The organism is Roseateles agri, assembly GCF_034043675.1.
GTDB lineage: Bacteria > Pseudomonadota > Gammaproteobacteria > Burkholderiales > Burkholderiaceae_C > KK5.
On sequence record NZ_JAXCLA010000012.1, the window covers coordinates 167234 to 222902 of the forward strand.

The 55669-nt window shown below is 69.8% G+C and carries 53 protein-coding genes (2 of these 53 cut by a window edge); 37 read left to right on the plus strand and 16 right to left on the minus strand.

Annotated features, from left to right (window positions below; all coding sequences use genetic code 11):
- The 6 genes in view from SNE35_RS30710 to SNE35_RS30735 are tightly spaced (at most 3 nt apart) and all read left to right on the plus strand, a layout consistent with a single transcriptional unit that may run on beyond the window.
- Nucleotides 1-99: the final stretch of a glycosyltransferase family 2 protein gene (locus SNE35_RS30710; RefSeq protein WP_320426881.1), read on the plus strand. 909 nt of this gene lie to the left of the window's left edge; 99 of the gene's 1008 nt are visible here — the last part of the coding sequence; its start codon lies beyond the left edge, outside the window; its stop codon occupies nt 97-99.
- A gap of 3 nt (nt 100-102) precedes the next feature.
- Nucleotides 103-1275 (plus strand): glycosyltransferase, encoded by a 1173-nt coding sequence (locus SNE35_RS30715; RefSeq protein WP_320426882.1) that lies wholly within the window; start codon nt 103-105, stop codon nt 1273-1275.
- Nucleotide 1276: 1 nt separating this feature from the next.
- Nucleotides 1277-2557: a hypothetical protein gene (locus tag SNE35_RS30720; protein ID WP_320426883.1), complete on the plus strand. Its 1281-nt coding sequence runs from the start codon at nt 1277-1279 to the stop codon at nt 2555-2557.
- Entirely contained in the window at nt 2550-3578 is a 1029-nt protein-coding gene (locus tag SNE35_RS30725; RefSeq protein WP_320426884.1) for an acyltransferase family protein, read from the plus strand. Before SNE35_RS30720 ends, SNE35_RS30725 begins: the two co-directional genes overlap by 8 nt.
- Nucleotides 3575-4756, plus strand: a complete 1182-nt coding sequence (locus SNE35_RS30730; RefSeq protein ID WP_320426885.1) for a glycosyltransferase — start codon at nt 3575-3577, stop codon at nt 4754-4756. The genes SNE35_RS30725 and SNE35_RS30730 overlap by 4 nt, the downstream gene beginning before the upstream one ends.
- Nucleotides 4740-5819 (plus strand): acyltransferase family protein, encoded by a 1080-nt coding sequence (locus SNE35_RS30735; RefSeq protein WP_320426886.1) that lies wholly within the window; start codon nt 4740-4742, stop codon nt 5817-5819. The genes SNE35_RS30730 and SNE35_RS30735 overlap by 17 nt, the downstream gene beginning before the upstream one ends.
- A gap of 7 nt (nt 5820-5826) precedes the next feature.
- Here the strand turns inward: SNE35_RS30735 and SNE35_RS30740 are convergent, their stop codons facing one another.
- Genes SNE35_RS30740 through SNE35_RS30750 form a run of 3 tightly spaced genes read right to left on the minus strand, consistent with a single transcriptional unit; the run spans nt 5827 to nt 8700 of the window.
- Nucleotides 5827-5958, minus strand: a complete 132-nt coding sequence (locus SNE35_RS30740) for a hypothetical protein (protein ID WP_320426887.1) — start codon at nt 5956-5958, stop codon at nt 5827-5829.
- A complete protein-coding gene (locus tag SNE35_RS30745) occupies nt 5937-7538 on the minus strand; it encodes a RimK family ATP-grasp domain-containing protein (RefSeq protein ID WP_320426888.1) in 1602 nt (533 codons plus the stop codon). The genes SNE35_RS30740 and SNE35_RS30745 overlap by 22 nt, the downstream gene beginning before the upstream one ends.
- A 1-nt stretch (nt 7539) precedes the next feature.
- Nucleotides 7540-8700, minus strand: a complete 1161-nt coding sequence (locus tag SNE35_RS30750; protein ID WP_320426889.1) for a GNAT family N-acetyltransferase/peptidase C39 family protein — start codon at nt 8698-8700, stop codon at nt 7540-7542.
- Between the two features lie 287 nt (nt 8701-8987).
- Here SNE35_RS30750 and kdpF point away from each other — a divergent pair, with 287 nt between their 5' ends.
- Genes kdpF through SNE35_RS30790 form a run of 8 tightly spaced genes read left to right on the plus strand, consistent with a single transcriptional unit; the run spans nt 8988 to nt 18710 of the window.
- Nucleotides 8988-9077 (plus strand): K(+)-transporting ATPase subunit F, encoded by a 90-nt coding sequence (kdpF, locus tag SNE35_RS30755; protein WP_320426890.1) that lies wholly within the window; start codon nt 8988-8990, stop codon nt 9075-9077.
- A gap of 1 nt (nt 9078) precedes the next feature.
- Nucleotides 9079-10875 (plus strand): potassium-transporting ATPase subunit KdpA, encoded by a 1797-nt coding sequence (gene kdpA, locus SNE35_RS30760; RefSeq protein ID WP_320426891.1) that lies wholly within the window; start codon nt 9079-9081, stop codon nt 10873-10875.
- Nucleotides 10876-10877: 2 nt separating this feature from the next.
- A complete protein-coding gene (kdpB, locus tag SNE35_RS30765) occupies nt 10878-12962 on the plus strand; it encodes a potassium-transporting ATPase subunit KdpB (RefSeq protein WP_320426892.1) in 2085 nt (694 codons plus the stop codon).
- 13 nt (nt 12963-12975) lie between these two features.
- Nucleotides 12976-13548: a potassium-transporting ATPase subunit KdpC gene (gene kdpC / locus SNE35_RS30770; protein ID WP_320426893.1), complete on the plus strand. Its 573-nt coding sequence runs from the start codon at nt 12976-12978 to the stop codon at nt 13546-13548.
- A 28-nt stretch (nt 13549-13576) separates the two neighbouring features.
- Nucleotides 13577-14374, plus strand: a complete 798-nt coding sequence (locus SNE35_RS30775; protein ID WP_320426894.1) for a TorF family putative porin — start codon at nt 13577-13579, stop codon at nt 14372-14374.
- A gap of 22 nt (nt 14375-14396) precedes the next feature.
- On the plus strand, nt 14397-17108 hold the full coding sequence (locus SNE35_RS30780; protein ID WP_320426895.1) for a DUF4118 domain-containing protein: 2712 nt from the start codon (nt 14397-14399) through the stop codon (nt 17106-17108).
- A complete protein-coding gene (kdpE, locus tag SNE35_RS30785; protein ID WP_320426896.1) occupies nt 17105-17797 on the plus strand; it encodes a two-component system response regulator KdpE in 693 nt (230 codons plus the stop codon). Before SNE35_RS30780 ends, kdpE begins: the two co-directional genes overlap by 4 nt.
- A 10-nt stretch (nt 17798-17807) precedes the next feature.
- Nucleotides 17808-18710: a LysR family transcriptional regulator gene (locus SNE35_RS30790; protein WP_320426897.1), complete on the plus strand. Its 903-nt coding sequence runs from the start codon at nt 17808-17810 to the stop codon at nt 18708-18710.
- Here SNE35_RS30790 and SNE35_RS30795 read toward each other — a convergent pair.
- From SNE35_RS30795 to SNE35_RS30845, 11 genes are all read right to left on the minus strand, one after another.
- Nucleotides 18682-19437 (minus strand): glucose 1-dehydrogenase, encoded by a 756-nt coding sequence (locus SNE35_RS30795; RefSeq protein ID WP_320426898.1) that lies wholly within the window; start codon nt 19435-19437, stop codon nt 18682-18684. The genes SNE35_RS30790 and SNE35_RS30795 overlap by 29 nt on opposite strands.
- Nucleotides 19438-19551: 114 nt before the next feature.
- Nucleotides 19552-20355, minus strand: coding sequence for a hypothetical protein (locus SNE35_RS30800; RefSeq protein WP_320426899.1), 804 nt, complete (start codon nt 20353-20355; stop codon nt 19552-19554).
- Nucleotides 20352-21815 carry an oligosaccharide flippase family protein gene (locus tag SNE35_RS30805; protein WP_320426900.1) on the minus strand — a complete coding sequence of 488 codons (1464 nt, stop codon included), beginning with the start codon at nt 21813-21815 and terminating at the stop codon, nt 20352-20354. Before SNE35_RS30805 ends, SNE35_RS30800 begins: the two co-directional genes overlap by 4 nt.
- The gene (locus SNE35_RS30810; protein WP_320426901.1) at nt 21812-23011 is read right to left on the minus strand and encodes a glycosyltransferase family protein; all 1200 of its coding nucleotides are present in this window, start codon (nt 23009-23011) and stop codon (nt 21812-21814) included. Before SNE35_RS30810 ends, SNE35_RS30805 begins: the two co-directional genes overlap by 4 nt.
- Before the next feature lie 17 nt (nt 23012-23028).
- Nucleotides 23029-24297, minus strand: coding sequence for a glycoside hydrolase family 16 protein (locus SNE35_RS30815; RefSeq protein ID WP_320426902.1), 1269 nt, complete (start codon nt 24295-24297; stop codon nt 23029-23031).
- Nucleotides 24294-25352: an acyltransferase family protein gene (locus tag SNE35_RS30820; RefSeq protein WP_320426903.1), complete on the minus strand. Its 1059-nt coding sequence runs from the start codon at nt 25350-25352 to the stop codon at nt 24294-24296. The genes SNE35_RS30815 and SNE35_RS30820 overlap by 4 nt, the downstream gene beginning before the upstream one ends.
- Nucleotides 25349-26671: a UDP-glucose dehydrogenase family protein gene (locus SNE35_RS30825; protein WP_320426904.1), complete on the minus strand. Its 1323-nt coding sequence runs from the start codon at nt 26669-26671 to the stop codon at nt 25349-25351. The genes SNE35_RS30820 and SNE35_RS30825 overlap by 4 nt, the downstream gene beginning before the upstream one ends.
- A gap of 199 nt (nt 26672-26870) precedes the next feature.
- Nucleotides 26871-27818 carry a beta-propeller fold lactonase family protein gene (locus tag SNE35_RS30830; RefSeq protein WP_320426905.1) on the minus strand — a complete coding sequence of 316 codons (948 nt, stop codon included), beginning with the start codon at nt 27816-27818 and terminating at the stop codon, nt 26871-26873.
- Complete coding sequence (locus SNE35_RS30835; RefSeq protein WP_320426906.1) at nt 27815-28369, minus strand: cytochrome b; 555 nt, start codon at nt 28367-28369, stop codon at nt 27815-27817. The genes SNE35_RS30830 and SNE35_RS30835 overlap by 4 nt, the downstream gene beginning before the upstream one ends.
- Nucleotides 28370-28381: 12 nt before the next feature.
- Nucleotides 28382-30508: a TonB-dependent receptor gene (locus tag SNE35_RS30840; RefSeq protein ID WP_320426907.1), complete on the minus strand. Its 2127-nt coding sequence runs from the start codon at nt 30506-30508 to the stop codon at nt 28382-28384.
- Nucleotides 30509-30857: 349 nt separating this feature from the next.
- Nucleotides 30858-31763: an MBL fold metallo-hydrolase gene (locus SNE35_RS30845; protein WP_320426908.1), complete on the minus strand. Its 906-nt coding sequence runs from the start codon at nt 31761-31763 to the stop codon at nt 30858-30860.
- A 160-nt stretch (nt 31764-31923) separates the two neighbouring features.
- Here SNE35_RS30845 and SNE35_RS30850 point away from each other — a divergent pair, with 160 nt between their 5' ends.
- From SNE35_RS30850 to SNE35_RS30880, 7 genes are all read left to right on the plus strand, one after another.
- Nucleotides 31924-32838, plus strand: coding sequence for a sensor histidine kinase (locus SNE35_RS30850; protein WP_320426909.1), 915 nt, complete (start codon nt 31924-31926; stop codon nt 32836-32838).
- On the plus strand, nt 32835-33485 hold the full coding sequence (locus tag SNE35_RS30855) for a response regulator transcription factor (RefSeq protein WP_320426910.1): 651 nt from the start codon (nt 32835-32837) through the stop codon (nt 33483-33485). The genes SNE35_RS30850 and SNE35_RS30855 overlap by 4 nt, the downstream gene beginning before the upstream one ends.
- Before the next feature lie 111 nt (nt 33486-33596).
- Complete coding sequence (locus SNE35_RS30860) at nt 33597-34064, plus strand: (2Fe-2S)-binding protein (protein ID WP_320426911.1); 468 nt, start codon at nt 33597-33599, stop codon at nt 34062-34064.
- Complete coding sequence (locus tag SNE35_RS30865; protein ID WP_320426912.1) at nt 34061-36322, plus strand: xanthine dehydrogenase family protein molybdopterin-binding subunit; 2262 nt, start codon at nt 34061-34063, stop codon at nt 36320-36322. Before SNE35_RS30860 ends, SNE35_RS30865 begins: the two co-directional genes overlap by 4 nt.
- Before the next feature lie 422 nt (nt 36323-36744).
- Nucleotides 36745-39237 carry a TonB-dependent receptor gene (locus SNE35_RS30870; protein WP_320426913.1) on the plus strand — a complete coding sequence of 831 codons (2493 nt, stop codon included), beginning with the start codon at nt 36745-36747 and terminating at the stop codon, nt 39235-39237.
- A 108-nt stretch (nt 39238-39345) separates the two neighbouring features.
- The gene (locus SNE35_RS30875; RefSeq protein WP_320426914.1) at nt 39346-39504 is read left to right on the plus strand and encodes a DUF3309 family protein; all 159 of its coding nucleotides are present in this window, start codon (nt 39346-39348) and stop codon (nt 39502-39504) included.
- Between the two features lie 43 nt (nt 39505-39547).
- A complete protein-coding gene (locus tag SNE35_RS30880; protein WP_320426915.1) occupies nt 39548-40027 on the plus strand; it encodes a VOC family protein in 480 nt (159 codons plus the stop codon).
- 7 nt (nt 40028-40034) lie between these two features.
- Here SNE35_RS30880 and SNE35_RS30885 read toward each other — a convergent pair whose 3' ends face one another.
- The gene (locus tag SNE35_RS30885; RefSeq protein ID WP_320426916.1) at nt 40035-41405 is read right to left on the minus strand and encodes an aminotransferase-like domain-containing protein; all 1371 of its coding nucleotides are present in this window, start codon (nt 41403-41405) and stop codon (nt 40035-40037) included.
- A gap of 317 nt (nt 41406-41722) precedes the next feature.
- Here SNE35_RS30885 and SNE35_RS30890 point away from each other — a divergent pair, with 317 nt between their 5' ends.
- From SNE35_RS30890 to SNE35_RS30960, 15 genes are all read left to right on the plus strand, one after another.
- Nucleotides 41723-42205 (plus strand): MSMEG_0572/Sll0783 family nitrogen starvation response protein, encoded by a 483-nt coding sequence (locus SNE35_RS30890; RefSeq protein ID WP_320426917.1) that lies wholly within the window; start codon nt 41723-41725, stop codon nt 42203-42205.
- Entirely contained in the window at nt 42205-43155 is a 951-nt protein-coding gene (locus SNE35_RS30895) for a Nit6803 family nitrilase (protein ID WP_320426918.1), read from the plus strand. Before SNE35_RS30890 ends, SNE35_RS30895 begins: the two co-directional genes overlap by 1 nt.
- Nucleotides 43156-43201: 46 nt before the next feature.
- Nucleotides 43202-44278: an MSMEG_0568 family radical SAM protein gene (locus SNE35_RS30900; protein WP_320426946.1), complete on the plus strand. Its 1077-nt coding sequence runs from the start codon at nt 43202-43204 to the stop codon at nt 44276-44278.
- Nucleotides 44278-44841 (plus strand): MSMEG_0567/Sll0786 family nitrogen starvation N-acetyltransferase, encoded by a 564-nt coding sequence (locus SNE35_RS30905; protein ID WP_320426919.1) that lies wholly within the window; start codon nt 44278-44280, stop codon nt 44839-44841. The genes SNE35_RS30900 and SNE35_RS30905 overlap by 1 nt, the downstream gene beginning before the upstream one ends.
- Nucleotides 44838-45833, plus strand: a complete 996-nt coding sequence (locus tag SNE35_RS30910) for a sll0787 family AIR synthase-like protein (RefSeq protein ID WP_320426920.1) — start codon at nt 44838-44840, stop codon at nt 45831-45833. The genes SNE35_RS30905 and SNE35_RS30910 overlap by 4 nt, the downstream gene beginning before the upstream one ends.
- On the plus strand, nt 45830-46990 hold the full coding sequence (locus SNE35_RS30915; protein WP_320426921.1) for an MSMEG_0565 family glycosyltransferase: 1161 nt from the start codon (nt 45830-45832) through the stop codon (nt 46988-46990). The genes SNE35_RS30910 and SNE35_RS30915 overlap by 4 nt, the downstream gene beginning before the upstream one ends.
- A gap of 20 nt (nt 46991-47010) precedes the next feature.
- Nucleotides 47011-47301 (plus strand): MSMEG_0570 family nitrogen starvation response protein, encoded by a 291-nt coding sequence (locus SNE35_RS30920; RefSeq protein ID WP_320426922.1) that lies wholly within the window; start codon nt 47011-47013, stop codon nt 47299-47301.
- Nucleotides 47302-47314: 13 nt separating this feature from the next.
- Entirely contained in the window at nt 47315-48610 is a 1296-nt protein-coding gene (locus SNE35_RS30925; RefSeq protein WP_320426923.1) for an MSMEG_0569 family flavin-dependent oxidoreductase, read from the plus strand.
- Nucleotides 48611-48738: 128 nt separating this feature from the next.
- The gene (locus SNE35_RS30930; RefSeq protein ID WP_320426924.1) at nt 48739-49107 is read left to right on the plus strand and encodes a hypothetical protein; all 369 of its coding nucleotides are present in this window, start codon (nt 48739-48741) and stop codon (nt 49105-49107) included.
- A 4-nt stretch (nt 49108-49111) separates the two neighbouring features.
- Nucleotides 49112-49831, plus strand: a complete 720-nt coding sequence (locus SNE35_RS30935) for a Crp/Fnr family transcriptional regulator (RefSeq protein WP_320426925.1) — start codon at nt 49112-49114, stop codon at nt 49829-49831.
- A 134-nt stretch (nt 49832-49965) separates the two neighbouring features.
- On the plus strand, nt 49966-50553 hold the full coding sequence (locus SNE35_RS30940) for a hypothetical protein (RefSeq protein ID WP_320426926.1): 588 nt from the start codon (nt 49966-49968) through the stop codon (nt 50551-50553).
- A 118-nt stretch (nt 50554-50671) separates the two neighbouring features.
- The gene (locus tag SNE35_RS30945) at nt 50672-52738 is read left to right on the plus strand and encodes an amidohydrolase family protein (protein WP_320426927.1); all 2067 of its coding nucleotides are present in this window, start codon (nt 50672-50674) and stop codon (nt 52736-52738) included.
- A 155-nt stretch (nt 52739-52893) separates the two neighbouring features.
- Nucleotides 52894-53145, plus strand: coding sequence for a helix-turn-helix domain-containing protein (locus tag SNE35_RS30950; protein ID WP_320426928.1), 252 nt, complete (start codon nt 52894-52896; stop codon nt 53143-53145).
- Nucleotides 53146-53149: 4 nt separating this feature from the next.
- The gene (locus SNE35_RS30955; RefSeq protein WP_320426929.1) at nt 53150-54499 is read left to right on the plus strand and encodes a type II toxin-antitoxin system HipA family toxin; all 1350 of its coding nucleotides are present in this window, start codon (nt 53150-53152) and stop codon (nt 54497-54499) included.
- Nucleotides 54500-54605: 106 nt separating this feature from the next.
- A complete protein-coding gene (locus SNE35_RS30960) occupies nt 54606-54791 on the plus strand; it encodes a PQQ-dependent sugar dehydrogenase (RefSeq protein ID WP_320426947.1) in 186 nt (61 codons plus the stop codon).
- Here the strand turns inward: SNE35_RS30960 and SNE35_RS30965 are convergent.
- Nucleotides 54778-55047: a helix-turn-helix domain-containing protein gene (locus SNE35_RS30965; protein ID WP_320426930.1), complete on the minus strand. Its 270-nt coding sequence runs from the start codon at nt 55045-55047 to the stop codon at nt 54778-54780. The genes SNE35_RS30960 and SNE35_RS30965 overlap by 14 nt on opposite strands.
- A 281-nt stretch (nt 55048-55328) precedes the next feature.
- Here SNE35_RS30965 and SNE35_RS30970 point away from each other — a divergent pair, with 281 nt between their 5' ends.
- Nucleotides 55329-55669, plus strand: partial view of a Wadjet anti-phage system protein JetA family protein gene (locus SNE35_RS30970; RefSeq protein ID WP_320426931.1) — the 5' end (the start) only. 622 nt of this gene lie beyond the right edge of the window; 341 of the gene's 963 nt are visible here — the first part of the coding sequence; its start codon is at nt 55329-55331; its stop codon lies off the right edge, out of view.

Here is a 55669-nt window from a genome sequence, read left to right on the forward strand (position 1 = left end):
GCGACCATGCATCTCGCCTGGGCCGCGGGCTTCCTGTCCGGCCTGACGCTGATCCGCGAGACGCGCTGGCTTCCCGTGCAAAGTTTCAACCAGCCCTAGCCCATGCCTCACAAATCGCACCTGCGCGTGCTGCTGGTGGACCCTTCGCTGTTCACCGCGCCTTACGACGCGGCGCTCACCGAAGGCCTGCTGGCCGCCGATGTCGAGCCCGTCTGGGCCACGCGCCCAACCCGCGCCGGCGACCGGCAGGAACTGCCGCTGGCCTACACCGACCCGTTCTTCTACCGCCGCGTCGACGAGGCGCGCTGGATCCCGCGCGCGCTGAAGCCCGTCGCCAAGGGCCTCGCCCATGCCGCCGGCCTGCTGGGCCTGCTGCGGCGCGTGCGGCGGCTGCAGCCCGATGTCGTGCACTTCCAGTGGGTCGTCGTGCCACTCTTGGACCTGCCGGCGATGGCGCTGATCCAGCGCCTGTTCTGCCCGGTGGTGCTGACCGTGCACGACACGGTGGCCTACAACGGCCAGAAGATGAGCTGGCTGCAGCGCCTGGGCCACGACGGCCCGACACGGCTGGCCAGCCGCGTGATCGTGCACACGCAGGGCGGCCGGCGGGCGCTGGTGGAGCGTGGCATCGAGGCCCGCAAGATCGCCGTGATCCCGCACGGCGCGCTGCAACTCGCCGTGCCGCTGCCGGAGACGACAACACCTGACCCCCGCTGGACCTGCCTGCTGTTCGGCGAGATCAAGCCCTACAAGGGGCTGGACGTGCTGATCGAGGCCGTCGGCCTGCTGCCGCCGGACCAGCGTGCGGGCCTGCGCGTGATCGTCGCCGGCCGGCCGCGCATGGACATGGCGCCGCTGCTGGCGCGCATCGACGAACTGGGCATCGCCGCGCAGTTCGAGTTGCGCCTGCAGCGCCAGAGCGAGGAGGAGATGGCCGCGCTGTTCGCTGCCGCCGACTGCTTCCTGTTCCCCTACCGGCAGATCGACGCCAGCGGCGTGTACTTCCTCGTCAAGTCGCTCGGCAAGTGGCTGATCGCCAGCCGCGTCGGCATCTTCGCCGAGGACATCGACGACGGCGTGCAGGGCGCCCTGCTGCCCGGCGGCGATGCACTGGCCCTGGCGGGCGCCCTGGCCCACGGCCTGCGCGAACGCCCGGCCGGCGCCGCCGCACGCGCCTCGGACGCCTGGGTGGCCATCGGCCGCTCGACCCGCGCGCTGTACGAGGACGCAGCAGCCACCGGCCTGCCCGCGCCCAGCAAGCTGCAGGCAGGCTGAGGTGAGGCTCGCCGCCCCGCCGCTGACATCGGCGCCGTGGATGCCGCCGCGGCGCGCTGCGTTGCGGCAGGTGCTGGCGCAGCGCCGCTGGTTGCGCTGGCTGGCGCTGTTCCCGCTGGTGGCGGCGACCTACCTGTCCAAGTTCTCGGTGCCGCCCTTCGGCGCGATGGGCCTGGCCATCGCGATTCCGCTGGTGTTCGGTGCCGCGCTGGTCGGCTTCGCGGCCGGCGCGATGCAGCTGCAGCTGCGCCGCGCGTTGGCCTTTGCCCTGATGCTGGCCACGCTGCTGACCCTGCAGGTGCTGGCGGCGGACGGCTTCTCGCCCGGCTCGCTGGCGCTGCTGGTCGTCATCTACCTGCCCTATGCGGTGCAGCTGAGCCGGGCCGAGCGGCCGCAGGACGACGTGCTGCCCTTCTTCCTGCAGACGGCGCTGGTCATCGGCCTGCTGGGCATTGCGCAGTACGTGCTGCAGTTCGCGCTGGGCCCGGCGCTGGCCTTCCCGATCGAGAACCTCGTACCGGCCCAGCTGACGATGTCCAAGTACAACTCGCAGGCGGTGCTGCACTACGGCTCGGACGAGTTGCGGGCCAACGGCGTGTTCATGATCGAGCCCTCGGTGTTCAGCCAGCTGATGGCCGTGGCCCTGATCGCCGAGCTGGCAACGAAGCGGCGACTTGCCTGGATGGCCGCGTTCGCGGCGGCGATCCTGGTGTCCTACTCCGGCACCGGCATCATGCTGCTGGCTGCCTGCCTGCTGTTCGAGGGCGTGGCGCGCCAGCGCTGGGCGCTGCTGCTGGGTGCGCTGCTGTTCGGCGCGCTCGTGCTGGGCATCGGGCTGTGGGCCGAGGTGCCGATGGTCACCAATATCGTCGGCCGCTCGACCGAGTTCGGCAGTGCCGGTTCCAGCGCGTCGATGCGCTTCGTCGGCGGCTTCAGCCTGTTCGAGAAGCTACTGTGGCCCGACCTGTTCCGCGCCTTCTTCGGCTTCGGCGCGGGTTCGCTGGTCGAGTACGCGGCCAAATCGCCGCTGCCACTGGCGGACATGCTCTTGTTCAAGGTCGTGTTCGAGTATGGCATCGTCGGCGCCTGTGCCTACTTCGGCTTCCTCGGCTACTGCATCTTCGTCGGCGTGCCGGTGCCCAAGGTGATCCGGGTCGCGGTGTTCATGGCGATCGTGCTGGGCGGCATGTACACACCCTTCGGCCACTTCCTGGCCTTCGGCCTACTGCTGTGGCGCCGGCCGCCTGCGAAGACCTCGCCAACGGGTCTTGCCCATGGCTGAACGCGAACACCTGCCGGCCATCGACGCGGCCAAGGCCATCGGCATCTCGCTGGTGGTGCTGGGTCATTCGCCGGGCCTGCCGCGCGAGGCGGTGAACCTGATCTTCAGCTTCCACATGCCGCTGTTCTTTTTCCTGTCGGGCCTGCTGCACCCGTCTGCCTCGCAGGTGCCGGCCGGCGTGCTGCTGGCCAAGCGCGCCCGGGCGTTGCTGGTGCCCTACCTGTTCTTCTTCGCGCTGTCGCTGGCTTACTGGCTGGCGACGCGGCACCTCGGCGACCGCGCGGCCAAGTACGAGGGCGTCAGCGTGGCCGATGCGCTGGCGGGCCTGGTCACCGGCCGCTCCAGCGATCTCTTCGTCAACCCGGCGCTGTGGTTCCTTCCCTGCCTGTTCGTCTGCATCGCGCTCTACCTGCCGCTGCGCCGCCGCCTGCCGGCCCTGGCGGTGATGGCCCTTGCCGCGGCCGTGGCGGCGTTGTGGACGGCCGCCGACGGCTGGCGCATGCGCCTGCCCTGGGGCCTGGACATCGCCTGGGTGGCGCTGGTGTTCTACGCCGCCGGCGATGCGCTGCGCGGCACGCGCTGGGCCACGGGGCGGCTCTCGGGCGCGGCGCTGGCGCTGCTGCCGCTGGCGGCACTCGCCTGGCTGCTGGCCGCGTTGCAGTTGGGTCGGGTGGACCTGGCGCAGGCGAACTTCGGCGGCGCCTTCGGGCTCTACCTGCTGACGGCCTTCCTCGGCATCACGATGGTGATGCTGGTGAGCCGCCTGCTGCCGCCGCACCCGGTGCTGCGCTGGCTGTCCGCGCACACGCTGATCATCTTTCCGCTGCACAGCCTCCTGATCAACTTCGCCAGCGGCGCGCTGAAGTACCTGCAACTGGGCGGCGACTGGACGGCCCATCACGGCTGGGCGCTGGTCTTCTTCGTCTGGGCGATGCTGGGCTGCCTGCCGGTCGCCGTGTTGCTGACGCGGCGCCTGCCCTGGCTGCTGGGCCGGCCGGCGCTGTCGGGAGCGCGGCCATGAGCCCGACGAAGGCTCGGACCTGGCTCTTTGTCGACACCGCCACGATGTTCGGCGGCCACGAGGTGATGCTGCTGCGCTGGATCGAGGAACTGCAAAGCGGCGAGGCCGGCGTGCGGCCGCGGCTGCTCGCGCGCGAGGGCGGCCGGCTGCAGGCCGCCGCGCCGGCGGCGGTGCTGACCGAGACCATGCCTCAAGAATCTGGTGGTCGCTTGCGCCGCCTCTGGCGCGATGCGAAGGCCCTGCGCCGCGCGCTGAAGACGGAGCGGCCGGAGCGGGTGATCTTCGCCTCCGGCGCGCTCGGCGCGCAGCCGCTGCTGGTGACGCTGGCTCGGCTGTGGGGCGCGCAGGTGCTGGTCTACGTGCCGCTGCTGGACACTTTCGAGGCCATGGGCTATCGCGCCGGCTGGCTGAAGGACCTGTTCGTGCGATGGCTCTACGCCCGCGTGCCGCAGGGCTGGGTCGTCATCACGGCCGGGCAGGCGGCGCAGTTCAAGGCCTGGGCTCATCCGAGCGGGCCGGTGCACACCTTGCCGAACACCGTGGCCCGCGAGATCGAGGCCGCGCCGCCGCTGCTGCCGCGCGAGCTCGATGCCGACGGCCGGCTGCGCGTGCTGGTGCTGGGCCGGCTCGACGCGGCGCAGAAAGGCCTGGACCTGCTGCTGGACCACCTGCAGCGCGCGCCGGCCGAGGTGTGCGACCGCCTGGCGATCCGCCTGGTCGGCGAAGGCCCGTACCGCGCGGCGATCGAGGCGCGGCTGGCGGCCGATCCCGCGCTCGCCCGCTGCGTGACCCTGGCCGGCTGGCAGCCGCCGCGCGAGGCGCTGGCCGCCGCCGACGTGCTGCTGATGCCCTCGCGCTACGAGGGCGTGCCGCTGGTGATGCTGGAGGCGATGGCGCTGGGCCTGCCGGTCGTCGGCACCGAGCTGCCGGGCATCCGCGCGCACTTGGCGCCCGAGCACCTGTTCCCGGTCGGCGACATCGCCGCGGGCATCGAACGGCTCGACACGCTGCGCGGGCTCGACGCCCGTGTGCAAGCCGCGGCGCGCAACCGCCGGGCCTACGAGGCCGGTGCCTCGAGCGCGGCCTTCGCGCAGGCCGTGCTCGCGCTGGCCCAGGCGCTGCGGCCCGCTGAGCCCCCACGCCCGACCCTGGAGAAACGCCTTGAACAGCAGCAGTAGCAGCAGCGACAAGTCCCGCCTGAGCACGCTGGACGCGATGCGCGGCCTCGGCGCCTTCGCCGTGCTGCTGTTCCACTTCCTCATCAACGGGGAAATGATCGCGCCCAAGGGCTATCTGGCGGTGGATTTCTTCTTCCTGCTGAGCGGCCTGGTGATCGCCCACACCTACGACTCCCGGCTGCGCAGCGGCATGAGCTTCGGCCGCTTCACCACGCTGCGGCTGGTGCGGCTGTACCCGCTGTTCATCGTCGGCCTGCTGTTCGGCGCGCTGCGCCGCTTCGGCTACGCGGCGCTGGAGCGCGGCGACGGCTGGTCGCCCGCGCAGCTGCTTCAGGCCGGCGCCTTCGAGATCCTGATGCTGCCCTCGCCGCTGAGCGAGAACCTGTTCGTGCTGAACGGGCCGAGCTGGTCGCTGTTCTTCGAGATGGCGGTGAGCCTGGCCTACGCGGGCCTGCTGTTCCGGCTGCGCACTGGCACCTTGGCCGTGCTGACGGCGCTGTTCGGCGTGCTGCTGGTCGTCACCGCCGTGCAGCACGGCTCGCTGGAGATGGGCCTGAAATGGGCCTGGTTCCACGGCAGCGTCGCCCGCACCGGCTTCTCGTTCACCTTGGGCATGCTGATCCAGCGCAGCCTCCGCAGTGGCGGGCCGGCGCGGCCGAGCTGGCTGGCGCTGGTGCCCTGTGCGGGCCTGCTCGCCTGCCTGCTGGCGCAGGGCGAACTGGGCGTGCTGTTCGACCTGGTCATCGTGATGGCGGTGGCCCCGTTGCTCGTCTGGCTGGGCGCCAGCTACGACCCGCCCGCGGTGCTGCAGGGCCCGGCCCGCTGGATCGGCGAGCTGTCCTACCCGGTCTACGCGATCCACTATCCGCTGATGTTCCTGTGGCTGTTCGCCGCCAAGCGCGCGCACCTGCCGCTGGCCGCGCAACTCGTCGGCTTCGTGCTGCTGACCGCGGGCCTGGCCTGGGCGCTGAACCGCTGGTGGGACGTGCCCGTGCGGCGCTGGCTCAACGCCCGCATCGGCGGCGCGCGACGTGCCGGCGTCGGGCCGCAGACGGTGCCTTAGCCGTTCCTCATGAGGGCTTGCGCATGAGGCGCTTCCTCCGGGCCGCTTCCCGCCGCGCCTGCCATTCCATCAGGCCGTACACCGCGCTGAGCGGCAGGGCGATCGCGCCGAGGGCCATCAGTCCGTAGAGATATTCCACGTCCGTGCTCCTGCTTCTTCAGATGCGCCGTTGAAGGCGGCGAGGATGGCCGCGGGCCGCGTGGCCGAGCCGATGGCGATAGGGAGGACGCGGCCGATCGGTGCGCCGCGCTTCTCGAACTTGGCCAGCAGATGGCCCAGCAGCCGGCGGTAGACCTCGTCGCCGAGCACCTTGTCCTCCGCGCCGACGTCGAGGTTCGGGTTGTCGTTGATCTCGATGACGAAGACGCCGGCCTCGGTCTGCTTCAGGTCCACGCCGTAGAAGCCGTCGCCGATCAGGCGAGCGGCCTGCGTCGCCGTCTCGATCACCAGTGGCGGCACATCGGGAAGCGCGACGGCTTCGGTGCGTCCCTCGGTGGAAGCGCCGCCGCCCACGTGCTTGATGATCTGCCAATGGTCGCGGACCATGTGGTAGCGGGCCGCGAACAGCGGCTCGCCGGCCAGCATGCCGATGCGCCAGTCGAAGGCCGTGTACATGTAGTCCTGCACCAGCACGATCTCGGACTCCTTGAACATCGCCGTGGCGATGTCCTGGAACTGGCGGAAATCCTGTGCCTTGCGCACGTCGCGGCTGAAGGAGCCGTCCGGCACCTTCAGCACCACCGGGTAGCTCAGCGTGTCCTCGAACTTCGCCATCGTGCGCTTGCTGACCAGCCGGGTGCGCGGCGTGGCGATGTCGTGCTCGCGCAGCAGCTCGGCCAGGAAGGCCTTGTTGGTGCAGCGCAGGATCGAGGCGGGATCGTCGATCACGGGCATGCCCTCGGCCTCGGCTTTCTTGGCGAACTTGAAGGTGTGGTGGGCCACGGCCGTGGTCTCGCGGATGAACAGCGCATCGAACTGCGTCAGGCGCGAATAGTCCTTCTTGCGGATCAGCTCCACCGCGATGTCCATCGACTGGGCGACCTCGGCGATGTGCTGCAAGGTGGCCAGGTTCGACGGCGGCAGCGGATCGGACGGATCGTGCAGGATGGCCAGGTCCATCCGCGGCGCCGACTGGATCAGCGCGGGCCGCCAGCGCCGGCGCGTGAACTCCTCCAGCGCGCCCATGAAGAGGGCGTCGCGCGATGCATCGACCTCGCGCGGGTCCAGCGCCCCGACGCCGGCAATCTTCCAGCCGTCCAGGCCCTCGGGCCGCTCCAGCGTGATCTCCAGCAACGGACATCGGAACAGTTCGAAGGCCTTGCGCGCGAGGTTCGCGAGCTCCGGATCCTCGATGTGCCCGAAGAAGACATGGAAGCTCAAGGTGTTGACCGAGCGCGGCACGGTGCCCAGGACCGGAATCAGGCGCTCCAGCCGCGCCACGGAGGCCTGCTGGGTGCGGCGGTGTTCCAGGTCCAGGATGGTCTCCACGGTCGGGGTCACGCGGTCGCCGCGCGCCTCGGCCAGCAGCGAGCAGTAGTAGCCCAGGCTCAGGTAGTCGTAGCTGCGGCACAGGTTGATGACCTTGCGCTGCCGCTTGCGCCCCTCGAGCTCGGTTTTGCAATCGGAGATGAAGGCCTCGGCCGTCACCACGCGGGTGGCCGCATCGGCCCAGCGGAAGTCGGCCAATCGTTCCACCACGATCACATGATCGGATGCCATGTCAGAAGTCCTTCCTTGAAATGATGACGGCCGCACCCTGCCGGCGCCGGCCGTAGCGCGACATGCGCTTGAATTCCTCGACGCTGACGGCGATGCCCGGATCGCCGCCGGACGGCGCCGGCGCGATCGGGTCCAGGATGCGGAAGACCTGGCCGTCGAAGCCGGTCACCACCACCCAGTGCGGGCCCTTCTCGCCATGCAGCCGCCACAGGCTGATCAGCACCAGCGGGACGCCGCCGCGCCGCAGGTGCTCGGCCAGATCCCGCGGAGACATCGGCGTGGATACCAGCTCGGCCCGGGTCGTGGCCAGCTCGGCGCGGAAGTCCGCCTCCACGAGCGCGATCACGTCCTTCTTGCGCGGGTCGCGCACCGATTCGATGAACATCGCCGGGCCGTCCGGCGCGTGCACGGTGACGTCGAAGCCCCGATGCACGGCCGCCAGCGCGAGGCCGGAGGGACCGCAGCCGCCGTGGCCGGCGGCCATGAAGACCGTGGTGGCCTCGCGCCACAGGCGGATCTCCGCGGCGCGGTCGGGCACGATCGCTGGGTCCAGCGCCGCCATTGCCATCAGCAGCGCGCAGGGGCCGCAGGTGAAGTCCAGGGTCTGCGCATAGAACGGCGCCCGCAGCGCGAGTGCCTGCGATGCGCTGCCGCCGTCCCACAACGCGCGCTGGAAGCGCAGCGCATCGCCGCCATCCTCGTAGTAAGCCGGGCGGCAATCGAGCGGCGTGAAGCCGTGGCGCGCGAACAGGCGCTGCGCCGCATGGTTGTCCACGCGGGTCTCCAGCCGTAGCAGGGCGGCGCCGCCGTTGCGGGACTGGCGGATCACCTCGCGCAGCAGCAGGTCCGAAATCCCCCGCCCTTGGGCCGAACGCGCGGCGGCGATCGAGTACAGCCGCGCCACCGAGCTGCGCGCGCGCCGCAACACGACGGCGGCGCCGAGCAGCGGGTGCCCCGGCGCACGCGCCACGATCACCAGCGCCGAACGGCTGGCGATCAATCGCCGCCAGCTGCGTGTCGAGATGCGGTCCCCGCTGAACGAGGCCTGTTCCAGCGCGACCAGCGCATCGAGGTCGGCCGGCTTGGCTTGCGCCAGGGTGGCCTGGGTGGCCGCTTGCTCGGCCTGCAGCATGAGTCCTGCTCCCTCAGTCGTGTTCGTCACGTTTTCGACTCTAGGAGCGATGGCATCAACGGCCCGCAAAGATTGCGGCCGTGCATCTCAAGATTTCATCAAGAGCCCCGGGGCTGGCGGCGATCTTTATGGAATCTTGATAGCTGCAACATCAAGTTCTACGCGGCCTTGAGGCCCCCAAACCTAAGCTGACTTCATTGAAATTTCCTTTCAACGAGGACTGCAATGGATTTGATCTTCCTGGCGCTCAGCATCCTGCTGTTCGCCCTGATGCTGGGCCTGGCGGCCTTCAGCCACAAGCTGGAAGGCGGCAACAAATGATCGCGCTGTACTGGATCTGCGGCCTGGTCGCCGCCGGCTTGTTCGCGTACCTGGTCTACGCGATGTTCCGCGCCGAGGAGTTCTGACATGGACAAGCTCGGATGGATCAATCTCGTCGTCTTCATGACGGTCCTGCTGCTGGCCGCCTGGCCCCTGGCGCGCTGGATGCATCGCGTCGTCGAAGGCCGGCTGCCGCGCTGGATGCGGGCCGTCGAAGGCGGCTTCTACAAGCTCGCCGGCATCAAGGCCGACGAGAGCATGCACTGGAAGCGCTACGCGGTGGCGCTGCTGCTGTTCAATTTCGTCGGCCTGATTGCGGCCTACGCGCTTCAACGCCTGCAGGCGGTGCTGCCGCTGAACCCGCAGGGCATGGCGGCGATCACGCCGGACTCGGCCTTCAACACCGCCGTCAGCTTCGTCACCAACACCAACTGGCAGGGCTACGGTGGCGAGTCCACGATGAGCTACCTGACCCAGATGCTGACGCTGGCGGTGCAGAACTTCGTCTCGGCCGCCACCGGCATCGCCGTCGTGATCGCGCTGATCCGTGGTTTCGCGGGCAAGCTGCAGAGCACGATCGGCAATTTCTGGGTGGACCTGACCCGCATCACCCTGTGGGTGCTGCTGCCGCTGTCCTTCGTGTTCGCGATCTTCCTGGTCGGCCAGGGCGTGATCCAGAACTTCGATCCCTACAAGGACGCGACGACCTTGGAGGTCAACGCCTATCAGAACCCGAAGATGGGTGCCGACGGCCAGCCGCTGAAGGACGACAAGGGCCAGCCGGTGACGGAAGACGCCAAGACCGACGTGCAGCAGATCCCCATGGGACCGGTCGCCTCGCAGGAGGCGATCAAGATGCTGGGCACCAATGGTGGCGGCTTCTTCAACGCCAACTCGGCCCACCCCTACGAGAACCCGACGCCGCTCGCCAACTTCGTGCAGATGGAGTCGATCTTCGTGATCCCGGCTGCGCTGTGCTTCGTGTTCGGCTTCATGGTCGGTGATCGTCGCCAGGGCGTGGCGATCCTGGCCGCGATGAGCGCGATGTTCATCGTCGGCGTGATCGTCTGCACCGGTGCCGAGCAGGCCGGCAACCCGCACCTGACGGCGTTGGGTGTCGACCAGGCGCAGAGCGCGCTGCAGGCCGGCGGCAATATGGAAGGCAAGGAGACCCGCTTCGGCATCGACGCGAGCAGCCTGTTCGCCGTCATCACCACTGCGGCCTCGTGCGGCGCGGTGAACGCGATGCACGACTCGCTCACGCCGATCGGCGGCATGGTGCCGCTGGTGATGATGCAGCTCGGCGAAGTGGTGTTCGGCGGCGTCGGCACGGGCCTGTACGGCATGCTGGTGTTCGCGATCCTGGCCGTCTTCATCGCCGGCCTGATGATCGGCCGCACGCCCGAGTACCTGGGCAAGAAGATCGAGTCCTACGAGATGAAGATGACGTCCATCGCCATCCTCGTCACGCCGCTGGTGGTGCTGGTCGGCACGGCCATCGCGGTGCTCGCCGCGGACGGCAAGGCCGGCATCGCCAACCCCGGCGCGCACGGCTTCTCCGAGATCCTCTACGCGCTGACCTCCGCCGGCAACAACAACGGCAGCGCCTTCGCCGGCCTGTCCGCCAACACGCCGTTCTACAACACGCTGCTGGCCTTCGTGATGTGGCTGGGCCGCTTCGGCGTGATCGTGCCGGTGCTGGCGATGGCCGGCTCGCTGGGCCGCAAGAAGCGCACGGTGCAGGGCGCGGGAACGATGCCCACGCACGGCCCGCTGTTCATCGTGCTGCTGATCGGCACCGTGCTGCTGGTCGGCCTCCTGAACTACGTCCCCGCCCTGGCCCTCGGGCCCATGGTCGAACACCTGATGCTGTGGGGAGCTTGAACATGACAACCGCTCAAACAAAGAAACTTTCCTTTCTTGATCCCGCGCTGGTGACACCGGCCATCAAGTCCTCGTTCGAAAAGCTGGACCCGCGGGTGCAGTGGCGCAATCCGGTGATGTTCGTCGTCTACGTCGGCAGCATCCTCACCAGCGGCCTCTGGGCCGCAAGCCTGGCGCACCCGGAACTGGCCGGCACCGAGGGCTCGATGTTCATGCTGGGCATCTCGCTGTGGCTGTGGTTCACCGTGCTCTTCGCCAACTTCGCCGAGGCGCTGGCCGAGGGCCGCAGCAAGGCGCAGGCCGCTTCGCTGCGCGGGCTCAAGGCCAAGACCTGGGCCAAGAAGCTCGAACAGCCGAAGCACGATGCCAAGTGGCATCCGATCCAGTCCGACGAACTGCGCAAGGGCGCCGTCGTGCTGGTCGAGACCGGCGACGTGATTCCGCTGGACGGCGAGGTCATCGCAGGCGTGGCCTCGGTGGACGAGAGCGCCATCACCGGCGAATCGGCGCCGGTGATCCGCGAGTCCGGCGGCGACTTCTCCTCGGTCACCGGCGGCACCAAGGTGCTGTCGGACTGGTTGGTGGTGCGTGTCGGCGTGAACCCGGGCGAATCCTTCCTGGACCGCATGATCGCCATGGTCGAGGGCGCCAAGCGCCAGAAGACGCCCAACGAGATCGCGCTGACGATCCTGCTGGTGGCGCTGACCCTGGTGTTCCTGGTCGTCACCGCGACGCTGCTGCCGTACTCGATCTTCAGTGTCGAGGCGGCAGGTTCGGGAACTGTCGTCTCCATCACCGCGCTGATCTCGCTGCTGGTGTGCCTGATCCCGACGACGATCGGCGGCCTGCTGTCCGCCATCGGCGTGGCCGGCATGAGCCGCATGATGCAGGCCAACGTGATCGCCACCTCGGGCCGCGCGGTGGAAGCCGCTGGCGACGTGGACGTGCTGATGCTGGACAAGACCGGCACCATCACCCTGGGCAACCGCCAGGCCAGCGCCTTCGTGCCGGCGCCGGGTGTCGGCGAGCAGCAGCTGGCCGATGCTGCGCAGCTTGCCTCGCTGGCCGACGAGACGCCCGAGGGCCGCAGCATCGTCGTGCTGGCCAAGCAGAAGTTCGGCCTGCGCGAGCGCGAGCTGGGCGATGCCCATGCCGTGCCCTTCACCGCGCAGACCCGCATGAGCGGCGTCGACCTGAACGGTGGCACGCGCCAGCTGCGCAAGGGCGCCGGCGAGGCGATCCGCCGCCACGTGGAATCGCTGGGCGGCAAGTTCCCGGGCGAGGTGACGCAGGCGGTGGAAGCGATCGCGCGCCGCGGCAGCACGCCGCTGGTCGTGGCCGACGGTGCCCGCGTGCTCGGCGCCGTCGAGCTGAAGGACATCGTCAAGGGCGGCATCAAGGAGCGCTTCGCCGAGCTGCGCCGCATGGGCATCAAGACGGTGATGATCACCGGCGACAACAAGCTCACCGCGGCGGCCATCGCGGCCGAGGCCGGCGTCGACGACTTCCTCGCCGAAGCCACGCCCGAGGCCAAGCTGCAGCTGATCCGCGACTACCAGGGCGAGGGGCGCCTGGTGGCGATGACCGGCGACGGCACCAACGACGCCCCGGCGCTGGCCCAGGCCGACGTCGCGGTGGCGATGAACACCGGCACGCAGGCCGCCAAGGAGGCCGGCAACATGGTCGACCTGGACAGCAACCCGACCAAGCTGCTGGAGATCGTCGAGACCGGCAAGCAACTGCTGATGACGCGCGGCTCGCTGACGACCTTCTCGATCGCCAACGACGTGGCCAAGTACTTCGCCATCATTCCGGCGATGTTCGTGGGCGTCTATCCGCAGCTCGCCGCGCTGAACGTGATGGCGCTGCACAGCCCCAGCTCGGCCATCCTGTCCGCGGTGATCTTCAACGCGCTGATCATCGTCGCGCTGATCCCGCTGGCCCTGAAGGGTGTCCAGTACCGCGCCATCGGTGCCGCCGCGCTGCTGCGCCGCAATCTCTTCATCTACGGCCTGGGCGGCATCGTCGTCCCGTTCATCGGCATCAAGGCGATCGACCTGATCCTCGTCGCCGGTCATCTCATCTAAGGAGGGCCTTTTCATGAACACCATGCTCCGCCCCGCTGTGACCCTGTTCGTCGTGCTCAGTGCCCTTACCGGCCTGCTGTATCCCTTGGCCGTCACCGGCGTCAGCAAGGCCGCCTTCCCCAGGCAGTCCGCCGGCAGCCTGGTCGAGCGCGACGGCAAGCTCATCGGCTCCGAACTGATCGGCCAGAACTTCACGTCGCCGAAGTACTTCTGGGGCCGCCCGTCGGCCACCGGCCCGATGTCCAACAACGCCGGCGGCTCCAGCGGCTCCAACCAGGGCCCGCTGAACGCCGCGCTGACCGATGCGGTCAAGGGCCGCGTCGACGCGCTGCGCGCCGCCGACCCCGGCAACACGCAGCCGGTGCCGGCCGACCTCGTCACCGCCTCGGCCAGCGGCCTCGATCCGCACATCACGCCCGCGGCGGCCCTCTACCAGGCCAATCGCATCGCCCGCGAGCGCGGCCTGCCGCTGGACGCCGTCAAGGGCCTGATCGAGGCCAACACCGAGGGCCGCGACTGGGGCCTGCTCGGCGAGCCGCGCGTCAACGTGCTGAAGCTCAACCTGGCGCTCGACGCCCATCACTGATCTCCTGATTTCTCCATCGCTACTGACCATGAAATTCCCTCTCCTGATCGTTCTTGCTTCCCTCGCTGCCTTCGCCTATGCCGACGAGGCGCCCAACAGCCTCACCGGCAACCTGAGCCTCAACAGCGACTACCGTTTCCGTGGCATCAGCCAGACCTGGAAGCAGCCCGCCGTGCAGGGCGGCCTGGACTACGCGCACAGCAGCGGCCTCTACGCCGGCACCTGGATGTCCAACGTCTCGGGCAACAGCTACAACAACGGCGCCGGCCTCGAATGGGACCTGTACGGCGGCTGGAAGTTCAGCCCCATGCAAGACCTGACCCTTGACTTCGGCGCGCTGGCCTACGTCTACCCGGGCGCGAAGCTGAACAGCGCGCCGGGCGTCGCCACCGACCAGAAGTACGACAACGTGGACGTCTACGCCGGCCTGGGCTACGGCGCCTTCAGCGCCAAGCTGTCGATCGCCGCCACCGACTACTTCGGCCTGGACAGCACGACGGCCGGCTACGCCTACTTCAGCGCGCTGCCGGCGCGCGGCGGCTCCAAGGGCAGTGCCTACCTGGACCTGAACTACACCTTCGACCTGGGTGACGGTATGACGCTGGGCACCCACCTGGGCCGCCTGGAAGTGAAGCACTACGGCGAGCTCTCGTACACCGACTACAAGCTCTCGCTGGCCAAGGACTTCAAGATCCTGACGCTCACCGCCGCCGTGGTCGGCACCGACGCCAAGCGCGACTACTACCAGGCCGCTAACTCGGCCGGCCAGTCGGCCAAGCGCATCGGCACGACCGGCCTCGTGCTGAGCGTCGGCAAGACCTTCTAAGACAGGCCGGACAATCCCGGCGATGGACGACCAACGCCCCGACCCCGACGCGCTGCTGGAGCAGATGCGCGAAGCCGAGATCAAGGCTTCGCGCGGGCGGCTGCGCATCTACTTCGGCTCCTCCGCCGGCGTGGGCAAGACCTACGCGATGCTGCAGGCCGCGCGCAAGCTGGTGGCGGAAGGGGTGGACCTGCTGGTCGGCGTCGTCGAGACCCACGGCCGCAGCGAGACGCAGGCCCAGACCGAGGGCCTGCCGCTGCTGCCACGCCGCGAGGTCGAGTACCGCGGGTGCAGCCTGCCGGAGTTCGACCTCGACGGCGTGCTTGAACGCAAGCCGGCGCTGGTGCTGGTGGACGAGCTGGCGCACTCCAACGTGGCCGGCTCGCGCCACCCGAAGCGCTGGCAGGACGTGGACGAGCTGCTGGCCAACGGCATCGACGTCTACACCACGCTGAACGTCCAGCACCTGGAGAGCCTCAACGACGTTGTCGGCGGCATCACCGGCGTGCGTGTGCAGGAGACCCTGCCCGATACCTTCTTCGACGCGGCCGACGAGGTCGTGATCGTCGACACCCCGGCCGACGAGCTGCTGGCGCGCCTGGCCGCAGGCAAGGTCTACGCCGGACCGCAGGCCGAGCGGGCGGCACGCAACTTCTTCCGCAAGGGCAACCTGATGGCCCTGCGCGAGCTGGCGCTGCGGCGCACGGCCGACCGGGTCGAGGACGACGTGCAGGCCTGGCGCTCGAACAAGGCGATCAGCCAGGTCTGGAAGACCGAGGCCGCGATCCTCTGCGCGATCGGGCCGACGCCGCGCTCCGAGCATGTGGTGCGCAGCGCCGCGCGCCTGGCGCAGCAGCTCAACGTCAGCTGGCATGCGGTCTACGTGGAGACGCCGCGGCTGCGTGCGATGCCCGATGCCCGGCGCGAGCGCGTGCTGCGTGTCGTGCGCCTGGCCCATGACCTGGGTGCCGCCACGGCGGTGCTGCAGGAGCGGGGCGTGGCGGCCGCGCTGATCCGCTACGCGCGCGACAACAACCTCTCGCAGCTGATGCTCGGCCGCGCGCCCGCGCGGGCCGGCTGGCGGCGCTGGCTGGCGGGGCCCGCGCTGCATGAGTACCTGTCCAACAATGCTGCCGACGTGGACCTGATCGAGGTCGGTGAATCGCGCACGGGCCGGCCAGAACCCGAACCCGAGCAGGACGGCGCCGCCTGGGAGCGCTGGACCGCGCAGTGGAAGCGCTACGCCGGCACCGTCGCCGTCTGCATCGCCACGACCGCGCTGAGCTGGCCGTTGCATGCCTGGTTCGACCTCAGCAACATCGTCATGCTGTTCCTGCTGGCGGTGGTGGGCGTGGCGATGCGCTGGGGGCGCGGGCCCGCGGTGCTGGCCAGCTTCGTCAGCGTGGCCCTGTTCGACTTCTTCTTCGTCGCGCCGCAGATGAGCTTCGCGGTGTCCGACGTGCAGTACCTGCTGACCTTCGCGGTGATGCTGGCCGTGGGCCTCGTCACCGGCCAACTGACCGCGCACCTGCGCTACCAGGCCACCATTTCCGCCGAGCGCGAGGCCCGTTCGCGCGCGCTGTTCGAGCTGACGCGCGAACTCTCCGGCGCGCTGCAGACCGAGCAGGTGGTGGAGAGCGCCCAGGCCAGCCTCTCGCGCGAGCTGCACGGGCCCGCACTGGTGCTGGCGCTGGACCGGGAGGACAAGCTCGCCTTGCCGCCGGCCTTGTCGCTGCCGGACCCGCCCGACCTCGGCACCGCGCGCTGGGCGCTGGACCACGGCCAGGCGGCGGGCCTGGCCACCGACACCTTGCCGGGCAGCCACTGGTTCTACCTGCCGCTGCAGGCGCCGATGCGCGCCCGTGGCGTGCTGGCGCTGCGCCCGCGCGATCTCGCCAGCGTGATGCAGCCGGAGCGCCGCGCGCAGCTCGACACCTACGCCAGCATCATCGGCCAGGCGCTGGAGCGGGTGCACTACGTGGAGGTGGCGCAGGACGCACTGATCCACATCGAGTCCGAGCGCCTGCGCAACTCGCTGCTGTCCGCGCTCTCGCACGACCTGCGCACGCCGCTGGCCGTGGTCTACGGCCTGGCCGACACCTTGGCCACGCTGCCCGCGCTGCCCACGGCCGGCCGCGAGCTGGCGCAGTCGCTGCAGCAGGAGTCGCGGCGCATCAACGCGATGGTCAGCAACCTGCTGGACATGGCGCGCCTGCAGAGCGGCGCTGTGCGCCTGCACCTGGAGTGGCAGCCGATCGAGGAAGTAATCGGCAGCGCGCTGCAGGCCATGCAGCTGCCGCTGGCCAGGCATCAGGTGGTGACCGAGCTGCCGCCGGGCCTGCCGCTGATCAACATCGATGCGGTGCTGCTGGAGCGGGTGCTGTGCAACCTGCTGGAGAACGCCGTCAAGTACACGCCTGCCGGCAGCCGCATCGCGATCGGCGCAGCGGTCCACGGCGAGGAACTGTGGCTGCGCGTCGCCGACAATGGCCCGGGCCTGCCGGCCGGCCGCGAGGAGGCGCTGTTCGAGAAGTTCGCGCGCGCCCGCAGCGAGTCCACCACGCCCGGCGTGGGCCTGGGCCTGGCGATCTGCCGGGCCATCATGCAGGCCCACCAGGGCCGCATCTGGGCCGAGGCCGCGGCCGGTGGTGGTGCGGTGTTCATCCTCGCGCTGCCGCTGGGGCATCCGCCGAGCATTGCCGAGATCGACGTCGAAGAAGCATCGTCATCATGAGCCAACCCCATCCCATCGCGCTGATCGTCGAAGACGAACCCAGCATCCGCCGCTTCGTCCGCATGGCGCTGGAGGCCGAGGACTGGCAGGTCAACGAGTGCGACACCGTGCGCCAGGGCCTGCTCGATGCCGGCACGCGCCGGCCCGACCTGATCATCCTCGACCTGGGCCTGCCCGATGGCGATGGCGTCGACTACCTGCGCGACCTGCGCGCCTGGTCGGGCGTGCCGGTGATCGTGCTCTCCGCGCGCAGCGACGAGGCAGACAAGATCGCCGCGCTGGACGCCGGTGCCGACGACTACCTGACCAAGCCCTTCAGCGTCGGCGAGCTGATGGCGCGCGTGCGTGTGGCGCAGCGGCGCAGCCAGAATGCGACGCCTGCGGCCACCACGCAGTTCCGCTTCGGCGACGTGGAGCTGGACCTTTCCGCCCGCCGCGTGCTGCGCGCCGGCGAGCCCGTGCACCTGACGCCCACCGAGTACCGGCTGCTGACGCACCTGGTGGCCAACGCGGGCAAGGTGCTGACGCATCGGCAACTGCTGAAGGCCGTCTGGGGCCCGTCGCACGTTGACGACAACCACTACCTGCGCGTCTACATGGGCAATCTGCGGCAGAAGCTGGAAGGGAGCCCGGCGCAGCCGAAGCACCTGCTGACGGAGACGGCGGTGGGCTACCGCCTGATGCCTTAGCCTTGCAAGGATGAACGACAAGCTACTGGCCCTGCGACTGTTCGTGCGCGTCGCCCGACTCGGCAGCTTCTCCGCCGCGGCGCGGGAGCTGGATCTTTCGCAGCCTTCGGTATCGAGGATCATCGCGGCGCTGGAGCAGGACGTCGGCGCGGCGCTGGTGACCCGCACGACGCGGGCCGTCACCCTGACCGATGCGGGCGAGGACTACCTGACGCGGGTCGAGGCGATCCTCGCCTCGCTGGACGAGGCCGATCACGTGGCGCGGGGTTCGCTGGAACTGCGAGGTGCCTTGCGCGTCGCCCTGTCCGGGAGCTTCGGCGTTCGCGAAATCATTCCCTTGATGCCGGGCTTCCAGGCGCGCCACCCCGCACTGCGCATCAGCCTGCTGATGAACGACCAGCGCCAGGATACCTTGAAGGAGGGCGTCGACGTCGCGCTGCGCCTCGGCGAGCTGGCCGATTCGAGCGCCACCGCGCGCCTCATCGCCCGCACGTATCGGCTGATCGCGGCCTCGCCCACCTACCTGAAGGCGAACGGCACGCCCACCGCGCCGGCCGACCTGGCCGCGCATATGGCCATCGTCGGCCCGGCGGGCACGAGTGCCGCCGGATGGTCGTTCCAGAAGGACGGCAAGAGCCTGTCGATCCGCGTGGACAGCCGACTGGCCGTGTCGGTCAACGACGGCGCCGTCGCCGCCGCCGTGGCCGGCATGGGCATCGTGACGACGACGCTGTGGGGATGCAGCGCCGAGCTGGCCGGCGGGCAGCTCATCCAGCTGCTGCCCGACTGGACGATGGGCGAGGTCGAGGTCCACGGCCTGTTCACGCCCGGCCGGCCGCCGAAGCCGGCGGCACGGGCCTTCGTCGAATACCTGATCGCGGAGTTCAGGCGCGCTGGCCGCCCGAAGCGGTGATCCGCTCGCCGGTCACCCAGGCCGAATCGTCGGAAGCGAGGAACAGCGCCACGCGGGCGATGTCCTCCGGCTGGCCCGGCCGGCCGAAGGGGATCGATGCGACGACGGACTTCACCGCCTCCTCCGGCCAGCCCAGCGCCGCGATGCCTTCGGTGATGGTCGCGCCCGGGGCGATGCTGTTGACGCGGATCTTCTTCGGCGCGAGCTCGACCGAGGTCACGCGGGTGATCGAGTCGACGGCGCTCTTGGTCGCCGCATAGACCACCGAGTTGGGCATGAAGCCGACACTGGCGATCGAGCTGATGTTGATGATGCTGCCGCCGTCCGGGCCGAAGTGCTTCGCGGCCTCCTGCGTCGCGGTGATCACGCCCAGCACATTGGTGCTGAACTCGCGGTGGAACTCCTGCTCGGTCGCGTCCTGCAGCGGGGCGAAGGCGTAGACGCCCGCGTTGTTCACCAGGATGTCGATGGCGCCGAAGGCGCGCTTCGATTCCTCGAACAGGCGCCGGATGTCGGCGGTCTTCGAGAAGTCGGCCTGGATGGCGACGGCCTTGCCGCCGGCGCCCTTGATCTCCGCGACCAGCGCGTGCGCCGCGGCTTCGCTGCTCGCGTAGTTCACGACGACCGAGGCGCCGGATTTGGCGAACAGTTTGGCGATGCCTGCGCCGATGCCCTTGGAAGCGCCGGTGACGATGGCGACCTTGCCGCTAAGTGTGCTGCTGCTCATGATTTTCAGTCCTGTAGATGACGGCGCCACATCGGCGTCAGGACGAACTTTCGTTTTTCGCCGGACGGATGAGTAGGAGCGCGGACAACTAAGACTTATTCGTCACGTGCATCGTCAAGGCGTGATCCGCTGCATCACGCCCAGCCAGGCCAGCTCGAGCCGCCGCTGCCGGGAGCCGCAGGTGGCCACCACGTCGAAGGGCTCCTGCTTGATCTGGCTGTCGGTGCGCACGCGGCTGGCGCGGGCCGGCGTCGTGCGCAGCGAGGCGCCGCCGCTGCGCAGTGCGTGGCGCACCAGGCGTTCGGCGTGCAGCGGGCGGCCGCTGGTCTTGCAGAAGTCCAGCGCCTGGTCGATGCGCTCGCCGTAGGCGCGGTAGATGCCGGCGCCGCACAGCGCGAAGCGGTCGTTGTAGCCGCCCCACCAGTGCCATTCGGGGATCACGCAGCGGCGCGGGCGGGCCAGCGCGGCGGCCAGCTCGTCGGCGCCGAAGCCGGCCTCGTAGTGCAGGTCGGGCCGCAGGAATAGCACCAAGTCGGGCTGCCAGCGGGCGATGCGCTGCGTCACCCGCTTCAGCGAGTGGAGCTGGTGCACGAGGTTGCGGATCGAGCGGAAGCCGTCCTGGTAGTGGTCGCCGCGGGCCTTGATCGCCTCCAGCGGGTACAGCGACAGGCAGTGCTCGGGCGCTTCCAGCTCGCCGTCGAAGGCCTCGAAGGGCGCATAGGCGGCGCGCGGCATCTCGCTGTTCTCGCCGGAGCGCGCGTTGGTCACGCGGTCCTGCAGGTAGAGGTGGTGGAACAGGCGCACCTCGCCCAGCGCGCGGGCCGGTTCGGCGAAATGGCGTTCGATCGTCGGCAGCGTCAGCTCGGAGCCGCGCGGCAGGCCGAACATGGCGATGGCGATCTTGGGCCGCTTGGTCATGATGCCGCTCCCTGTTTCTTGGCGCGCGCCAGCGCGATGGCCTCGCGCAGCAGCGGCCGGTCGATCAACAGCAGCGCGGCGATGAAGGCCGCGGCGCCGGCCATGCTCAGCGCGGCGAGCTGGAAGACCGGCAGCCACTGCTGGCCGTCAAGCAACGGACGCAGCGCCAGGATGACCAGCACGCAGGCGATGGACACCAGCAGCGGCCGCACGCAGCCGCGCAGCTGGTCCACCACGCTGATATGGGCCGAGCGCCGCACCAGCCACAGCATGATCGGGAAGCCCGCCACCTCGCGCGCGACCCACACGGCCAGCACCCAGGCCAACGTGGCTTCGCGCAGCAGGGCCAGGCCCAGCAGCAGCAGAGCCAGCTCGGCGGCGCGGGCGATCATCGCGTCGGCCGGGCGGCCGATGGCGGTGAGCAGCGGCGTCATCATCAGCCTCGGCGCCTGCAGGAGCGCCAGGCAGGCGAGGATGGCGATCACCGGCGCGGCCTCCTGCCACTTGGCGCCGAACATTACCCGCACCACCTCCGGCGCCAGTGCCGCGAGGCCGAAGAAGAGGCCGTAGAACAGCGCGCAGGTGAGGCTGGTGGCGAGCGCGTAGACCCGCTGCATCCGCGAGCGGTCCGCGCGCAGGCTGGACAGCAGCGGCATCGCCACCTGCGAGACGCCGGTGGCGGCGACGCTGTAGAGCGTATCCACCGTGCGCATCGCCAGGTTCAGCACGCCGGCCGCCTGCACGCCCAGCAGCGCGCCGGCCATGATCGTGAACACGCGCTTGACCGAGAAGGTCAGCAACTGCGTGGCGATCGACGAGAGCCCGAAGCCCGACAGATCGCGCAGCTCCTGCCGGCCGAAGCGCAGCCGCGGCCGCAGCTCCGGCTGGCAGCCCCACCACAGCATCGCCGAGCCCACGCCGACGATCAGGATCTGCTGCGCCACCATGCCCCAGATGCCCGCGCCGGCCAGCACCAGGCCGAGGCCGACGATGGCGCCGGCCAGCCGCCCGGCCAGCGAACGCAGCGCCAGCGCGCGGAAGGACAGGTCGCGCCGCTGCTGCGCGACGACGGTGGCCGTCAGCGCGCCACAGGGCAGGGCCAGCGCCGTGGCGGCCAGCACCCAGCCGGCACCCGCCACATGCACCATCTGCTCGAACTGCGGCGCCAGCGCCGCGCAGCCGGCCAGGCCCGCCAGGCTCAAGCCCATCGTGACCGTGAAGGCGGTGTCGAAGTGCAGGCGGCTGGCCTTGTCGCGCTGCACCAGCGCGTCGTGGAACAGCATGCGCACGATCATGTCCACCATCTCGACGATGGCCAGCACGATCGAGAACAGGCCGAACTCGGCGGCCGTCAGCAGGCGCGAATACAGGATCAGCGTGCCGAAAGAGATCAGCATCAGGCCGATGTTCTCGACCGCGCTCCAGGCCAGCGAGCGGCGGGCGGTGGCGCGGTTGCTCATCGTGCGACGCTGGGGTGGCGGACGCGGTCGTACAGCTCGATCAGCTTGGCCGCCTGCGTCTGCGCGGAGAAGCGCAGCTGCGAGGCGCGGCGCAGCGTCGGATCGGCGAGCCGCGCGCGCAGTGCGACGAGGCCCGCGGCCAGCGGCTCGGCGATGCGGGCCTGCGGCTGGTATTCCTCGTCGGGCACGCGGAACATCGCCGCCTCGCCATAGCGGCGAACCTCGGCGTCATCCTCGAACACGAGGCGGCTGAACGGCGAGTCCGGGATCAGCAGCCGCACGCCGGTGGCGTGGGCCTCCCAGTAGGACAGGGTGAAGGTGGTGAAGACGGCCACGTCCGCGGCACTGTAGACGGCGCGCAGCTCGGTGGCCGAGACCTGGTCCAGCATGATCTCGTCGCCCGGCGGCAGCTCAGCCAGCGCGGCGCGCACGTCCTGCGCGATGCTGCCCACCAGCATCAGCCGGAAGCCCGCCTGGCGGCACGCCAGCACCACCTCGGGCACGCGCTTGTACGAATGCAGCTTGCCGGTCATCACGGCCAGCGGGGTGTCCGGTGCGATGCCGTGGCGCTCGCGCAGCGCGGTGCGCGCGACCGGGTCGAAGTAGAAGCGCTGCGGGTCCACGCCCAGCGGCGCGAACATGGTCTCGACCTTCTCGCGCGTGCGCTTCACGCAGTTGGCGAGGAAGTGCTCACGGTTGGCCAGCACCGTGTGGCGCACCGCGTCGACGAACAGCGAGCCGGTGCGCACCAGCAGCCGGCGCCACAGGCTGTCGGCGCGGCTGTACCAGGTGGCCAGGCGGTCGCCGCGCTGCTCGTGGTCGTAGACGACCGGCTTGCCGAACAGCTTGGCCAGCGCCGCGATCAGCACCGTGGTGCCGGTGCGGAACTCGATGATGTGGACCACGTCGGCACGGCGGATCTCACCCACCAGCGGTCGGTACAGCACGAAGTCGCTGTAGCGCAGGAACACATGCCGGCGCAGCAGGCGCACGCCGGTCTCGGCGACGAACTGCGCGTCGTTCGCCAGCGGATCGGTGACGGCCAGCTTGACCCGGCTGCGCGACCAGATCTGGCTCTGGTCACCGCACATCAGCGCCACCTCGTGACCGGCCGCGGCGAGTTGCTGGCAGTACGAGTATTCGCGGTAGGAGGGCAGGCCGCTTTCGAAGAAGCCGGAGGCGACGAGGATGCGCATGGTGCTGCTTCTCTTCTTCACTGGGGTTTTTGATAGACCCGGACCCAGTCGATGTCCAGTGACTGCGGGAAGGCGCTGTCATCGATGCCGTGGCGGCCGGCCCAGGCGCCGCCCACGGCGAAGTTCAGCAGGATGTGGGCGGGGCTGGCGATCACGCCGTCGTCGTAGGTCCAGGAATGCAGGCGCGAGGCGACGTTCTGCCCGTCGACATACCAGCCGACCCGCTCGGGCGTCCACTCGACGGCAATCGTGTGCCAGCCCTTGTCGAAGTCGAAGGGCGCGACCCAGTCGTTGACGGCCGGCTTCATGCCCGGCGCGGTGTAGAGCCACACCGGCTTGGAGCCCTTGGGCGTGACGTTGGCGGCGATGTGGATCTTGTTGACCTTGTCGTTCTCGACGTTGTTGACGAACTCGAAGATGTCGATCTCCGGCGGCCAGTTGATGCGGCCCGTCTCGCCCACGTCCGAGATCATCCAGAAGGCCGGCCACACGCCGCGCCCGCCGGGCATCTTCACCCGCGCTTCCAGGAAGCCGTAGCGCAAGGTGAAGTCCGAGCGGATCATGCCGGACTCGTAGTTCAGCCCGTTCGGCTGGCTCAGCTCCTTGCGCCGCGCGACGAGGCGCAGCAGGCCGTCGGACTCGACGTGGTTGTCCTTGTCGGTGTAGCGCTGGTTCTCGTCGTTGAGCCGGTCGGTGGTTTCGTTGCCGTTGATGTAGCGGGTGAACCAGCGGCGGCGGTCCAGGGCGGTGCCGTCGAACTCGTCGTTGAACACCAGCTGGTAGCCGGGCGGGGTGAACGATTCGCCCCAGTCCTTGACCGGCTCGGTGCGCGGCAGCGCCGGCCGCATCTTCAGCGAGACGCGCTCGACGCCCAGCTGGCCCTGCAGCGCGATCTCGGCCATGTCGGTGTAGGCCGGCGCGGTGAACTCGACCGTGTAGTCGGTGGCGGTTGTGCCGTCCACCGGCGTGGCGTAGGTGCGGTAGGTCTGCTGCTGCTTGGGCTCGCGGAAGCGCACGGCCACGCTGCCCTTGCCGCTGGCGCGCACGGCCAGCGTGTAGGAGCGCCCGGCCTGCAGCGCGCCGACCGGGAGCTTCTGCACCGTGGCGCCGCTGGCGGGCGTGGCCAGCTCCGTGCCGGCCACCGTGTAGTGCGCGATGGCGGCTGTCGGCGGATGGCTGGCAGCGGTGTTCTGCGGTAGCTGGCGCAGGCCGGGGTCGACCTGGGACTGTGCCGAGGCCAGGCCGGCGGTCAGCGCCAACAGCAGTGGGACGAGGGCGTACTTCATTGCTTGCTCCCCAGCGGGTCGAGATGCAGGGCGGGTGCCGTCGAGCGATGGGCCAGCCAGCGGCGCAGTCGTACCTCCAGCAGCGCCCAGGTGGCCCAGGAGGCGAGGCAGGACAGCGGCAGGCCCACGGCGGCCATCACCAGCGCCGCCGGCCCGCCTTCCAGTTGCAGCACCGGCAAGAGCCCGTGCTTGACGCCGGCCAGCACGATCGGGTGCACCAGGTAGAAGCTGTAGCTCACCTTGCCCAGCCACTGCAGCGCCGGCCGTTCCAGCCAGCCCCGGTCCGGCGGCGCGACGACGATCGAGGCGAAGAAGGCCAGCGCGCCGGCGAAGGCTGCGACGGCCAGCGGCAGGTCGCCGTCGCGCGCGAAGCCCAGCAGGCTGCGGTCCCAGCCGGCCGCGTCCACGCCGGTCGCGAGCCACGCGGGCCAGGCCACCAGCAGGCCCAGCACGCCCCAGCGCAGCGCTTTCGCGTGCAGACGCAGCCAGGGCTCGGCCAGCGCCACCATCGCGCCGGGCACGAAGAACAGCGCGCGCGGGAACAGGCCGACGAACAGCAGCGCCGGCAGACCCCAGGCGGCGATGCGCCAGGTCGATGAGCTGCCGAGCCGCCAGGCCAGCGCCGCGATGCCGTAGAAGCACAGCTCGTAGCTCAGCGACCACTGCGCCGGATGGATGCCCGGCACCGGCAGCACAGGCGCGGCGATCAGGAGGCTCAGGGGCAAGGTCCAGGGCTCGGCCAGTGCCGGCGGCAGCTTGCCGCCATGCAGATAGCCCACGTAGCCGGCCGCCAGCATCGCCAGCGCCAGCGGCAGCCACAGCGGAAAGATGCGCAGCGCGCGATCGCGCAGGAAGGCGCCGACGCTCGCGTGCCGGCGCAGGCTCAGCACGATCACGTAGCCGCTGATCATGAAGAACACCTCGACGCCGTAGCGCAGCCCGTCGGCCAGCGGCGGCGCCCCGTCCCACAGCTTCGCGTGGATCACGTGATAGGCGAAGACCGCCAGCACGCAGGCGGCGCGCAGGCCTTGGATCGCGGTGTTGCGAGGCGTCATGGCCTGCCGATGGCGTGGTACTCGACCCCCAATGTTTTCAGCAACTCGGGGTCGTAGAGGTTGCGGCCGTCGAAGACCAGCGGCTGCTTAAGCAGCGTCTTGATCTGCTCGAAATCGGGGCTCTTGAACTGCCGCCATTCGGTGACGATCAAGAGCGCGTCCGAGCCCTGCAGCGCGGCGGCCTGGCTCTCGGCATAGCCGAGGCCCGGCAGGATGCCGAACACGCGCTTGGCCTCGGTCATCGCCACCGGGTCGTAGGCCTTCACGCTGGCGCCGCGGCGGACCAGTTCCTCGACGATCACGCGGCTCGGGGCCTCGCGCATGTCGTCGGTGTCGGGCTTGAAGGCCAGGCCCCACAGCGCGAACTGGCGGCCGCTCAGATCCTCGCCGAAGCGGGCGACCACCTTGTCCACCAGCACCATCTTCTGGCGCTCGTTGGCCGCCTCGACGGCGCCGAGCACCTTCAGGTCCATGCCGTTCTGCGCACCGGTGTGCAGCAGCGCCTTCACGTCCTTGGGGAAGCAGGAGCCGCCGTAGCCCACGCCGGGATAGAGGAACTGCGTGCCGATGCGCGGATCGGAGCCGATGCCCTGGCGCACGCGCTCGATGTCGGCGCCGACTCTCTCGGCCAGCAGCGCCAGTTCGTTCATGAAGCTGATCCGCGTGGCCAGCATCGCGTTGGCCGCGTATTTGGTGAACTCGGCGCTGCGCCGGTCCATGATCAGCACGCGCTCGCGGTTGCGGGTGAAGGGCGAGTACAGCGCGCGCATCAGCAGCACGGCGCGCTCGTCGTCCGCGCCGACGATCACGCGGTCGGGCCGCATGAAGTCGTCCACCGCCGCGCCTTCCTTCAGGAACTCGGGGTTGGAGACGACGGCGAACTGCACCTCCGCGCCGCGCACGGCCAGTTCCTCGCGGATGGCGGCCTCGACCTTGTCGCCGGTGCCCACCGGCACCGTGCTCTTGTCGACGACGACCTTGTAGTCCGTCATGTGGCGGCCGATGCCGCGTGCGGCGGCCAGCACGTACTGCAGGTCGGCCGAGCCGTCCTCGTCGGGCGGCGTGCCCACGCCGATGAACTGCATCGTGCCGTGGTGCACGGCGGCAGCCACGTCGGTGGTGAAGTGCAGCCGGCCGGCGGCCGCGTTGCGCTTGACCATCTCCTGCAGGCCGGGCTCGTGGATCGGGATGCGCCCGTCCTTCAGCATCGCGATCTTGCGTTCGTCGACGTCCAGGCACATGACGTCGTTGCCCATTTCGGCGAGGCAGGCGCCGCTGACAAGGCCCACGTAGCCGCTGCCGATCACTGTGACCTTCATTGGTGCAAACTCCCCCGGGATGATGGCGTTGGGGAGCAGAACGGCAATATGCATGCCAGTGAGGCAGGCGCCGTAGGACACGGCTGACGCTCCCGCGTCAACCGCTCCGATAACGCGTTATCTCGACGTCAACGCGCGGACTTTTTGTGCATAGCAGCAAAATGCCCACGCACCGACGCGGACGGGGTGCGGACGGGCTCTAGCGGATCGCCACGCCCCAGGGCAGCTTGCCGACCGGAACGTCGGCAATCTTGACGTTCTTCTCGGTATCGATGACCGACACCGCGCCCGAGCGGCCGCAGGCCACGTAGAGCTTCTTGCCGTCCGGCGTCAGGGCCATGTTCCAGGGCCGCTGGCCGACGCCGATCGTCGCGACGATCGTGTTACTGGAGGTATCGAGCACCGACACGGTGGCATCGCCGCCGTTGGACACGAACACGCGCTTGCCGTCCGGATGCACGGCGATGCCGTTGCTGCGCGGGCCGGCCTTCAGCTTGGCCTGGATGGCGAAGTTGACGGTGTCGATCACGTAGACCTCGCTGGCGTTCTCGGCGGCCACGTAGGCGCGCTTGCCGTCGGGCGAGAAGCCGATGCCGCGCGGCCGTGCGCCGACCGGGATCTGCTTCACTTCCACCCGCTTCGCGAAATCGATGATGTCCACCGCCTCGCCTTCCTCGGCGCTGACGAAGACCAGCTTGCCGTCCGGGCTGAACATCGCGTGCTCGGGGTTCTTGCCCTTCACCTGGACGGCGAAGGCCTTCTGGTTGGTCGTCGCGTCGACGAAGACCACGTCGTTCGATTCCTCGATGGCCACGGCGATCCACTTGCCATCGGCCGAGATGCCCACGCCCTCGGGCGATTCGCCCAGCGCGATGCTGCCGGACTGCGCGCGCTTGTCCAGGTCGATCACCACGAGGCGGTTGTTCGGCTGGTCGCTGACATAGGCCGTCTTGCCGTCGATGCCGACGACGGTACCGCGCGGCTTCTTGCCGGCGGAGATCTCGGCCACGACCTTGTCGGTCGCGGTGTCGATCACGCTGAGCGTGCCCGAGCCCTCGTTGGGCACGTAGGCAAAGGGCGCCGCCGCTGCCAGCAGCGGCAGGGCGAGCAGGCTGGCAAGCAGATTCGCAAAAACGGTCTTTCTCATCGGTCGTCGCTTTCGGTGTCGGGGGCCAGGGAAATGCGGTGCAGGGTGCCGTCGCGGGCGAGCAGGTGCGAGATCGCGGCGAGCACGTGGCCGACGATCAGCGCGCTGAAGACGAAGGCCGTGACGACGTGCACCCCGTTGAAGAACTTGTAGACCTCGGGCAATTCGGGGCCCCAGGGCGCCAGCGGCGTGCCGAAGAACTTCACGCCGTGCTTGCTGAAGTTCGAGGCCACGTAGCCGGACAGCGGCATCGTCACCATGCACACGTAGAGCAAGACGTGACCCCAATGGGCGGCGCGCTGCTGCCACCGCGGCAGCGAGGGCAGCCAGGGCGGCGGCTTGTGCGTGAGCCGCCACAGCAGCCGCGCGAGGATCAAGAGGCCCAGCAGCATGCCCAGCGACTTGTGCAGGTTGATGACGCCGGCGCGCGCCGGCGTGTTGCGCGGGGCGATGTCGTCCAGCAGGAAGCCGAAGGCGATCTGCGCGAGCAGCAGCGCGCCGATCAGCCAGTGCAGCAGGCGGGCGACGCGGTCGTAGCGTTGTGCGGTCATGGCGGTGTCAGCTTAGAAGCGCATCGTTGCTGAAGTGCTGAGCAGCCAGGTGCGGCCCGGCGCGGGCTCGAAGAATCTGCTGTTGCCCTCGTTGACGATCACCGAGCCGGCGTACTTCTTGTCGGTGAGGTTGTCGCCCCGCACGAAGGCCGACAACTCCCAGCGCTCGCTACTGTAGAGGTAGCCCACATTGGCCGCGAAGACCGTGAAGGCCGCCGCCGCGTCCGAGTTCGCATCGTTCACATAGACCCGGCTCAGCTTGCGCACCTCGACCCCGCCGCGCCAGCCGCTCACCGGCATCCAGCCCAGCGAGGCGAACAGCGAGCCGCGCGCGATGCCCGGGATGCGGTTGCCCGCCGGGATGGTCACGTTCGGCGTGGCGCAGGGCGTGGCCGTGCAGGTCAGGAAGCCGTCGCTGTACTCCGCGTTCAGCAGCGTGGCCGCTGCCTGCGCCTTCAGGCTCTGCCACCAGTTCGCGCTCCAGCCCAGCTCCAGCCCCGTGCGCTTCGTGCCGCCGGCGTTCTGGTAGGTCGAGCGCCCGCCGGTGTTGGTCTGCGTGACGATCTCATGCTGGGTGCGCGTCTCGAAGGCGGCGGCCGTCAGCTCGCCCAGCCCGTCCACCCGCGCCTTCACGCCAACCTCCACGCTGGTGCTGGTGGCCGCCTGCAGCCCGAAATTCAATCCCGTCTGTCCGCCGGCGCGGTAGGCCAGCTCATTGAGCGTCGGCGTCTCGAAGCCGCGGCCGGCTGTGGCGTACAGGTGCACGTCGCTGTTCAGCGCGTAGAGCACGCCGACCACCGGCAAGGTCGCGCCGTAATCGGTGCTGCCGCTGTCGTCCGGGTTGCCGGTCACGATGTAGTGGTCGGTCGAGCGGAACTTCACGCGGCTGTGGCGCAGGCCCGCATTCAGGCTCAGCCGCGGCGTCAGCTGCCAGGAGGCCTGCAGGTACTGGTCGAGGTTGTTGACCTTGTTGTTCTCGTCGCGGCGCAGCGCGCCGACCACGCCCAGCACGTTGCCGACGAAGTTCTGATAGCCCTGGCGGTGCTCGTCCAGCGCGTCGTAGGCCAGGCCCGCCACCAGGGTGAAGGGCGCATCGGCCAGTGCGGACTTCAAGGTCCAGCGCAGGTCCGTGCCCTGGTAGTCCCGCTCCAGGTCGATCACGCCGCCCGGGGCCGTGGCCGCCGCCTGCGAGGCCTTGGGGATGGACTGCATCTGGTCCGTGCCGCGGTGGCCGCCGTAGGCCATCAGCTGGATGCTGTTGGCGGCATCCAGGCGCCGCTCGTAGACCAGGCCGGCCTGGGTCTGGTTGACGGTCTTGGCCGTGTTGTAGTCCAGCGCGGACTGATCGACGCCGCGCGGGTTGGCGTTGAACTGCGCACGAGACAGGCCCAGCGGATCCTGCGCCTCGGGCAGGGCCACGCTGTTGACGACCAGGGTCAGCTTGCTGTCCTCGTCCGGGTGCAGGGTGAACTTGGCATTGCCCAGGCGCCGCTCGGCGGCGCTGTGATCGCGGTAGCCGTCGGTGTGGAAGCGGCTGGCGCTGATGACGAAGCCCAGGCCGCCGCTGGTGCCCGCGGCCTTGCCGCCGAAGCGCAAGACGCCGTTGCTGCCGGCGGCCATCTCGAAGCCCAGGCGCCCGGTGCTGGGCGGGTCTTCGGTGAAGACATTGATGACGCCGCCGGCGGAGTTGCCGTACAGCGCCGAGAAAGGCCCGCGCAGCACCTCGATGCGGCCCACCGAGCCGAGCTCGACGTTGGTGATCTGGCCCTGGCCGTCGGGCAGGGTGGCGGGGATGCCGTCCACGTACAGGCGCACGCCGCGGATGCCGAAGGTGGAGCGGGCGCCGAAGCCGCGCACGGAGATCTGCACGTCCTGCGCGTAGTTCTGGCGGTCGCGGGCGAGTAGGCCGGGTACGGCGCCGAGGTCCTCGGAGATGTTGACCAGCGAGTGGCCGTTCTTGATGTCCTCGCTGCCGATGCGGCTGATCGAGGCGGGGGTGTCGAAGGCGGCGACGGCCGTGCGCGTGGCCGTCACGACCACCGGCGGCAGGGTCTGCGGCGCCTCGTTGTTGTTGTTATCGGCGTGCGCAGCAAGTGACGCGCTCAGGCAACTCAGGGCAAGCAGGGAACGGCGATGCATGGAGTCTCCACGGCCGCTGATGTGGGTGCGGCTCGATTGTTCTTGGGTGATGCTACTTGGCTTTTTCAGCAAGGGCTGTGCCACAGGGCCTGCTCACACCACGGCAAGGGGTCGCGTTGTGACCAGAAAGGCCGCAGGCAAGGCGTAAACCGCAAACCGGGCTCGTGCCCGGCGAGGATTTGCAACGCCGCCTGCGGCCTTTCTGGTCACAACCCTTCGGGAAGGCTCGCCAAAGGGCGCCACTCGTCGTTGCAGCCCTTGCCCGCACGCGAGTGCGGGCGGCGTGCCGCGCCTAGATTGGCGCCCTTTGGCGTGCCTTCGCGACCCCTTGCCGTGGTGTGAGCAGGCCCTACCGGAACAACTCCGACTCCAGCTCGCGCCACACGCGCTGCACGTTCAGCGGATGCAGCTGCGCATAGCCGGGCAGCGCGGCGTAGTCGGGCAGCGGCACCTCGCCCTGCACCTCGCCAGCGTCCAGGCGTGCGCGGATCGCACCGCGCAGCGCGAGCAGGTAGCGGCGCTGCGCGTCGATGGCGCTCGCGTCTGCCACATCGCCCTGCTGGCCGATCAGCCGCGCACCGGTGGCGAAGCGTTCGAGCTGGTCGAGGCTGTCCAGCAGCGAGGCGCTGTTCGTGCCGTACAGGTCCGGCACGTCGCCGGGCCAGAGCAGGCCCTGGGCGATGACGATGCCGCGGTGGCGCAGCACCAGCGTCGGCTCGCCCGCCTGCCGCGGCAGGGCCTGCGTGTCGAAGGGGCCGAGGCGCGGGCCGCGCACGGCCTGCGGCGGCACGCGGATCGCGTCGGGCTCGTCCAGGCTGGCGCCCGCGGGGCCGACCTGATCGCGCAGGCTCGCCAGGCAGGCGCCGCAGCGCTCGTGCATCGCGGCGATCACCTCGGGCAGAGCCCACAGCCGCGCCCGCGGGAAGGCGCTGTTGCCCAGCGACAGCTCGGGCGCCACGTGGGTGTTGACGATGTCGGTGACCGGTCCGCCCGCCGCCTGCCGCGCGGCGCAGGCCAGCGCGCGGCCAAAGGCCGGCGTGGGCCCGCTGCCGACCAGCCACAGCCGCCGGCCCTCGCGCACCAGCACCAGCTGGATCGTCAGCCCGCCGTTGGCCGCATCGGGCCGGCCACGCGCCGCGGGCACGCGCCAGACATCGGGCGCCACCGGCTCCAGCGCCACGCCGCAGTCGGCCGATGCTCGCCCTGCGCACAGGGCGACGAGGACCAGCAGCATCGCGCCGAAATGGCGCCGCACCCGGGGTAGACCCTGAGCCGGGTGTGACGCTCTCTGTTCCGTTTCGTCGCAGCGCGGGTCGTTCATTGTTCCGCTTTCAGACCGCCGGCCGCTCTATGACGCGAGGCATGCATATTGCTCGACGGTAAATGCCCGAGGCCAAGCAATCTCCCTGCCCACGATGAAGCAGCCCTCGCCCGTCCGACATCAACCGTCCCGCGCCGCGCAGACCGATCTCGCCTGGGTGCTCGCCGCGGCGCTGCTGACCTTTCTGCTGGCGAGCCGGCTCGAACTGCAGGAACGCATCGCGCGGCTGACCTCGAGCCTCGAAGCCTGGCAGGTGGACGAGGTGCCGACGGCGCTGGTGGCGCTGTCGCTGGGCCTGGCCTGGTACGCATGGCGGCGGCGGCGCGAGTCGCAGCAGCTGCTGGCGCGCAACCGCGAACTGGCGCAACAACTGATCGCCGTGCAGGAGGGCGAACGCCTGGCCCTGGCGCGCGAGCTGCACGACGAACTGGCCCAGCACTGCACGGCGATCCGCGTGGAGGCGGCCTACATCGAGCGCAGCCGCGAGCCGGCGCAGACGGCCGCCGCCGCGCAGCGCGCCGCAGCCAGCGCCGAGCTGCTGTACGAGGGCGTGCGCCGCCTGCTGCGGCGCCTGCGCCCGGCCGAGCTGGACGAGCTGGGCCTGGTGGCCGCGCTGCAATCGCTGTGCGAATCCTGCGAGACGCGCAGCCGCCTGCGCTGCACGTTCCGCCATCGCGGCCGGCTCGACGGGCTGGGCGAGGCGACCGACACCGCCGTCTACCGCGTCACGCAGGAGGCGATGTCCAACACCGTGCGCCATGCGCATGCGCAGCGGCTGGCCATCGATCTCGGCGTGGATGAACAGGGCCTGCGACTGCGCATCGAGGATGACGGCGGCGGCTTCGACACGAAGGCACGCTCGCGCGGCCTCGGCCTGCTCGGCGCGGCCGAACGGGCCGCGGCGCTGGGCGGCTCGATCGAGGTCCGCAGCGAGCCGGGCGGCGGCACCTGCATCGAGCTGCGCATTCCGCTGCAGCCGCAGCGCCAGCGTGAAGCGGTGCTCGCATGATCCGCCTGCTGCTTGTGGACGACCACCCGGTCGTGCGCGCCGGCTACCAGCGCCTGCTGGAGCAGGGCGGCGAGATCGACGTCGTGGCCCAGGCCGGCGATGTCGACACCGCGGCGGCGCTGTTCGTGCAGCACGCGCCCGACCTGACGATCACCGACCTGTCCATGCCCGGCAGCGGCGGGCTGGAGCTGATCCGCCGGTTGCAGGAGCGTGGCGGGCCCCATGGGGAGGCACCGCGTGTGCTGGTGTTCAGCATGCACGACAGCGAGATGCTGATCCGCCGCGCGCTGGAGCTCGGCGCGCGCGGCTTCGTCACCAAGGCCAGCGCGCCGGAGCAACTGCTGGCGGCGGTGCACCGCGTGATGGCCGGCGGCCGCTATCTGAGCCCGGACCTGCCCGCGCGGTTGCTCGGCGGCCCCGTGGCTTCAGAGGCCGAATCGCAGTTCGACAGCCTGACGCAGCGCGAGTTCGAGATCTTCCGGCTGCTGGCCGGCGGCACCTCGCTGGCCGAGTGCGCGCGGGCGCTGCACCTGAGCCCGAAGACGGTGTCCAACCATCAGTCGCTGATCAAGGAGAAGCTGGGCCTGTCCACCTCCGCGGCGATGGCGCACCTGGCGTTGCGCCACGGCCTCATCAGCGCCGGCTGAGCAGCGAACAAGCGTCGCCGCAGAACTGGACGAAGGGCCGCCGCTCGCGGTTCAATGGGGTGGGGTAGGGACCCGCCCCGAGAAGACCTTCATCCACCTGGAGAACTCCCGATGAGCAGCTTGAACATCAACGGCCAGGCCATGGCCGTGGACGCCCCGGACGACACGCCCCTGCTGTGGGTGCTGCGCGACCACCTGGGGCTGACGGGCACGAAATTCGGTTGCGGCATGGCCTTGTGCGGCGCTTGCACCGTCCACCTCGACGGCGAGCCGGTGCGGGCCTGCCAGACGCCGCTGTCCGCCGCCACCGGCAAGCGGGTGACGACGATCGAGGGCATCGGCGCCTCGGCCGCCGGCCGCGCCGTGCAGAAGGCCTGGACCGAGCTGGGCGTGCCGCAGTGCGGCTACTGTCAGGCCGGTCAGATCATGAGCGCCTGTGCGCTGCTGAAGCAGCACCCGAAACCCAGCGATGCGCAGATCGAGCAGGCCATGAGCGGCAACCTCTGTCGCTGTGGCACCTACACCCGCATCCGCGTCGCCATCAAGCAGGCGGCCGGCATGAAGGGAGGTGCGGCATGAGCACGACCCGTCGTGATCTGCTGAAGCTGCTGCCGGCGGGCCTGGTGCTCGCCGTCGGCGTGGGCCATGCCGACGAGCCGAAGAAGTACGGCGGCGACGGCATGCCGCACGGCCTGCAGGACAGCCCCAAGACCTTCGTCTCGATCGGCGAGGACGGCATCGTCACCATCATTGCCCACCGCTCCGAGATGGGCCAGGGCGTGCGCACGAACCTGCCGCGCGTGGTGGCCGATGAGCTGGAGGCCGACTGGAAGCGCGTGCGCGTGGCCCAGGCGCCCGGCGACGAGGCCACCTACGGCAACCAGGACACCGACGGCTCCCGCTCCACCCGCCACTGGTTCGACCCGATGCGCCGCTGCGGCGCCAGCGCTCGCGCGATGCTGGAGCAGGCCGCGGCGGCACGCTGGGGCGTGCCGGTGTCCGAGGTGGCGGCCATCAACCACGAGGTGGTGCACAAGGCCAGCGGCCGCAAGCTCGGCTACGGCGCGCTGGCCTTGGCGGCGGCGCAGCTCGACGTGCCCGCGCGCGAGTCGTTGAAGCTGAAGGACCCCTCGAAGTTCCGCTACATCGGCAAGCGCGATCCGCACCTGGTGGATGCGGAGGTCATCGTCACCGGCCGCTCGCACTACGGCATCGACACGCGCCTGCCGGACATGGTCTACGCCGTCATCGCCCGGCCGCCGGTGCTGGGCGGCAAGGTGCGCAGCGTCGACTCGGCGGCGGCACTGAAGGTGCCGGGCGTGCTGAAGGTGTTCGAGCTGGCGGGCACGCCGCCGCCCTCGGAGTTCCAGCCGATCGGCGGCGTGGTCGTCGTCGGCCGCGACACCTGGGCCGCGATCCAGGGCCGCAACGCGCTGAAGATCGACTGGGACGACGGCGCCCACGGCAGCTACGACTCGACGGCCTTCCGCAAGCAGCTGGAGCAGTCGGTCACGCAACCGGGCGGCAAGGAGATCCGCAACGAGGGCGATACCTACGCCGCGCTGAAGCAGGCCGCCCGCACGGTCACCGCCGACTACTTCGTGCCGCACCTGGCCCATGCCTCGATGGAGGCGCCCGCCGCCACCGCGCGCATCAAGGACGGGCGCTGCGAGGTCTGGGCGCCGAGCCAGTCGCCGCAGGCGGCGCGCGACCGCGTGGCCAAACGCCTGTCGCTGGCACCGGAGAACGTCACCGTCAACGTCACCTTGCTGGGCGGCGGCTTCGGCCGCAAGAGCAAGGCGGATTTCGTCGTCGAGGCGGCGCTGGTCTCGCAGGCGCTGGAGGGCCGGCCGGTCAAGCTGACCTGGACGCGCGAGGACGACCTGCACCACGACTACTTCCACACCATCTGCGCCCAGCACCTGGAGGCCGGGCTCGATGCGAACGGCAAGGTCACCGCCTGGCTGCACCGCTCGGCCGAACCGAGCTTCATGTCCATCTTCATGCCCGACCCGAAGCAACTGAGCGGCATCGAGCTGGGCCTGGGTCTCGTCAATCTGCCGCTGGCCGTGCCCAACATCCGCATCGAGAACCCGGCGGCCGAGGCGCATTCGCGGCTCGGGTGGCTGCGCTCGGTCAACAACATCCAGCATGCGTTCGCCACGCAGAGCTTCATCGCCGAGATCGCCAAGGCCCAGGGCCGCGATCACCGCACGGTGCTGCTGGAGCTGATCGGCCCGGACCGCAAGATCGACCCCGACAAGATCGGCGACGTGTTCAACCACGGCGAATCGCCGGAGCGCTACCCGATCGACACCGCGCGGCTGCGCAAGGTGCTGGAGCGGGTGACCAAGGAGGCCGGCTGGGGCCGCAAGCTCGGGCCGGGGCGCGGCCTGGGCCTGGCGGTGCACTACAGCTTCGTCACCTATGTGGCGGCGGTGATCGAGGTGGCGGTGGACGCCAAGGGCGGCATCACGATCCCGCGCGTGGACATGGCGGTGGACTGCGGCGCGCAGGTGAACCCGGACCGCGTCGTCTCGCAGATGGAGGGTGCCTGCATCAACGGCATCAGCCAGGCGCTGATGAGCGAGATCACCTTCAAGGACGGCCGCGCGCAGCAGGACAACTACCACCAGTACCTGATCGCGCGGATGAACGAGGCACCCAAGAAGATCAACGTCCACCTGATCCCGCCGGACTTCTCGCTGCCGCTGGGCGGCGTCGGCGAGCCCGGCGTGCCGCCGATCGCGCCCGCGCTGTGCAATGCGATCGCGGCGGCTACCGGCAAACGCATCCGCCAGCTGCCGATCGGCGACCAGCTCGCATCGAAGGCATAACGCTTCATCTCTACTGACAGGGGCCGGGCTGCGGAACGCAGTCCGGCCCTCTCTACTTCAGCGGTTCGGCGGGGGCCTCGGGCTGCGGGTGGGGGCGTCCACTCCATGTCCCCCGGCCGCTGCGCGGCCTCCTCCTTCACTTCCGTGGCCACCCCCACCCACATCCCGAGGCAAACGACCATCGGTGTTCCTCGGCGAAGCAGGGTGGCGGGGTGCCCCAAAGCGCAGGTAAAGGAGGAGGCCGCGCAGCGGACGGGGGACACGGAGCTTTGGGGTACCCCGTCGCCCTGCGCTCGTCACACCAGTCGGGTGTTGTTTGCCGGGAATTCCTCGGGTGTGGCGGGAAGTTTTCCCTGTCTCGGCCGGGAGGCTTTTTGTAAGTTCTGGAGCGGTTTGCAGAACAACATCCCGGAGACAAAAAGATGCGCGCCCGTTTCATTCCCATCAAGCCGATTGCAGCCGCCGCGCTGCTCTGCTGCGCCGCCGTTCACGCCCAGCAGGCGCCGGCCCAGCTGCCCACGGTCGAGGTCGTCAACCTCAGCCCGCTGCCCGGCCTGGGCGTGCCCAAGGATCAGGTGCCCGCCAACGTGCAGACGGCCACGGCCGTCGATCTCGAACGCCGCCAGGCGCTGGACCTCAGCGACTACCTCGGCCGGGCGCTGGGCAGCGTGAACATCAACGCGATGCAGAACAACCCGTTCCAGCCGGACATCAACTTCCGCGGCTTCACCGCCTCGCCGCTGCTGGGCACGCCGCAGGGCCTGTCGGTGTACCTCGACGGCGTGCGGATGAACCAGCCCTTCGGCGACGTGGTGAGCTGGGACCTGATCCCCAAGTCCGCCATCGCCAAGGTGGCGCTGATGCCCGGCAGCAATCCGCTGTTCGGCCTCAACACGCTGGGCGGCGCGCTGGCCGTGCAGACCAAGGACGGCCTCACTGACCCTGGCAGCTCGGTGCAGATCCTGGGTGGCTCGCACAGCCGCGCGGCGGCCGAGTTCGAGAGCGGCGGCGGTACGGCAGCCTTCAACTGGTTCGTGACCGGCAACCGCTTCCACGAGCGCGGCTGGCGCGTGGATTCGCCCTCGGACATGAGCCAGATCTTCGGCAAGCTGGGCGGGAAGATCGGCACGGCCGACGTGTCGCTGAGCCTGGCCGCCGCGTCCAACGACCTGACCGGCAATGGCACGCAGGAGCAGGGCGCGCTGGCGCGCGACTGGAGCAGCGTGTTCACGATCCCCGACAACACGAAGAACCGCTCGCAGATGCTGAACCTGCAGGTGAGCCAGCCGCTGTCGCAGACGCTGACCCTGACCGGCAACGCCTACTACCGCCGCATCCACACGAACACCTTCAACGGTGACCTGAACGACGACGCGGCCGGCGAGTCGCTGTACCAGCCCAATGCGGGCGAGCGCGCGGCGCTGACGGCCGCCGGCTACACCGGTTTCCCGACCAGCGGCGAGAACGCCGCAAACACGCCCTTCCCGAAATGGCGCTGCATCGCCGCCGTGCTGCTGGGCGACGACGGCGAGCCCTACGAGAAGTGCAACGGCCTGATCAACCGCACCGAGACCAACCAGCGCAACTACGGCTTCGCGCTGCAGGTCTCGGCCAAGGCCGATGCGCACCTGCTGCTGGCCGGCGTCGCTTACGACGCCAGCCGCATCCGCTTCAACCAGAGCGCGCAGTTCGGCTACCTGAACCCGGACCGCTCGATCACGCCGCTGGACTCCTATGCCGACGGCTCGCTGGTGGACGATGACGACCAGCCGGTCGACTCCCGCGTTGACCTCAGCAGCCGCTCGCACACGACCAGCGTCTACGCCAGCGACACGATCACGCTGAACCCGCAGACCCACCTGACGCTATCCGGCCGCTACAACCGCAATACCGTGCACAACCGCGACGGCCTCAACCCCGGCGGCGGTACCGGCTCGCTGGACGGCGACCACACCTTCAGCCACTTCAACCCGGCCATCGGCATCACCTTCGCGCCCAGCCCCGCCTTCGGCGCCTATGCCGGCGTCAACCAGGGCAGCCGCGCGCCGAGCGCGATCGAACTGGGCTGCGCCGACCCGGCCTCGCCCTGCAAGCTGCCCAACTCCTTCGCCGGCGATCCGCCGCTGAAGCAGGTGATCACGACGACGGTCGAGGCCGGCCTGCGCGGCACGGCAGGCGGCCTGGCCTGGAACGTCGGCGTGTTCCGCTCCGACAACAAGGACGACCTGCTGTTCGTCTCCGACAACGCCGCCGGCTTCGGCTACTTCCGCAACTTCGGCAAGACACGCCGCCAGGGCCTGGAGCTGGGCCTGTCGGCCAAGCCGGTGGAGTCGCTGACCGTGGGCGGGAACTTCACCCTGCTGGACGCCACCTACCGCAGCCCCGAGACGGTGGACGGCTCATCGAACAGCAGCAACGACGCGGCGCAGGACGGCTTCCCTGGCCAGGAGGGCACGATCGAGATCCGCCCCGGCGACCGCATCCCCAACCTGCCGCGTCGCCAGCTCAAGCTCTACGCCGACTGGACGCCCGGCGCGCAGTGGCACCTGGGCATCGACATGACGGCGATGAGCGGCGCCAACGCACGCGGCAACGAGAACGGCCAGTACCAGGCCGACGGCACCTACTACACGGGCAGCGGCCGCTCGGCTGGCTACGCGCTGTTCAACCTCGATGCCGACTGGCAGCCCACGCCGAAGGTGAAGCTGTTCGCGCAGATCAGCAACCTGTTCGACCGCAAGTACTCGACCGGTGCGCAACTGGGCGGCAACCCGTTCAACGCGGCGGGGAACTACGTCGCCCGGCCGCTGCCGCGCCCCGCCGGCGCGGATGAGTTCCCGGCGATCAACGGCACCTTCCTCGCGCCGGGCGCGCCGCGCGCCTTCTTGATCGGCCTGCGCTACAGCTTCGACTGACCTACGCGAAGACGCGCTTTCCGCTGACAAGGCTCCTCGGGGCTCGGGTGCGCCGTTTGCTGCTGCGGCAGCGAACGGCGCGGTGCCGTGCTCCAAAAGGAAAACATCATGAGCCTTGGTTTCATCATCCTGATCGTGGTCATCCTGATGCTGATCGGCGCGATCCCCACCTGGCCTCACAGCCGCGGCTGGGGCTACGGCCCGAGCGGTGGCCTGGGCCTGATCCTGCTGATCTTGCTGATCCTGCTGTTGATGGGACGGATCTAGCCGCTAGAGTCGGTAGCACCCGCCACCAGAAGGAGACAGCACGATGACGAGCAAGAACACCATCTGCCTGTGGTTCGACGGCACCGCGCTCGAAGCCGCCGAGTTCTACGCCAGGACCTTTCCCGACAGCAAGGTGGGCGCGGTCCACTACGCGCCGGGCGACTATCCCGACGGCAAGCAGGGCAATGTGCTGACGGTGGATTTCACCGTCGCCGGCATCCCCTGCGTGGGCCTCAACGGCGGGCCCCAGTTTCCGCACACCGAGGCCTTCTCCTTCCAGATCTCCACTGAGGATCAGGCCGAGACCGACCGCCTGTGGAACGCCATCGTCGGCAACGGCGGCCAGGAGAGCGCCTGTGGCTGGTGCAAGGACCGCTGGGGCCTGAACTGGCAGATCACGCCGCGCGTGCTGGTGGAAGGCGTCACCAGCCCGGATCCCGCCGTGGCGAAGCGGGTGTTCAACGCGATGATGACGATGAGGAAGATCGATATCGCGACGATCGAGGCAGCGCGCAAGGGCTGAGGTTTCTCTAGCCGCCGGCCGAGGTCTCCACCGCATTGGCCACCGCCTGCAGCGCGCGGGCGCAGTCCTCGCGCGTCAGGTCGCCGCCGAGACACAGGCGCAGGCCCTCGGGCGGCTGGCGATCGGTAGAGAACGCGCTGCCGGCCACGGCGGCGACACCGATGCCGCGCAGTTGCGCGGCCATGGCGCTCGCATCGGTGTTCTCGGGCAGCGGCAGCCAGGCGTGGAAGCCTTGCGGATGGGTGCGGATGCCCAGCGGCCCGAGTCGTTCGCGCAGCAGCGTGCTGCGCCAGGCGCATTCGGCGCGCACGGCGTCGAGCACCTCGGTGCCGTGGCCATCGGCCAGCCAGTGGGCCATCACCGCGTTGATGAAGGGCGAGGCCATCACCGAGGTGGCCCGCAGCGCGCCGGCCACGCGCTGGTGGGCGGCATGGCCTGGTGTCAGCACGTAGGCCGTGCGCAGGCCCGCGCCGAGCCACTTGGACATGCCGGTGATGTAGTAGCTCAGCGCCGGCGCGAAATCGGCCAGCGGCGGCGGCGCGGCGACCGGCAGCATGCCGTAGGCGTCGTCCTCGATGATGGGCACGCTGTAGCGCAGCGCGACGTCGGCGATCTGCTCGCGGCGGCGGATCGGCAGGCTGGCGGTGGTCGGGTTGTGCAGGTTCGGGCACAGGTAGAGCGCGCCGACCGGCGTGGTCTTGCAGGCCGCCTCGAAGGCCTCCGGCAGCAGGCCCTGCTCGTCCATCTCCAGCGGCTGCAGCTGCGTGCCGAGTTGCGCGGCGATCGCCTTCAGACCCGGATAGACGAGGCTCTCCACGCACAGGCTCTGCCCGGGCCGCACCAGCATCGAGACCAGGGCCAGCAGCGCGGCATGGATGCCCGGCGCGATCAGCAGCCGCTCGGGCGCCGCGTCCGGCACCCACTGGCGCAGCCAGCCGGCGGCGAGCTCGCGGTCGCGCGCGGTGCCGCCGAAGTCCTGGTAGCGCATCAGCTCGTGCAGCGGCGCGGCGGTGATCGCCTCGGCGGCCGCCTGCTGCAGCTTCTGCATGGCCGGGTGGTCCTCGATCTCCGGCGGCAGGTTCATCGTCATCTCGGCACCGGTGCCGGCGCGCAGCGGCAGGCCGATGAAGGAGCCGCGCACGTAGGAGCCCAGGCCCGGCCGCGAGGCGATCAGGCCGCGGTCCCGCGCCTCGGCGAAGCCGCGCACCACGGTCGTGTAGTTCAGGTGCAGCCGCCCGGCCAGCTCGCGCAGCGGCGGCAGGCGTTCGCGCGGCGCGAGCCGGCCCTGCTGCAGGTCCTCGGCGATCAGCTCGGGGATCAGCAGGTAGGCCGGCAGCGTGCTGCTCTGCAGGCGGGGGATCCAGTGGGAGAAGGGCATCGGCGAAGGCGTTGGCGGGTCAGCTCGGATGAGCAGTTAGTGTGCCCGCGGCAAGGCTGATCGGATCGCCGTGCACGGGTGCAAGCCGGTGCATGGTTTCCATTGATCGGGTGCATTGATCGCATCGCGGCGGGGCCGTCTTGGTGCGGCGGCCCGCGGGGCCGGGGCCTGCACCGTGAGCGTGCCTGACCGCATGACGCCCCTTTGATCGGATCTTGATGGAGCGCCGCCGCGCCCGCGTGGCACGGCTGTCGCAAAGAGGATGGCACCGGCCGATCGGCGCCGGCCTTTCCTCCTCAAGCACAAGGACCACCGCCATGCCCAAAGTGACCCACCCCGCCGCCCAGAAGGGCGATTTCCTGGTCGACTACGAAGAGAAGGTCTTCGAGGACGTCAAGGCCGAGCCGGGCGAGAAGGCCCTGGTGACCTTCCACACCGTGGCCTTCGAAGGCTCGATCGGCTTCGTCAACCTGCTGCAGGCCACGCGCCTTCAGCGCAAGGGCTTCGAGACCGCGGTGCTGCTCTATGGCCCGGGCGTGACCCTGGGCGTCAAGCGCGGCTTTCCGAAGCTCGGCGACGCGGCCTTCCCCGGCCACCAGAACTTCAACGAGCAGATCACCAAGTTCATCGCCGAGGGCGGCAAGGTCTACGCCTGCCGCTTCGCGCTGCAGGCGCTGTACGGCCACGGCGAGGGCGCGCTGATCGAGGGCATCAAGCCGATCAACCCGCTCGACGTGCTGGACCTGGTGCTGCTGCATCGCAAGGCCGGCGCCTTCATCCTGGACACCTGGACTCTGTGATGAGCCGCACCGTCCGCGCCGCCGCGGCCCAGATCGCGCCCGACCTGGACAGCGCGGACGGCACGCTGGCCCGGGTGCTGGAGACCGTGCGCGACGCGAGCCGGCGCGGCGTCGAGCTGCTGGTCTTTCCCGAGACCTTCGTGCCCTACTACCCGTACTTCTCCTTCGTGCTGCCGCCGGTCCAGCAGGGCCCGGCGCACCTGGAGCTGATGCAGCGCGCGCCGACGGTGCCGGGCCCGATGGTCGATGCCGTGGCCGGCGCCGCACGCGAGGCCGGCATGGTGATCGTGCTGGGCATCAACGAGCGCGACCACGGCAGCCTCTACAACACGCAGCTGATCTTCGACGCCGATGGCCGCCTGCTGCTGAAGCGTCGCAAGATCACGCCGACGTACCACGAGCGCATGGTCTGGGGCCAGGGCGATGCGGCTGGGCTGCGCACGGTCGACACGCGGGTCGGCCGCGTCGGCGCGCTGGCCTGCTGGGAGCACTACAACCCGCTCGCCCGCTACGCGCTGATGGCCGAGCACGAGGAGATCCACTGCGCGCAGTTTCCCGGCTCGCTGGTGGGGCCGATCTTCGCGGAGCAGATGGGCGTGACGATCCGCCATCACGCGCTGGAATCCGGCTGCTTCGTCGTCAACGCCACCGGCTGGCTGCACGACGCGCAGATCCGCCGCCTGATGCCCGACGAGAAGCTGCAGGGCGCGCTGCGCGGCGGCTGCCACACGGCCATCGTCTCGCCCGAAGGCAAGTACCTGGCCGAGCCGCTGACCGAGGGCGAGGGCCTGGTGGTGGCCGATCTCGATTTCGCGCTGATCGACAAGCGCAAGCGAATGATGGATTCGGTCGGCCACTACGCGCGGCCCGAGCTGCTGAGCCTGGCGATCCGCCGCGAATCGGCCGCCACCACCCAAGCCCTGCAAGGAGGAAGCTTCGATGATTGCTGAACATGCCGTTTCCGGTGTCGCCGCCAGCGTGGACGCTCGCGCACTGATGACCGAGCTGCAGTCGCAAGGCCTGCGCCTGCTGGACCCGAGCGCCGGCGCGCCGAGCCGCCGCGGCGGCGCCGGGCCCTCGGACCACAAGGCCGTCACCGTCGATGGCGTGACGGTGATGGTGCCCGTCCACACCGGCAGTGCCTTCGCCTCGCCCTTCGTGGCCGAGGCGCCCGGCCCCGACGGCCGCAGCCTGCTGCGCAAGGGCAGCATCCCGATCGCCAGCATCGCCTTCCCGCGGCAGCCGCGCTTCTACGGGCGCGCGACGGCAGACGGCATTCCCTACTCGCAGATCGCCACCCTGCACGGGGCGGACGTGCTGGCCACCACCGTGCTGCAGACCTGCATCCGCTACGAAAGCCGGCGCAAAGCCTGCCGCTTCTGCGCGATCGGCCAGTCGCTGGCGGCGGGCCGCACGATCGCCCGCAAGACGCCGGCGCAGCTGGCCGAGGTGGCGAAGGCTGCCGTCGAGCTGGACGGCGTGCGCCACATGGTGATGACCACCGGCACGCCGCCCACGCCGGACCGCGGCGCCGCGCTGCTGTGCGAGAGCGCCGCGGCCGTGCGCGCGGCCGTGGACCTGCCGATCCAGGCCCAGTGTGAGCCGCCCGACACCGATGCCTGGTTCCAGCGCCTGAAGGACGCCGGCGTGGACACGCTGGGCATGCACATCGAGGTGGTCGGCGAGGACCTGCGCCGGCAGCTGCTGCCGGGCAAGTCCGAGGTGCCGATGGCGCGCTACTGGGAGGCCTTCGAGGCGGCCGTGGCGGTGTTCGGCCGCGGCCAGGTCAGCACCTACCTGCTGGCCGGCCTGGGCGACAGCGCCGTGGAACTGCTGGCCGCCAGCGAGCGCCTGCTGGCGCTGGGCGTCTACCCCTTCGTCGTGCCTTTCGTGCCGATCAGCGGCACGCCGCTGGAGGACCATCCCGCCCCGTCGGCCGAGTTCATGCGCAGCGTGCTGGAGCCGCTGGGCCGCCGCACCGCCGCTGCGGGCCTGCGGGCCACCGACATCAAGGCCGGCTGTGGCCGCTGCGCCGCCTGCTCGACCTTGTCGCGCTACGAGGAGGCCGCGTGATGCTGACGACAACCGCCCCGTTGTGCGAGCTGCAGCCCGACTACCGCCCGCGCCAGTTCCGCGTGCAGTGGGCCAGCGACCCGTGGATGCAGCGCCAGGCGCATGCGCTGCGGCGGCAGGTGTTCTGCCGTGAGCAAGGCCTGTTCGGCGGCGTCGACGATGCCGACGAGATCGACGCCGGCGCGCACAGCCTGGTCGCGCTCTCCTGCCTGGCCGGCGAGGCCGACGAGGCGATCGGCACCGTGCGCATCCATGCGGCGGCACCGGGCCTCTGGTGGGGCTCGCGCCTGGCGGTGCGCGAAGACTGGCGCACGCACCGCGGCCTGGGCAGCACGCTGATCCGGCTGGCTGTCAGCAGCGCCCACGCGCTCGGCTGCGAGACCTTTCTGGCTCATGTGCAGGCGCAGAACGTAGAGCTGTTCCAGCGCCTGCACTGGGCCGTGCGCGACGAGATGGAACTGCACGGCCGGCCGCACGCCCTGATGCAGGCTGACCTTGCCCACTATCCGCCCTGCCGCACGCCCTACGCGGGCTACGTGATCGCCGACGGAGGTCGCGGATGAGCACCCCGCTGCAGGCCCTGGTGGATGCGCTGCGTGCGAGCCGCGGCTTCGCGCACAAGCGCGACATCGCCGCCGTGCTGCCGGCGCTGGACGATGCCGCGCCGGCCGGCGTGCCCAACGGCGACGACTGCGCGGTGCTGCCGCTGCCCGCGGGCCTCGGCTACCAGCTGCTGGCCATCGAAGGCCTGGTGCCGGACTTCGTCGCGGCGCTGCCCTGGTTCGCCGGCTACAGCGCGGTGATGGTCAACCTGAGCGACATCGCCGCGATGGGCGGCCGGGCCACGGGCGTCGTCGATGCGCTGTGGGCGCGCGACGAGCAACAGGCCGGCGAACTGCTGGCCGGCATGCGCGCCGCGGCCGAGCGCTACGGCGTGCCGCTGCTCGGCGGCCACACGAATCTGCGGGCCAAGGACGGGCAACTGGCCGTGGCCGTGCTGGGCCACGCGAAGCGCCTGATCAGCAGCTTCGATGCGCGGCCCGGCGAGCGGCTGCTGGCCGCCGTGGATCTGCGCGGCCGCTGGCAGGGCGAACATCCGTTCTGGAACGCCTCGACCGACGTGGCCGATGCGGCACGCCTGCGCGGCGACCTGGCGCTGCTGCCCGAGCTGGCCGAGGCCGGGCTCGTGCGTGCCGGCAAGGACATCAGCATGGCCGGCGTGCTGGGCAGCCTGCTGATGCTGCTCGAATGCTCGGGCGTGGGCGCGCGCGTGGACCTCACGCAACTGCCGCGGCCCGAGGGCGCCGCATGGCTGCGCTGGCTCTGCGCTTTCCCGAGCTATGGCTTCGTGCTGAGCGTGGCGCCCGCCTGCGTGGCCGATGTGCAGGCGCGCTTCGCGGCGCGCGGCCTTGCCTGCGCCGACATCGGCGGCGTCGAGCCCGGCACGCGGCTGCGCGTCGCGCTGGACGGCGAGGAGGCGCTGCTGTGGGACCTGGCCGAGGCCCCGTTCATCGGCGCCCGCCCGGCCGGGCTGCCGACTCGGACCGCCGCATGAAGATCGCGCTGCTGACCCACTCGCTGCGCCCGCGCGGCGGCGTCATCCACACGCTGGAGCTGGCCGACGCGCTCGCTGCGCGCGGCCACGCGGTGACCGTGATCGCTGCGGCCGAGCCGGGCGAGCAGCCCTTTCGCGCGGTGCGCCACACGCTTGCCGTGATCCGCCTGCCCGCACTCGCGGCCGAGCTCGTCACCCAGGTGCGCCAGCGCATCGACTGCCTCACCGAGGCCTTGCCTTCGCTGCTGGCCGACGGCGATTTCGACATCGCGCACACGCAGGACAGCCTCGGCGGCAATGCGCTGGCGAGCTTGCGCGAGCAGGGCCGGCTGGCGCTGCCCTGGCTGCGCACGATCCATCATCTGGACGTCTTCGAGCAGCCGGTGTTGAACGCCTGGCAGGACCGTGCCTGGCGCCGGGCCGACGGCATCGCCTGCGTCAGCGACGACTGGCTGGCGCGGCTGCGCGCGCAGGCCGGCGGCGTGCCGGTGGAGCGCATGTTCAATGGCGTCGATCTTCGGCGTTATGGGCCGCAGCCGGTGCCGGGCGACGACGAGCGCTTGGCCGCATTGGGCCTGGCGCCCGACGGCGGGCCGGTGTGCCTGTTGGTCGGCGGCGTCGAGGCACGCAAGAACACCGTGCGGCTGCTGCAGGCCTTCGCGCAGTTGCGGCGCGAGGACCCCGCTTGGCGCGCGTCGACCCTCGTCATCGCCGGCGGCGCCAGCATGCTGGACCACGGAGCCGCCCGCCGCGCCTGGGACGAAGCGCTGCAGTCGCTGGGCCTCGATGAAGGCCCAGGCCGCCCGGTGCTGCGCACGGGGCCGCTGCCCGACGAAGCTTTGCCGGCGCTGATGCGCCGCGCCGCGGTGCTGGCGATGCCTTCGCTGGTCGAGGGCTTCGGACTCGTCGCGCTGGAGGCGCTGGCCTGCGGCACGCCGGTGCTGGTCTCGCGCCGGCCGCCGTTCACCGAACACCTGGCCGACGAGCCGACCGTCGCCTGGTGCGAGCCGGAAGACGTCGGCTCGATCGCCGCCGGCCTGCGCGAGGCGCTGGGCCTGCCCCGTCCGACTGCCATGCCGCGCGTCTGCATCGACCACGGCTGGGATCGCAGTGCGCGGCTGCACGAGGACTGGTACCGCCGCGCCCTCATCCACTGAACCGAAAGGACACCCTCTCCATGCCCGCCATCCACTACCGCATCCGCTGGCCCGACGCCAGCGAGAGCCACTGCTATTCCCCCTCGCTGGCGATCCAGGACCAGCTCAGCGCCGGCGCCGACTACGCGCTGGCCGAATTCCTGCGCCGCGTGCGCGCCGCCACCGAGGTGGCCAATGAACGGGTGCAGGCCAAGTACGGCTTCCTCTGCTCGCGGGCGAACGACCAACTGGTCGCGACCGAAGCCCGCGCTGCGCTGTTCTCCACCCTCCCCGAAGCGCGGGTGACCGTGCTCGGCTTCGAGCCCGCCTGAAAGGAACACGACCATGAGCGCCACCGCATCGCTGCCCCACCATCGCGTCGCCATCGTCGGCGGCGGCCAGGCCGGCCTGTCGATCAGCCACCACCTGCGTGCGCGCGGCATCGACGAGCACGTCGTGTTCGAGAAGCACCGCGCGATGCACGTCTGGGAGACGCAGCGCTGGGACAGCTTCTGCCTCGTCACGCCCAACTGGCAGTGCGCGCTGCCGGGCCACCCGTATGCCGGCGACGATCCGCACGGCTTCATGAAGAAGGACGAGATCCTGGCCTACCTGCGCGGCTTCAAGACCAAGACCGGCGCGCGGCTGCGCGAAGGCGTCTCGGTGCAACTGGCCAAGCCGCTGCCGGGCGGCGACGGCTTCCTGCTTCGCACCGGCGATGGCGCGGAGTGCACGGCCGAGCAACTGGTCGTCGCCTCCGGCGGCTATCACCAGCCGATCGTGCCGCGCCTGGCCGAGCGGCTGCCGGTCGATATCGTGCAGCTGCATTCGGCGCAGTACCGCAACCCGGCGCAACTGCCGCCGGGCAAGGTGCTGGTCGTCGGCGCGGGGCAGAGCGGCGCGCAGATCGCCGAGGACCTGCACCTGGCCGGCCGCGAGGTGCTGCTGGCCATCGGCGATGCGCCGCGCTGCGCGCGCTTCCACCGCGGGCGAGACGTGGTCGACTGGCTGGCCGACATGGGCTACTACGAGATGCCGGTCGACCAGCACCCGCTGCGCGAGGGCGTGCGCGACAACACCAACCACTACGTGACCGGCCGCGACGGTGGCCGCGACATCGACCTGCGCCGCTTCGCCCGCGAAGGCATGCAGCTTTACGGCGCGCTGCAGGCACTCGATGCTGACGGCACCTTGCGCTTCGCACCCCGCCTGCGCGAGGTGCTGGACAGCGCCGACCGCACCTACAACGGCATCAACGCATCGATCGACCGCTACATCGCCGAGCGCGGCATCGTCGCGCCACCGGCACCCGCGCCCTACGAGCCGCTGTGGGAGCCGGCGGCCGAGCGCGAGACGCTGGCGCTGGCCGGCTCCGGCATCGCCGCGGTGATCTGGTGCATCGGCTTCACGCCGGACTTCGGCTGGCTGGACGCGCCGATCTTCAACGGCCGAGGTCACCCGGCCCACCGCCGCGGCGTGACCGCGGTGCCGGGGCTTTACGTGCTCGGCCTGCCCTGGCTGCACACCTGGGGCTCGGGCCGCTTCTCCGGTGTCGGACGCGATGCGGCCTACGTTGCGGAGCGCATCGCGGCGAGCCTGAAGGCGCCGGTGCCGACGATGGAACTGGCGTCCTGCATCTGAGGGTGCGGCCTCCGCTGGGTGATGCATGTCACCCAGAGGCGGAACTGGAACCGTGAAAGCACCCTGATCTGGGGTTTTGATGTTGCTGTCGTCGAAAAAATGAGTACACGACAGCAATAGAGCGAACCATGCAGATACAGGGACCATCCGGCAGCGAGGCTGCGAAGAAGGAGGCGCACGGCTCGCATGCGCATCTGCAGCACGTGGGTCAGCACGCGAGTGCGGCGGGCCGGACAAAGGCTTCGTCGTCGACCGCCGCGGCCTCGCATGCCTCGGGCGTGCACGCGAGCTTCAGCCCCGAGGGGCTGAAGATGGCCGGCGGCATCGAGAAGGTCGGGGCCGGCGCGGAGCTGGCCGCGCAAGGCCTGGGCCAGATCGGGGCCGCGGCCTCGGAGAGCGTGGGCGAAGCCCTCGCCGTCGGCGGCGAGCGATTGGGTGATGCCTTGCACAAGGCGATCTCCGCCGCGGGCGCGGCGGCAACCCTGGGGCAGGGCTGATCGTTTGATTGCGACGTGGCCATCGGCGCCCCTGGAGCAGTTCGCCAGCAAGGGCGTGCTGCGCCGGCACGAGCGCGGCGAGACCCTGGACCTGAGCGCAGCGTCCGAGGCCGACTGGATCATGATCCACGCCGGGGCCGTCGTGCTCTCATCGAGGATCGGCCAGGAGACCTCGATTCCCACTGCGGTGCTGTGGCGCGGCGACGTGATCGGGGCGTTGTCGCCGGTGGGGGCTCGCGTCTCCCGGTACGACGTCTCGACGCTGGTGGAGACGACCCTGCTGCACGTGCCCAAGGCCCTGATCGACAAGAGCGATTGGCGCGATTGCGAGGCCCTGGTGCACGACACGGCCGATCGCATTCAGGAGCAGATTGCAATCCGCCTGGCGGGCGACGGGCTGCAGCGCCTGATGGGTGTCCTCGGCGTGCTGGCGCGAGCGCTTCACCCGCGCGATCCGTTCACGCGCAGCGCCTCCGCGCTGTCGCTCCCGGTCAAGCAGGGAGAACTGGCCGAGTTCGCGGGACTGTCCCGACGCCAGGTGTGGATCTATCTCGGCCGACTGGCCGAACTCGGATGGGTCCAGACCTCGCGGACTTCCGTGACCCTCACCGGCTCGGCTGCATGGTTCCGATTGGTGCCGGAACTGCGGTCTCGCGGTCTCGATTGCATCGCCACCATCGAAGGCTGCGACGAGACGCTGGCGCGGCTGGCGCTGGCCGAATGAAGCGGCTGATGTTTCATCGTCTTTACCGACCCTGACGCTGGCGAAGCCCGCGACACGAAAGGACTCTCTAGCATGCGCGGGTGATGTCGACCCGGGGTGCAAGGAGTTCAAGACGTGCACTCGGTCTGTCGGCTGTGGTGCTGATTCATGGCGCGATCGTGCTGGTCGCGTGGCAGTTGCGAACGCCGGCTCGCCACGTCAACGCGCAGGTGCTGCTGACGACGATGCGCCTGATCGAACCGCGCGCCGTGCCGCCGCCGGCCAAGCCCGCGCGTCCCGCGGAGGCGGCGCGCAGCAGCCTGGCAGTGGCCTTGCCCGCACCGCTGCCGATGCCTGCCATCGAGGTGCAGCAGCCTGCGCCATCACCGGCGACCGCCGTGGAAGCGTGGCCGGCCGCGCAAGGCCGCGTCGGCCTCGACGGCCGCGCCATCGCCGCGCCCGGCCCCGCAGCATCGGCTCCGACGGGCCTGAGCCTCAAGCCCAGCCGCGAGGTCATGCGCGGCGCACTGGCCAACCTCGCCACCAGCGACCCGCGCAGCAACACACCGAAGCCCACCTTCGAGGAAAAGATCGCGATGGGTCTGGACGACACGCTGTGCCTCAAGCAGGAGCGCATGCCCGACGGCAGCGTACGCCGCCGCCTCATTCACCGGTCGGCCGGGCAGACGACCTTGTCTGCGACGGCGGGCACGAAGACGGGGACGATCCTGGTCTGCGAGTAGAGCCGTGGCAGGTGCTTCCTCCTTTCTTCGGAGGACGGGCCAGCGCTGGAACTGTCCGCATCGAAACCATACTCAGGTGTCTGACGCTGCAGCACCTGATGCATTGGGGAGAACGACGATGCGTGTTCTTGACGGTCTGGTCAAAGTCGCTGTCCTGTCGGTGGCGACGGCGCTCGCTCCGGTTCTGACCTGCGCCCAGCCGACCTCGGCGGAGCTCTCCGCGCCGCCGCCGGACGCCCAGCACTTCAGCATCATGTCGATCGCCGGCAAGCATGGGGACGTCTGGAAGTGGACCGTGCCCGGTGGCGCCCTGAAAGGGCGGATGAGCCTGAATCTTCGCGGCCAGGTCTGGGACCAGGATGAAACGACGACCCTCGGCCCGAACGGTGTGATGACGGGCTACAGCCTGCGCGGCTCCAGCCCCTCGGGTGATGTCGGCGAGCAGTTCGACATCGCTGACGGCATCGCCACCTGGAAGTCACCGATCGACGCGGGGACGGCACCCTACGCCGGCCCGGCCTTCTACGTGCCCGCCGGGTGGACTCCGCTGGCGAACGATCTGCTGACCGAGCGCCTGGTCGCGGCTGCGGGCCGTGATGTCGCGCTGCTGCCGGGCGGCAAGGGGCACGCCGAAAGGCTCACGACCTTGACGGTCGGCCAGGGCTCCGCCCGCCAGTCCGTGACGGCCTGGGCGGTGGTCGGCATCGCGGGCACGCCCTATCCGGTGTGGACCGATGCCCGGGGCAAGGTCTTCGCCTGGATCGGCGGGCTGACGACCATCCGTGTGGGCTACGAGGCGGATCAGCCGGCGCTGGAGCATGCGCAGGACGTGGCGCTTGCTGCGCGCTCGCCGATCCTCGCGCGCAAGCTCGCGCGGCGGGCCACGACGCCGGTCGCCTTTGTCGATGTACGAGCCTTCGTTGACGGATCGCACTTCGCCGAGCACCAGACGGTCCTTGTCGATCACGGCAAGATCGTGGCCGTCGGGCCGGCGTCCGAAGTTCGCGTGCCTGCCGGCGCGAAGAGATTTGCCGGTGCCGGCAAGACGCTCGTGCCGGGTCTGTGGGACAGCCACATGCACGTGTCGGACGACTTCACCGGTCCCTCGGAACTGGCGCTCGGCGTCACCTCGGTCCGCGATCCTGGCAACGTCATGGCGCTCACCCGGGCGCGACGCGAGCGCCAGGCCGCCGGCAAGCTGCTGTTTCCGCATGTCTACGCGTCGACGCTGATCGACGGCAAGGGGCCGAACTCGGCACAGGTGGCCGTCGTCGTCACCTCGCAGGACGAGGCGCTGCAGGCCGTGCGCCAGGCGAAGGCGGACGGACAGACGGGCGTGAAGCTCTACGGGACCTTCGACCCCGCCTGGGTGGCGGCAACGGCGACGGAGGCGCATCGGCTCGGCCTGCATGTGCACGGGCATCTGCCCGCCGGCATGCGGACCCGGGAGGCGATAGACGCGGGCTACGACGAGATCACGCACATCTACTTCGTGGCGATGCAGGCCATGCCCGACGATGTGGTTGCGCGTTCCAACGGGATCCAGCGCTTCCAGGGGATCGGACTGCATGCCAAGGACATGGATCTCGACGCCGAGCCGTTGAAGTCGCTGATCGCCGCGATGGCGGAGCGCAGGATTGCGGTGGATCCGACGCTGGTCGTGGTGGAGACGCTGCTGGTGCCGGAGAACGGCGACCTTTCACCGTCCTATTCGCCGTATGTCGGAACGCTGCCACCCGCGGTCGAACGGGGCTTCCGCCAGGGCGGCTTCAAGCCGGAGGGCGATGCCACCCGGGCGGATTTCCGCGCGAGCTTCGGCAAGCTTGTCGAACTGGTCGGGCGGCTGCACCGCGCCGGCGTCCCCATCGTGGCGGGCACCGATGGCTCCGGGCTCGAACTGGTGCGCGAGCTTGAGCTCTACGTCATGGCCGGCTTCACGCCCGCCGAGGCGCTTGCCTCGGCCACGCTGGTGCCCGCACGCATGATGGGCGTCGATGGTCACACGGGTCGGATTGCCGTCGGCATGGATGCCGATCTCGCGCTGGTCGACGGCGATCCGTCGCGCGTCGTCGGAGACCTGCGGCACGTTCGCACGGTGATGACCGACGGCAAGCTGCTTGACGCAGACCAACTGCGCGCCGCGGTGGGCATCAGCCGTCGACCGGCCTACGAAGCGGCGGAATAAATCGGTCTTGCGGGCCGCCGCCGCGGTGGTCGACTGGCCTACAGTTGCGGCAAAAGACACAGCTCAAACCCTGTTTTTTGAATTTACAGCTTATAGCGTGTATAAACAAAATACACACCAAAAGCTGTAGTCAAAAAATACAGCTTGAAGCCCGTATGACTCAGTTCCCCGTCCGCACTGCGGAACAACTCCCCCCTTTGCTCCAAGCCTTCCGCAAAGAGGCCGGCCTTACCCAGAGCGAGGTCGCCCTGCGCCTGGGCGTCTCGCAGCAGACCTATTCCGCGATGGAGCGCAACGCGGACAAGGTGGGCACGGCAAGGCTGCTGAAGCTGCTGAACATCCTGGGCATCGAATTGGCGCTTGGCAAACCAGGCCCGGCCGCCTCGTCTGACAAACCCATCTGGTAAGCCGATGGGCCGCCTGTCCCACACGCGCACGCTGGGCCTCTGGATGAACGGTGCCTACGTCGGCACCTGGAGCCTGGCGCCCCATTCGCCCGACACGCTCCACTACGACCTGGCCTGGACTCGGTCCGAGCAAGGGCGCCCCCTGTCGCTATCGCTGCCTTTCACGCCGGGCAATGCGCCGCATCGCGGCCACAAGGTCCGCGCCTACTTCGAGAACTTGCTGCCCGACAGCACGGAGATCCGCGACCGACTGGCGCGCCGCTTCAACACCGGATCGACCGGTGCGTTCGAACTGCTCGCCGAGATCGGTCGGGACTGTGTCGGAGCGCTGGAGATCCTGCCCGATGGCGCCGACTCCTCCGGCACCGCAGCGCCGCAGGCAGCACCCTTGAGCGAGGCACAGATCGCCCAGGTCCTGCGCGGCGCGACGACCCCGAACGCGATGGGCTGGGGATTCGACGATGACGAGTTCCGCATATCGATCGCCGGCGCCCAGGAGAAAACTGCCCTGCTGCTACAGGACGGCCAGTGGTGCCTCCCCCGAGGGCACACCCCCACCACGCACATCTTCAAGCTGCCGCTGGGCCTCATCGGCGGCATGAAGATCGACATGCGCGACTCGATCGAGAACGAGTGGCTGTGTGCCCAGATCCTGAAGGAGTTCGGCCTCCCCGTCGCCGCCTGCCAGCCCACGCAGTTCGAGGACATCAAGGCCCTGGTGGTCGAGCGCTTTGATCGCAACTGGTGGACGACGCCGTCCGGCGAGCGCCGCCTGATCCGCTTGCCACAGGAGGACATGTGCCAGGCCACGGGCACCTCGCCCGAAGCCAAGTACGAGGCAGATGGCGGCCCCGGCATGGATCGCATCCTCGACGTGCTCGGCGGCTCGATCACGCGCGAGCAGGACCGCCGCAATTTCTTCCAGGCGCAGCTGCTCTTCTGGATGCTCTGCGCCACCGACGGCCACGCCAAGAACTTCAGCGTCTTCATCCGGCCCGAAGGGCGCTATCAACTGACGCCGCTGTACGACGTGCTTTCCGCCTATCCGGTGCTGGGCGAAGGGCCGTCGAAGATCTCCCCGTTCAAGGCCAAGATGGCCATGGCGGTACGTTCGAAGAACGCGCACTGGAAGATGCGCGACGTCCTGCGCCGACACTGGATGGCACTGGGAGCCCGTCACGGCATCCTGACCGAAGACGGCCAAAAGGTGCAGTTCCTGATCGATGACATCGTCATGCGCACACCTCAAGTCATCGATGCGGTCGGCGCCCGAATGCCGGCGGGCTTCCCGGAACAGGTCGCCAGCACCATCCTCGAAGGGCTGCGAGACGCAGCACGGAGACTCGAAAGTTGATGATGAGTTGAACTCGACCTCGTCGAGGTCCGCCCATTGCCCTGCTCAGCGACACCCAATGAAAAGGAATTTCGGATGAATCGAACGATGGTCCTTACGCTGCTGGCTGGCCGCTGGTGTCCTGGCGAGCCTGTCGCTGAACCGGATCGTCATCAAGGGCGCAAGCACCAAGCCTGCGGAGCGCTGGAACCTGAGCTTCCGGGTCCGGGATGTCGAACAGGCGCCCGATGGGGCGCTCTGCTTGCTCGAGGATGCCGCGCCGGGCGGGCTCTATCGCCTCACGCCGAAGTGAGGTCGCCGCTTCCGCTCGCCAGGCTTACCGAGACGCCGTACAAGGCCAGCAGTCCCATGACATGTCCGACGGCGACGCCGGGCTCGCCGGCCTCGATCCGGCCGATGGTCTGCACATGCACACCCAGCCTCGCAGCCGCGGCCGCCTGACCTTCACCGGCTTCCGTGCGCGCTCGCTTGGCGGCGGCGCCCATGTCTTTGATGGACTGGAGGGCGTCCTCGCCGATCTCGACTGAGACTCTCTTACCTTGGGCCATCAAGCAGTTCTTTCATGGAAAACGCCGGCCGCGATGACTGGCGTGAAGGCCGCCCGTAAGGCGTTGAATTAGTTGCTTCGGCGCGCGAGCGCTGACAGCAATTTAGCGAAGAGGTGCCACGAGCGGAATCAGAGGGGCACATGATCCCCTGGAATCGTTTGGCTCGGGCAGCGATGCGGGTCTCACCCAGGGGGCGGCAACATCTTGGTCGTGATAATCGGAACAAGCGCCGCCGGACGCAGGCCGATCCGGCAGGCCGCATGAAATGGGGGAGGACGTACATGTCCGCATCGGTCATCTTCTTCCACGGCACTTCCGAACATTTCTTCCGTCCCTTGACCTGGGCGGATCGGGAGGCCTGCGCCGCCGTCCTGCGTGGACTGCATGAGCGCGTGCATGGCCCGGAGGCTGACTACGCGCAGGCGCTGACGAAGGACCTGGTGCTTGAGATCTGCCTGGGCGTGATCGCCCAGCCCGCCTACCGTGAGGGCGCGCTCTCGGCCGCTCAGGCCGTGAATGCCGATGCCGAGCGCGGCTATGCGCTGAACCTGCTGCGCGCGCTGAAGGAGCACGGCTGGCTGGAGGACTACAAGGATCCGATCGACCTGCAGCCGGTGCTGAA

Excerpts from the sequence above, each read along its gene's own strand:
- SNE35_RS30715 (WP_320426882.1), top strand. The coding sequence starts at position 103 with ATGCCTCACAAATCGCACCTGCGCGTGCTGCTGGTGGACCCTTCGCTG.
- SNE35_RS30725 (WP_320426884.1), top strand. The coding sequence starts at position 2,550 with ATGGCTGAACGCGAACACCTGCCGGCCATCGACGCGGCCAAGGCCATC.
- SNE35_RS30730 (WP_320426885.1), top strand. The coding sequence starts at position 3,575 with ATGAGCCCGACGAAGGCTCGGACCTGGCTCTTTGTCGACACCGCCACG.
- SNE35_RS30745 (WP_320426888.1), bottom strand. The coding sequence starts at position 7,538 with ATGGCATCCGATCATGTGATCGTGGTGGAACGATTGGCCGACTTCCGC.
- kdpF (WP_320426890.1), top strand. The coding sequence starts at position 8,988 with ATGATCGCGCTGTACTGGATCTGCGGCCTGGTCGCCGCCGGCTTGTTC.
- kdpA (WP_320426891.1), top strand. The coding sequence starts at position 9,079 with ATGGACAAGCTCGGATGGATCAATCTCGTCGTCTTCATGACGGTCCTG.
- kdpB (WP_320426892.1), top strand. The coding sequence starts at position 10,878 with ATGACAACCGCTCAAACAAAGAAACTTTCCTTTCTTGATCCCGCGCTG.
- kdpC (WP_320426893.1), top strand. The coding sequence starts at position 12,976 with ATGAACACCATGCTCCGCCCCGCTGTGACCCTGTTCGTCGTGCTCAGT.
- SNE35_RS30775 (WP_320426894.1), top strand. The coding sequence starts at position 13,577 with ATGAAATTCCCTCTCCTGATCGTTCTTGCTTCCCTCGCTGCCTTCGCC.
- SNE35_RS30780 (WP_320426895.1), top strand. The coding sequence starts at position 14,397 with ATGGACGACCAACGCCCCGACCCCGACGCGCTGCTGGAGCAGATGCGC.
- kdpE (WP_320426896.1), top strand. The coding sequence starts at position 17,105 with ATGAGCCAACCCCATCCCATCGCGCTGATCGTCGAAGACGAACCCAGC.
- SNE35_RS30790 (WP_320426897.1), top strand. The coding sequence starts at position 17,808 with ATGAACGACAAGCTACTGGCCCTGCGACTGTTCGTGCGCGTCGCCCGA.
- SNE35_RS30795 (WP_320426898.1), bottom strand. The coding sequence starts at position 19,437 with ATGAGCAGCAGCACACTTAGCGGCAAGGTCGCCATCGTCACCGGCGCT.
- SNE35_RS30800 (WP_320426899.1), bottom strand. The coding sequence starts at position 20,355 with ATGACCAAGCGGCCCAAGATCGCCATCGCCATGTTCGGCCTGCCGCGC.
- SNE35_RS30805 (WP_320426900.1), bottom strand. The coding sequence starts at position 21,815 with ATGAGCAACCGCGCCACCGCCCGCCGCTCGCTGGCCTGGAGCGCGGTC.
- SNE35_RS30810 (WP_320426901.1), bottom strand. The coding sequence starts at position 23,011 with ATGCGCATCCTCGTCGCCTCCGGCTTCTTCGAAAGCGGCCTGCCCTCC.
- SNE35_RS30815 (WP_320426902.1), bottom strand. The coding sequence starts at position 24,297 with ATGAAGTACGCCCTCGTCCCACTGCTGTTGGCGCTGACCGCCGGCCTG.
- SNE35_RS30820 (WP_320426903.1), bottom strand. The coding sequence starts at position 25,352 with ATGACGCCTCGCAACACCGCGATCCAAGGCCTGCGCGCCGCCTGCGTG.
- SNE35_RS30825 (WP_320426904.1), bottom strand. The coding sequence starts at position 26,671 with ATGAAGGTCACAGTGATCGGCAGCGGCTACGTGGGCCTTGTCAGCGGC.
- SNE35_RS30830 (WP_320426905.1), bottom strand. The coding sequence starts at position 27,818 with ATGAGAAAGACCGTTTTTGCGAATCTGCTTGCCAGCCTGCTCGCCCTG.
- SNE35_RS30835 (WP_320426906.1), bottom strand. The coding sequence starts at position 28,369 with ATGACCGCACAACGCTACGACCGCGTCGCCCGCCTGCTGCACTGGCTG.
- SNE35_RS30840 (WP_320426907.1), bottom strand. The coding sequence starts at position 30,508 with ATGCATCGCCGTTCCCTGCTTGCCCTGAGTTGCCTGAGCGCGTCACTT.
- SNE35_RS30850 (WP_320426909.1), top strand. The coding sequence starts at position 31,924 with ATGAAGCAGCCCTCGCCCGTCCGACATCAACCGTCCCGCGCCGCGCAG.
- SNE35_RS30855 (WP_320426910.1), top strand. The coding sequence starts at position 32,835 with ATGATCCGCCTGCTGCTTGTGGACGACCACCCGGTCGTGCGCGCCGGC.
- SNE35_RS30860 (WP_320426911.1), top strand. The coding sequence starts at position 33,597 with ATGAGCAGCTTGAACATCAACGGCCAGGCCATGGCCGTGGACGCCCCG.
- SNE35_RS30865 (WP_320426912.1), top strand. The coding sequence starts at position 34,061 with ATGAGCACGACCCGTCGTGATCTGCTGAAGCTGCTGCCGGCGGGCCTG.
- SNE35_RS30870 (WP_320426913.1), top strand. The coding sequence starts at position 36,745 with ATGCGCGCCCGTTTCATTCCCATCAAGCCGATTGCAGCCGCCGCGCTG.
- SNE35_RS30875 (WP_320426914.1), top strand. The coding sequence starts at position 39,346 with ATGAGCCTTGGTTTCATCATCCTGATCGTGGTCATCCTGATGCTGATC.
- SNE35_RS30880 (WP_320426915.1), top strand. The coding sequence starts at position 39,548 with ATGACGAGCAAGAACACCATCTGCCTGTGGTTCGACGGCACCGCGCTC.
- SNE35_RS30885 (WP_320426916.1), bottom strand. The coding sequence starts at position 41,405 with ATGCCCTTCTCCCACTGGATCCCCCGCCTGCAGAGCAGCACGCTGCCG.
- SNE35_RS30890 (WP_320426917.1), top strand. The coding sequence starts at position 41,723 with ATGCCCAAAGTGACCCACCCCGCCGCCCAGAAGGGCGATTTCCTGGTC.
- SNE35_RS30895 (WP_320426918.1), top strand. The coding sequence starts at position 42,205 with ATGAGCCGCACCGTCCGCGCCGCCGCGGCCCAGATCGCGCCCGACCTG.
- SNE35_RS30900 (WP_320426946.1), top strand. The coding sequence starts at position 43,202 with ATGACCGAGCTGCAGTCGCAAGGCCTGCGCCTGCTGGACCCGAGCGCC.
- SNE35_RS30905 (WP_320426919.1), top strand. The coding sequence starts at position 44,278 with ATGCTGACGACAACCGCCCCGTTGTGCGAGCTGCAGCCCGACTACCGC.
- SNE35_RS30910 (WP_320426920.1), top strand. The coding sequence starts at position 44,838 with ATGAGCACCCCGCTGCAGGCCCTGGTGGATGCGCTGCGTGCGAGCCGC.
- SNE35_RS30915 (WP_320426921.1), top strand. The coding sequence starts at position 45,830 with ATGAAGATCGCGCTGCTGACCCACTCGCTGCGCCCGCGCGGCGGCGTC.
- SNE35_RS30920 (WP_320426922.1), top strand. The coding sequence starts at position 47,011 with ATGCCCGCCATCCACTACCGCATCCGCTGGCCCGACGCCAGCGAGAGC.
- SNE35_RS30925 (WP_320426923.1), top strand. The coding sequence starts at position 47,315 with ATGAGCGCCACCGCATCGCTGCCCCACCATCGCGTCGCCATCGTCGGC.
- SNE35_RS30930 (WP_320426924.1), top strand. The coding sequence starts at position 48,739 with ATGCAGATACAGGGACCATCCGGCAGCGAGGCTGCGAAGAAGGAGGCG.
- SNE35_RS30945 (WP_320426927.1), top strand. The coding sequence starts at position 50,672 with ATGCGTGTTCTTGACGGTCTGGTCAAAGTCGCTGTCCTGTCGGTGGCG.
- SNE35_RS30950 (WP_320426928.1), top strand. The coding sequence starts at position 52,894 with ATGACTCAGTTCCCCGTCCGCACTGCGGAACAACTCCCCCCTTTGCTC.
- SNE35_RS30955 (WP_320426929.1), top strand. The coding sequence starts at position 53,150 with ATGGGCCGCCTGTCCCACACGCGCACGCTGGGCCTCTGGATGAACGGT.
- SNE35_RS30965 (WP_320426930.1), bottom strand. The coding sequence starts at position 55,047 with ATGGCCCAAGGTAAGAGAGTCTCAGTCGAGATCGGCGAGGACGCCCTC.